Genomic DNA, 57,671 nt, shown 5'->3' with positions numbered 1-57,671 from the left:
CGACCTCTTTCCTGAAATTGTATTGAGGTATATGGATTATGATGACTATTTTGAAGTAAATCCTCATTTCTTAGTTACAGACCTGTTTAAGTCTCAATCTAGTAGTGACGTTTTTTCGCTGTTAAATAGCAAAGAATATCGGTGGAAGAAGTTATGGCTATCTACTTATTTTGCATCATTGCCAGAGGAGTCCATTGCCGATGATGACGCTCGCTTATTAATAGAGCACATTAGCAATACGCCAAGTAACGAATTGCTGCGTGGTTGGCTAGATTACTTGGATAAGTATAAGGGCATTGACGATGCTATTTATAGCAAAGTAGTCAGAATTCTAACTGATAAATCCCATGAAGATGCTAACTATGCAAGATCACTAAGATACCTATTTAGTAGTCACTCCAGCATATTTGGCAACTGGTTTGAAGTATTTGAGCCAGATGAGGAACTGATTTTTGATGCATACCTAGCCGCCTTCAGTCTAGAGCGTTACTGCGATTATTCTGGCGACGCTTTAAAACTTCTTTTAGATAGACGGTTTGAGTTTTTATATAAATTGATCGATCAAATATATGAAAATGAAAGATGGCCTGATTTACACACAGATATGCCAGAGTTAAAGTTTTTGTGGGAAAGAGAGGGCTACATCGAAGAAGTTGAAGAATACGCGAGATATCTCCAGAGTAAAGATGAACACTCTTTCAGGTATAGCGAAAATATTTTTAGTAAATTATTCACTAAAGAAAAAGGGAAAACTGAATCGGAAGATATAAATCAGAAAAAACATAATTTTTTCCGCAATGCCGTCAAGAAAAATGCTTCGGATATCAAATTTACGCGTTTTTTATTTCAATCTGCACAATATCTTAGTGAAGAATTCAGGCGGGAACTGTTAGGTCTATTTCTTAATGAAAATGCTAAATTTGAGGACTTTCAAACGCTAGATTACGAACTAACTACTCGGACGTGGTCGGGAAGTCGAGTTCCCATCTTGGAGCGAGAGAGGAATTTTCTTGAAAGTTTGCTGCCACTTTTTAACTCCATTCAGTTTCTTGAGCATAAATTCTATGTGGAGAAACAAATTGAGAGTAAATTGAAATCTATTGAATATGAAAAGAAGAGAGATTATATGGAAAGCAGATAGCTTGATATGTAGTAAGAATACTCGGGGCCAGCTCTTCCTTTTCGCCCTAGAAAAATTTATCCGAACGTCCGACATTCATCAGAAATCGTAACGTGGAATTGTCCAAAACCTTCGTACTTCGTAACTTAGTAGTGACACTGAGCAGACATTCCCCTTTAAAAATATTTTGCTATTTAAATTTGATATAGAGATGTATCTACTGAAAAAGTGATGAAATGGAAAATTATCTATAAAATGACTAAGACTTGAAAAGTTACAGAGAAACATGAAATCAATTAAAAAGTTGTTGCACATTCGTCAGTAAGTACTAAATAGAAGAAAATATGCTTTACTCTATGGGTAGTGGACAATCTAGAGTTCTGTGCGAGAAGAAGGGTTCTGCCGCATCTTTAACTATTTTTGCGACAAAAACCCTAAAAGGTACCGACTAATGTAAAGTTCTAGATAGGAATAATATGATTACCGATTACACCAAATATCTAAGCTCAGATCTCCCAAATTACTGGGGCGAGATTAAAACTTCGTGGAAATCGCCAAAAAGTGGCAAATATATTTATCTAGAACTGACAAATGGTCACCCCTTTCTAAAACACGTTGAAGACTTTGTTAACGAAAACATCTCAGCTAGGAAGGTCGTTTCACCCACGGCCGAAAACGCTCGTATGCACTATGCCTATGAGATGAAAAATAACCCTCAAAATAGTGAAATTATCGTTTCGAGAATGACTCGGAGAATGAAAGAAGGAAAAGGCGATGTTAAGCCTCCAGAGTCGGCAAATATCTCGATTCGTTCTTTGAAAATCATCTACAACAAAGAGTTGTTAGCGACATATAAATCGTTTATCAATACCAATTACTCCCTCGGCGAAAACTCAGCTAACAAAGTTGGGGCAACTAAGTTCCAGTCTAAATTTCAAAATGACACAGAATATACAGACTTCTGTGCGCCAGTGCTTAACCGAAGAAATGGGGAGTTAATGCTCTTTCACGGCACCTCTCCTTATATTGGAGATTTGATTGCAGGTGGGGGATTCAGGCCCGACCTAGGCAAGAAAAATGCGAAAACAGGCTGCTATGGGATGCTTGGCCAAGGGGCGTATTTCTCAGATAATTTTTCTAAGATTATGACCTACTCGACCTGCCCACAGTGTGGCGACTATCGTTGCTTTTGCAGAGATAGCGCAGGTCGAAAATTCAGTAAAACAGCGTTAATCTCCAGAGTCTGCCTAGGGCACTCAAAGCTCTTTCCTCATCTTATCCATGCAGTAATTCCATTCACGTCTGCAAGGAGCGACTTTAAAAAAGTGAGCTCAGAACACGCCCAAAAACTGGGTTATGATTCGGTTATTTCCAGAGGTACCAACAACAACTTCTGGAATATTTCCAGCGGCAATAACGAGTTTATGATCACAGGTGCGAGCCAAGCTTATACTGAGATTATCTTTGACTATGTGATTGGTGAAGATAACGTTTCTGACAACAATTATTTTATCAACCTCATTTCTGGTACATTAGCTAAATACGATGGCGCAACTAAGTTTCGACAAAGCAGCCAATCCAAGCATGCTGTTAGAACACTGAAAAACTTAGTAACACGCAGAGAATCCGACAAACTGGTGACAGCGGTAAATTACTATATGTCTGTCTCGACCAAAAATAGTGTATTAGCCAGTCAGTATGGTAATCCACTCAAACCAGGCTCGCGTCTGCACAAAATGCTCCAGACCGCGATGGTAGAAAGCGGGGCTTATCAGGATTATTAAACAACATACCCTTTTAAAGCATTTGTTAATCTCGAAGCGTTGGAGAAAGAAAAGCAAGTTGCCTATGCCAGTGCTCTCTGATGCTGCAACCATCGATAGTAGATAATGTCGTTTACAATCATAAATATATAGCAAGAGTTAGACATTGACGCTGCCGGCTATTGGAGACTGAGCACAGACAGTTTTGTTAAACGTTGAGATTGTCCGTACAGTTTAACTTGAGCAGAACAGTTCTCAATAGTGTCATTCTTCATTGCTATTTTTTGTTCAAGCATAAAAACCCCATTAACTTTGTTGATGGGGTTTTTCAGTTAATCGCAGCAAGCTTCTAATCTTCTTAAACGATCTGTATTAATTCGTTTTCGATTCACTTTTTCTTGGTGTGGAACTGCTCACAGGCAAGCATGGTATTTTCTATCAAGCTGGCAACTGTCATAGGGCCCACACCTCCTGGAACTGGTGTAATAAAGCTGGCTCGCTCTTTGGCGTTGTCGTAATCCACGTCGCCAATTAATTTGCCAGAGTTTAGGCGATTGATACCCACATCAATTACTACGGCACCTTCTCTAATCCATTGGCCTGGAATGAAATTCGGCTTACCTACAGCGACAACAACGACATCGGCTTGTCGAACATGGCTTTCAAGATCTTTGGTAAATCGATGACAAGTTGTTGTAGTACAACCTGCAAGCAGTAACTCTAGTGTCATTGGGCGGCCAACAATATTAGATGCTCCAACAACAACCGCGTGTAGACCACGTAAATTAATGTTATAGCGATCAAGTAGCGTGATAATCCCTTTTGGTGTACAAGAACGTAATTTAGGAATACGCTGAGCTAGGCGACCAACATTGTATGGATGAAATCCATCGACATCTTTTTCAGGATGGATACGCTCAAGAATTTGAGTGGCATCTATACCTGCTGGTAAAGGCAGTTGGACAAGAATGCCGTCAATTTCATCATCACTGTTGAGTTCATCGACTAAAGTCAGTAGTTCTTGCTCTGTTGCTGTTGCAGGAAGGTCAAATGACTTTGAGACAAATCCAACCTCTTCACAAGCACGGCGTTTACTGCCTACGTAAACTTGTGAGGCTGGATCTTCGCCAACCAATACAACAGCTAGGCCAGGCGCTCTTAAGCCTGCATTGATGCGTGCTTTTACGCGCGCAGCAACTTCTGAACGAACAGTTTGAGAAATAAGAGTTCCATCAATATTTTGAGCGGTCATGATGTTCCTTTAAAACAGAATGGCTATTTTACTGGACGCATTGTCGCAAATTATCCAACGAACATCCATAGGCAAACGTTTGCCTTGGGATGTTTTTAACCAAAATTACGCTTGGTGAGTTTTTTTTAGTCACTCAGTTCATAATGTTATGAAAAAGTCTTGTGTTCAAGTGCTGAACTCGTATAATCCTTTCCCTGTAACGCGCCCTTAGCTCAGCTGGATAGAGCACGTCCCTTCTAATTGGCTAGTTTTTACTAGCATTCAGGTTGGGCCTCTTTTTGGAAACGATAAGAGTGTAAGACGTCAAATTCGGGGAAACCTTACTTTAGCAAGTTGGCAATCCCGAGCCAAGCCCAGTAATATTGGGAAGGTGTAGAGACTAGACGGCGTCTACCTAAAGCTTTTATAGCTATGGTAAAGGGATAGTCCAGCGCACAAAGCCTTTTAGAGGTGGTAGCGAAAGCTATAGTGTGATGAAGGATGTGGTCGTAGGTTCGAATCCTACAGGGCGCGCCATATTCTATTAAAACCCTAGCATCATTTGGTGTTAGGGTTTTATCGTTCTGGGCGTTATAAAAAGTAAGCGCAGGATTCAAAAACTTCTAACTGTCAATCCGTTACAAATTGCCTTCAACTTTCTATTTTATACTTGGTCTAGCACAACTATTTAATTAGTACTGCTTGGCTTCTCATTGCTGTCGGCGATACGGAAAAAAACTCTTTAAAACATCGACTAAAATGGGTTGTTGAACAAAAGCCTGTCGATGCCGCAATGGCTGAGATTGAATCCTCAGATTGGAGCAATAATTGCCTTGCATAAGTTAACCTCAGTTCTAAATAGTACTTAGAAGGTGAAGCTTGTATATGCGTCTTAAATAGTCGTTCTAACTTTCTGCGCGATATTTTGAGGTAACGAGCTATGTCTTCGACATAGAGTGGCTCGTCAAGATTACTGACCATTAATAGATTGGCTTCTTTGACAATCGTTGGCGCAGAGTCGGGCAAATAAGTGTGAAGTTGCGGCGTTGAATTTTTTGGAATTGAACGGTCACAAGAAAGGATTTCTCGCACCGCATTAGAATTGGGTAGACTCGTGATTTTTTGTACTAGCGCTAACATCATATCGAGAGTGCTACTTGCTCCAGAAGAAGTGAAGATGTTTTCATGTCCAACATAGGAGCTTGAGGATAAAACGCTACGAGGAAACCTTTCTTTTGCATAGGCATGATTGTCTGGATGAAGGGCATATTGGTTCCCATCAAGAACGCCTGCATGGGCGAGAAAAATAGCCCCATTCCAAATCCCACCCAGAATTGTTCTGCATTTACCACTTAATGCAATCAGCTTTGACAACTGAGAATTTTCATTCAGGCTTGTTCGATAGCCTCCGCAAACGATCACAGCATCGAACTCTTGTAATGCCTTTACTTCGTCTAAGGAGTGATCAGGCGTAAGGCCAATACCAAGATCGCTGAGCACCTCGCCATTGCCTAATCCAACCGTAGCAAAGGTAAATCGCGTCGAACCTTCCACCAAGTTTGACGTCACTAAACAATCGACCGCACAAGTAAATGACATTAGGGAAAAATGCTCAAGCACAACGAATAGCACCGAGGTTTGTTTACATGTGGTTTTTTCTTTCGCGATAAAACATTGGTTGGTATCTCTCATTGGAGCTGAGAATTTTCTTATTATTTTCATCACCATGCCTTGAGGTTTGAGTGCCATGGCAGTGTCTCAGGTAAGCGACTTGTTACAAGTATTATCAATATAAATTTATTACTCACATCACATTATTTTCAATATCTAACGCAATGATTCGGTGATTTGTCGCAAAAGCAACAGTTCTTGACGCACGCAGTCGGTCATAGAACAGGGATGCAGGATATTTTGTTAACACTATTGTTACATTAATGTGCGCAAGGAGAGACGTGTGTTCTACCAAAATGACACCATTGAAGGGTTTGATGATGAATTGCTTAGTGCTATTAACAGTGAAGATACCCGCCAACAAGAACATATAGAGTTAATTGCTTCTGAAAACTATACCAGTAAAAGAGTAATGCAAGCGCAGGGTACACAGCTGACCAATAAGTATGCAGAAGGTTACCCAAGTAAACGATACTACGGTGGTTGTGAGCATGTTGATACCATCGAGTGTTTGGCTATTTCTCGTGCAAAAAGCTTGTTTGATGCCGACTACGCTAATGTTCAACCTCATTCCGGATCGCAAGCCAATGCTGCTGTATTTATGGCTTTGCTTAATCCTGGTGATACGGTTTTGGGAATGAGTCTCGCGCATGGAGGGCATCTCACCCATGGAGCTAAGGTGAGTTTTTCAGGCAAAATCTACCACTCTGTCCAGTATGGCTTGAAAAATGGAACAGGTGAAATCGATTACGACCAAGTTGCAGAGTTAGCCAAACAGCATCAACCCAAAATGATCATTGCAGGCTTTTCTGCATACTCGCGTATTGTTGATTGGCAACGATTTAGAGAGATTGCTGATTCGGTTAATGCCTACTTATTTGTCGATATGGCGCACGTAGCTGGGTTAGTCGCTTCAGGCCATTATCCTAACCCCCTTCCTTATGCTGATGTGGTCACTACCACGACCCACAAGACGCTGAGAGGGCCGCGTGGTGGCCTTATTTTAGCTAAAAGCAATCAAGAACTAGAAAAAAAATTAGACTCAGCTGTCTTCCCTGCTGGGCAAGGCGGACCTCTGATGCATGTGATTGCAGCAAAAGCAGTGGCGTTTAAAGAGGCTTTATTACCTGAGTTTTCTGAGTATCAAGCTCAGGTTGTGAAGAACGCGCAAGTAATGGCAAAAGGGTTTATTGAGCGCGGTTATGATGTGGTTTCTGGTGGGACAGATAATCATTTGTTTCTAGTCAGCCTTATTGAACAAGGGATCACAGGAAAAGATGCCGACTTTGCACTGGGTAAAGCGCATATCACAGTCAATAAAAATGCGGTACCTAATGATCCAAGATCTCCGTTTGTGACAAGTGGGCTGCGTATTGGTACGCCAGCCATTACTTCAAGAGGATTTAAAGAAACCGAGGCGGCCATACTAACTGATTGGATTTGTGACATTTTAGATGATCTGGGCAACGAGGATTTGATTAAGAAGGTGCAAGAAAAAGTGGCTTCTTTATGCGCCAAATTCCCGGTTTATCGGTAACACCAATCCGAGGGCGCTCAAGAAAGAACAACACCCTAACCGATGCGTCCTTTACAAGACGATTAGATTTTAACGTTTTATGGAAGGTAAACAATGAAGGATTACTCAGGTTTTGGACTATTTAAGCATGCCTTAACTTACCATGAGAACTGGCAACGAGTTTGGCGAAATCCAATACCAAAAAAACATTATGATGTTGTCATCATCGGTGGTGGTGGTCATGGCTTAGCCACGGCTTACTATCTTGCTAAGCAGCATGGCTTAACCAATATCGCAGTGATAGAAAAGGGCTATTTAGGTGGTGGAAATACCGCGAGAAATACCACAATTGTTCGCTCTAATTATTTGTGGGATGAGGCTGCTCATCTCTACGAGCACTCGATGAAATTGTGGGAAGGTCTGTCTCAAGAGCTCAACTATAACCTTATGTTTAGCCAAAGAGGTGTATTAAACCTTGGTCACACATTACAAGATATGAGAGACATCGAAAGACGGGTTAATGCCAACCGACTTAATGGCATAGATAGCGAGGTGCTGACTACCGAAGAAGTACAAGAATTGGCCCCAATACTCAATTGTTCACCCAATGCAAGATACCCAGTATTAGGAGCAAGTTGGCAAAAACGTGGGGGAACTGCCCGTCATGATGCAGTGGCTTGGGGATATGCGCGGGCTGCGGATAGGTTAGGTGTCGATCTGATTCAACAGAACGAAGTGACAGGTATTCGAGTAGAAAATGGCGCAGTGGTAGGAGTTGAAACTAAGAAGGGCTTTATTAGTGCTGGAAAAGTAGCTTGTGTGGCATCAGGTAATTCTGGTGAATTAGCGAAAATGGTTAAGATGACGTTACCTCTAGAATCTCATCCTCTTCAAGCTATGGTATCTGAGCCTTTAAAACCTTGTTTAGATACCGTAGTGATGTCTAACCATGTTCATGGTTATATGAGCCAATCTGATAAAGGTGACCTAGTGATCGGTGCTGGTATTGATGGTTATTTAGGATATGGGCAAAGAGGTTCTTTTTCTGTCATAGAGCACACCATAGCGGCAATTATCGAGATGTTTCCCATTGTTAGCCGAGTCAGGCTCAATCGCCACTGGGGAGGCATTGTTGATACCACGCCTGATGCTTGCCCAATCATCAGTAAAACCCATATTAAAGGTTTGTATTTTAATTGTGGCTGGGGAACAGGAGGCTTTAAAGCAACACCAGGATCTGGTCATGTATTTGCGCACACCATTGCCAAAAATCATCCACACCCTTTGGCTGAAGCTTTTAACCTTAATCGATTTGTTACGGGGCATTTAATTGATGAGCACGGCGCAGCTGGCGTTGCGCACTAGTTCAGGGAGAAAAAAATGCTGCAAATTCATTGTCCATATTGTGATGAAATTCGAGAAGAAGAGGAATTTCACTACGCTGGAGAAGCACATATTGTTAGACCTTCTGCCCCAGATTTAATGACAGATGAAGAATGGGGTAAATACTTATTTCATCGTGAAAATAACAAAGGTGCGCACACTGAAATGTGGTATCACAGCGCAGGGTGTCGCAAGTTTTTTAATGTCACTCGTCATACGGTGACGAACGACATAGAAAAGGTGTACAAGATGGGCAGTCGTTCTGCTTCATTGAGTCAAAAGGAGGAGCAAAATGGCTGAACGCAATAGACTCAATAAAGGTGGTCGAATTGAGCGATCACAAAGCATGACCTTTTCTTTCAATGGTAAGAGTTATATTGGCTACAAAGGTGACACGATTGCGTCTGCTTTGTTGGCTAATGGCGTGGATGTGGTGGGAAGAAGTTTTAAGTATTCTCGCCCGAGGGGAATACTTGCTGCCGGTGCGGAGGAACCCAACGCAATTTTACAAGTGGGCAGCACTGACTCAACAACTATTCCCAATATTCGTGCTACCCAAGCTGAGTTGTATCAAGGGTTGATTGCGAGTTCGGTATCTGGCTGGCCAAGTTTGGATTTGGACGTAATGGCTGGTTTGGGAAGGGTAGGTGGCTCCATGATGCCGCCAGGCTTTTACTACAAGACTTTTATGCAACCACAGAGTTTGTGGCCAACCTATGAAAAATACATCAGAAAAGCAGCAGGACTGGGGAAAGTGCCCGCCAATGAAGACCCAGATCAATACGATAAATTTAATCATCATTCAGATGTTCTGATCATTGGTGGAGGGCCTGCTGGTTTAGCTGCGGCACGGACTCTGGTTGGTAGTGGCCTTCGAGTCATTATACTGGATGAGCAAAATGAATTTGGGGGCTCACTTTTATCTAATTCAGAGCTACTTGATGGCAAGCCATGTATGGATTGGGTATCAGAAACCTTAAGTATGCTGTCTTGCGAACCGAATTTTACTTTATTGACAAGAACAACCGCTTTTGGCTATTACGACCATAATTTTATTGGAGCGGTGGAGCGGTGCACCGATCATTTGGGTGAAAATATGCCAGGTGTTCGCCAACGTTTGCACCGTATTCGTGCAAAGAAAGTTATTCTGGCCACTGGCGCATTAGAAAGACCATTAGTTTTTGGTAATAATGATGTACCTGGTTGTATGCTAGCATCTGCGGTTTCTACTTATATTCATCGTTACGCAGTGGTTCCGGGCAACCAATTAGTGCTGATGACCACCAATGACTACGCCTATCAAACAGCTATCGATTGGCACAGTAAAGGTCGAGAGGTTGTCGCTATCATTGACACTCGGCGGGAGTCTCGAGGAGATTTACCAGCGAAGGCGCGAGACCTGGGTATCACAGTATTGACTGGCATGGCGGTCATTGATGTCAAAGGTAATCGACGAGTTAATGGGGTTGAAGTCGCCTCTCTTAATCATGATGGTAGTGAACTCATTAGCCAAGTTAAAGTCCATCATTTGGCGTGTGATACAGTGGCAAGTTCTGGAGGGTGGAGTCCAGTGGTTCATTTATCCTGTCACACAGGCAGTAAACCTATCTGGAATTCAGATATAGCCGGTTTTGTCCCAGGTGCGACTTGTCAAAACCAATTATATGTTGGTGGAATCGTAGGCACATATTCATTAGCAGCGGTGCTTGTTGAAGGCGCAGGTGCAGGGTTAATCAGTGGCGAAGAATTAGGTGGCGAATTAATTGAAAATAACTTTGCAGTGCCAACCGTTGATGGTTGCGTAGAGTCTGATTCGATGGAGCTTTATCACATTCCGCACCTGAAACCTACCAGTCGAGCTCCCAAGCAATTTGTTGACTTTCAAAATGACGTCACAGCCGCTGGTATCGAATTAGCCACAAGAGAAGGGTTTGAGTCGATTGAACATGTAAAACGCTACACCGCAATGGGATTTGGTACCGATCAAGGTAAAACCTCCAACATTAATGGCATGGCAATTGTAGCCAAAGCATTAAACCAAAGTGTACCAGAGACGGGAACGACGATATTTCGTCCTATGTATACACCCGTCACCTTTGGCGCTTTAGCTGGTAGAGATACTGGAAAGCTCTTTGATCCAGCAAGATTTACTGCAATGCACGAGTGGCACGTAGTGAATGGAGCAAAATTTGAAGATGTAGGGCAATGGAAACGACCTTGGTACTTTCCCAAACCAGGGGAAACTATGCAGGAAGCTCTCAACCGAGAGTGTATGGCAACTCGTCATAGTGTTGGTATTTTGGATGCATCCACACTTGGAAAAATCGATATCCAAGGTAAAGATGCTAGAGAATTCCTTAACCGAATTTATACCAATCCTTGGTCAAAGCTTGCTCCGGGGCGCTGCCGATATGGTGTGATGTGTAAAGAAGATGGAATGATTTTCGATGATGGAGTGACATCTTGTATCAACGACAACCATTTTATAATGACGACGACCTCTGGTGGAGCCGCTGCTGTTTTAGAGTGGATGGAACTTTGGCATCAAACCGAATGGCCTGAGTTAGACGTTTACTTTACCAGTGTCACGGACCATTGGGCGACAATGACAATATCAGGGCCTAACAGCCGATTTTTACTTGAAAAGCTGGTGGATGGTCATGACCTGTCGAATGAATCATTTCCTTACATGAGTTGGCAGTCATTGCGTGTTGCTGGGGTGAACGCAAGAGTATTTAGAATCAGTTTTACAGGTGAATTGTCTTTTGAAATCAATGTCTCTGCTAACTACGGCTTATATGTGTGGGAGCAAGTCATGGCGGCGGGTGAAGAATTTGGTATCACGCCTTATGGCACTGAAACCATGCATGTTCTTCGCGCAGAAAAAGGTTTCATTATTGCCGGGCAAGATACAGATGGCTCGGTATCTCCACAAGACATGGATATGAACTGGATAGTGGGTAAGAACAAGGAATTTAGTTATATCGGCAAGCGTTCATGGGGGCGTGAAGATAATCAGAGACAAGACAGAAAACAGTTTGTTGGTTTACTCACCACAGATCCTAGTTGCGTGTTGCCAGAGGGAGCACAAGCCGTATTCGATCCTAATGAGCCGATTCCAATGACTATGGTTGGACATGTTACTTCGAGTTACTTCAGCCCTGTATTGGATCGTTCGATTGCGCTAGGCGTGATAAAAGGTGGTTTAGCATTGCAAGGTGAAAAAGTTTATTTCCCATTACCTGACGGAACATCAGTCGAAGCTGAAATCGCCACATCTGTCTTTTATGACCCAAAAGGAGAGCGCCAAAATGTCTGATATAACTCTCGATCCTACACTTTCAAAGCCAAATCGACCAATAGATAAACAGAGTAAATGGACACCTCGTGCAGCATCACCACTTGATCATGTTGAGCTTGTGCAACCTGCTCAATCTTACCGAGATGTCAGCGTCGAGATTAAGGAAATTAAAGGACTTACTCACTTAGTATTACGAGGAAACTCAGAGGACCCTGCGTTTATTTATGGAGTAGAGCAAGCTATAGGAGTTGCTATCCCTACAACGCCAGGTACTTCTGCCCAAACTGACGCGCTACGAGTATTTTGGCAATCTCCTGATGAATGGTTGATTATCTCAGAGCCAAATTTAGCGTGTAGTATTGAAGCGGCTTTGCATAAACACTTAGTTGGCCATTATGCGGTTACTGAGGTCAGTAGTGGTCAGACTCTGGTAACATTGAGCGGTGAAAATGCTGAAAACGTGATAAAAAAATCAACATTGTATGATGTCCATATCCGTCAATTTCCGGTTGGTCGAGTGGTCGGAACCAATTTTGCTAAGTCTCAAGTTCAGATCAGGCGTGTCAGTGAAAAGGCCTTTGAGCTTATTATCCGTAGAAGTTTTGCGGATTACATTTGGATGTGGCTAATGGACGCAAGTCGGGAGTATGGTGTAGCTTTTCACAAACACTGATCAACAATATTGATAACCAGTCACCATGCTGTGGTAGTTTGGTGACTGATAATTATAGTCTTAAGGTGATTTAATGAACCAATCAAATTCCCACTACATTTTAACCGCAAGTTGCCCAAGTCGTATAGGTACGGTTGATGTTGTGACACGTTTTTTATGCGAATCAGGGTGTTATATATCGGAATTAAACTCTTTTGATGACGAGTTAAATAGGCGCTTTTTTATTCGTGTAGAGTTCACTAAAGAAGGCGGTGGAGAGTTTGATGAGCAAGCCTTTAAACAAGGTTTTGAGGGGCGAGCTAAACCATTTAAAATGGAGTGGGAGCTGACTAATAAGAGTTACAGGCCCATGGTTGTTATTATGGTATCTAAATACGATCACTGCTTAAATGATTTGCTCTACCGTTACCGAACTAATAACTTGTCGGTAGATATTCGAGCAGTGATTTCTAATCATGAAGACCTCAGATCCCTTGCTGAATGGCACAATATCCCCTATCACTGCTTCCCTATCACTAGTGAAACCAAAATACAGCAGGAAACGCAAGTACAAAAAGTACTGGATGATGTTGGATGTGAGCTATTGATTCTTGCTCGTTACATGCAAGTACTTTCTGATTCCATGTGTGAACGTTGGTCTCGAAAGGCAATCAATATTCATCATTCTTTGCTACCTGGTTTTAAAGGAGCTAAACCTTATCACCAAGCTTATGATAAAGGCGTTAAGTTGGTTGGTGCAACGGCACACTATGTGAGTAGCGATTTAGATGAAGGCCCTATCATTACACAAGGTATGGAGAACGTTAACCACACCAATTATCCAAAAGATTTAATAAAGAAAGGGATGGATGTTGAAGCATTAACTCTGTCTAGGGCCATTCAATACCATATAGAAAAGCGTGTATTCCTATTTAACGACAAAACGGTTGTTTTCGAACGTTCCTAATTAGTTCTATCGCCTACTGAATGTAGGTAAGTATTTTCGCTCTGTAAGTTTAAGACAAGCTAAAGCAAAAATAGCTCGACGAGTCTCTTTATTGACAACAAAAGTCGAGCTCGTTTTCTTGCACCCCAAATTTAGCATCAAACGAGAAATAAGGAAGATTCGATATGACGGAAATAGATAAATCCTCGCAGCCTAGCTTAGTCATGGCGATAATGCCTATCGCGATTACTCTGTGCATTCTGGCAGTGCAGCTTTTTATTTTTAATGATTTTACGCCCCATATTCCACTTGTTATTGGTATTAGTGTGACGGCTTTTCTTGCTTGGCTAAGAGGCTATCGCTGGCATGATATTGAGGATGGAATATTACACACAGTGCGTTTAGCAATGCAGTCTTTGGCCATATTGATGCTTGTAGGGATGATTGTAGGTATCTGGATTGCTAGTGGGACTGTCCCTTTATTGATTCAATACGGTCTTACCATGCTGAACCCGCAGATATTTTTGGCTGCAAGCATGCTGCTATGCGCGGTTGTTTCTTTGTCTCTTGGAACGTCATGGGGTACGGTAAGTACAGTGGGGTTGGCACTTGTAGGTATTGGTGTAGGGTTTGATATACCAATTTACTGGACTGCTGGAGCGGTTGTCTCTGGTGCTTTTTTTGGTGATAAAATGTCCCCCCTGTCAGATACAACCAATTTAGCACCAGCAGTGATAGGCGTTGATTTGTTCCAACATATTAAAAACATGCTGCCTACTACAATTCCTGCAATGCTAATTGCATTTAGTATTTATCTGTTTGTTGGGTTAAGTAATGCACCTTTGGGGAGTGTGGCATTAAATAAAATAGAGCTTATCAATGCTTGTATAGCGGCCAATTTCAATTTATCAGCTTGGCTTTTAATCCCTCCCGTTTTGGTATTAACCTGTTCCTTTTTTAAGTTACCTACTCTGCCATCTTTATTTATTGGAGTGGTGAGTGGTGCTCTGATTGCCAATGTTATCCAAGATGTATCTCTACATGAGTTGTTTCGATACGCTCAAAGTGGATACCAAATAGAAACGGGTGTTCAAGAGATTGATAGCTTACTTGCTAGAGGAGGTATTCAATCTATGACATGGGTTATTACTTTGATCATGATATCACTCGGGTTTGGCGGAGCGTTAGAAAGAACAAGGTGCTTAGAAACAATAGTGGAAGCAATACTAAGTAAAAGCTGTTCGTTTTTTCGTCTTCAAGCATCAGCGATCGGTACTTCAGTTGCAACCAACTTAGTCGCTGGCGACCCATATTTATCTATTAGTTTACCGGGACGAATGTTCGTACCTGTGTATGAAGCAAAAGGGTACTCGAAGCTGAACTTATCGCGAGCAGTGGAGGAGGGGGGAACACTGATTTCTCCACTTGTACCTTGGAATGCTGGTGGTGCGGTTGTTATTAGTGCTTTGGGGCTTGGGATCGCTGAAGGTAATATAGAAAATTTATTATATATTCCGCTAGCTTTTGCTTGCTGGATATCACCTGTCATCAGCCTTATCTTTGCCGCAACGGATAAATTTATTCTGCGAGAGGTAAGTTATAACTGAGTTAGAAAAGTTTTATGAGTAGATGAATAGTTTATATCCAACATGAAAAATAACTCTATACTCATAGAAATATTGGGTTATTTTTCTAATCTGTTGACCTTGACCATAGGGGAAGGTTTATACTTTAGTTTCGAACTAAAGGTATGCTATGAATCATTCACTTAAACATACATGGATTACGTTATTCAGTATCTTAGCGATGCTGATGACAAGCTATGTATCGAGTTCACCTCTAATGCCAGGTGATAGCATGCTTTCGCTAGTTCAGTCGTCAGAAAATGCTCATTGTCAAACTCGCTTCAATCAGTCTGGCAATGTATCGGCGAATACCAATCAACATAAGGTTAGTGTCAGTTGTCACTTGATGAAAAATGCTTCTTCGGATGGTATTCAGGAGCCAGTATCAATGGCTCATTGTGGGGATTCCTATCTTAGTGTTGACAACTGCTGTCCCTCTGTATTTTCTAGCGTGCTTTATCCTTTAGATACTTTAGATACTTTAGATACTTTAGATACGCTGGGCTTACTATCATTCTCTTTGGCGCCCTATCAATCTTTTAAAATTGGCTTAACAGCTATACATATCACTGGCTTACTTCGCCCACCCTCCTTTTAGTTTAATTCTCATTATTGTTCGTTCTCAAACATATTATGCACTTTGCTTCTAATTGATGGATCTAGTTGTTATGCAAAATAAAATACGCATAAAATTATTTAATAAGGTAAATAGATGAAAAAGATACTAATCGCACTACTTTCTTCAATCATAGCAAGCTCGGTTTTCGCTGATGCTGGCCATACCACCAAGGGACATTCGAAGATGGGTATTGAAGGCATGTCGGAAGTAGGTATGCCAGCAAAAGGAGCGCAACCAGATAAAGTTATTCACGTGTTGCTTAGCGATGACATGACTATTCAATTTAAAAAAGAGGTCAATATTGATCCTAATGATATTGTGCAGTTTGTGGTGATGAACCTTGGAAAGATTGATCATGAATTCACAATTGGTTCAGCGAAAGAGCAGTTAGAGCATCGAGAAATGATGAAAACCATGACACAGCATATGCACGATTCAGGAAGTGCGATTACCGTCAAGCCGGGAGAGGCCAAGCAGTTGTTATGGCATTTTTACGGGGATAACAAAGTTGAATTTGCCTGTAATATTCCTGGCCACGCAGAGGTTGGTATGGTTAAAAAAGTGACGTTATAGTTTTTTAACTTTTGTTTTAAACGCCAGTGCTCCTAGTGGCACTGGCGAAATTAAACGTGTGTCATCATGATGACTATTTATTAAATCGATTCAATAAAAGTCTGAACGCTTTAAGGCAGTAAAATGTTTTACAAACTCAGGCCTTTCTACCGCGACTTCATTTAGAACTTGGTCTTTGTTATCTGTATATAAGGACCCCGTGTTGTCACAGTTTAGATAAGCATTATCCTCACCTTGAAAGCACTCCTGGCTTACGGGTTCATTCTTCTGTGCTCTGGTGAAAGAAAAAGGGTTTAGGTTGAATAGACTCATAATACTTCCTTAACATCAGTTTTTCACATAGAACGAATTGTACAAAAAATGACCAAAATAACAAGGCGAAGATATGAAATTAGAAGAAATTCTTGAATAAATAATTATAATTATAAATATAAAAGCCTATATACATATGAATTTGTTATATTATTCTTGTGATTACTGATATTTAATAATCTCATTTTTGTGATCTATGTATCATTTTTGTGTTTATGAAGAAAAACTATCGAGTTTCGATGAAATATGCGATGTATTGGAGCATGACCTTAGGAATTACCATTTTGATTATTACAAAGCCATTATTTACTGTGGTGTATAGGATCCGAATAACTCAGCTTGAACTATACTATAATCCATAATTATTTTTGAAAAATGTTACAAATTTGGTCTTTTGAGAGGTTAGAATTTGAAGATTTTACATTTAGGTAATGGCATTTATTTTAATAGTTTAAGTGGGAAACTCACTAAAGAAGGGATGGTAGTTAAGGCTCTAGGGCTAAAGGAAGCTAATCTGTTGGCATTACTCTGTGGTAAACAAAACGAAATCATAAACCATGAGGAGATCTATCAGAAAATTTGGCCCAATGTGATTGTATCGGAAACTTCCTTGACAAAAATTATCTCTCTTCTTAGAAAGTCTATTTCTCCTTTGGGGCTTCCACTTGAGGTTAAAACTTACCCTAAAGAGGGCTATGGGATTGTTTGTGATAATGGGTTCGCAATTCGAGAAGTCGAGGTTGACGACTCAGAGGAAAACGAAGAGTTCGGTCAGGAAGTGTTACATGGTAGCTTTCAAATGCTCGGTGGTAACAAAAGCTCAAGTAAAAACACTCAACTTAACGCTTTTAAAAAGTGGCTTGTTATATATAGTGCTGCATTTGCATCATTACTATTGCTTCTTGAGATTTTTGTACTGGGATTGGTTCTGTAAATCGAATGTAGTAAGTACCATTGCTTTCTTATTGAGTGGTTCGGAGAAATGGTCATGGGTGGTGGTCTAGGTATCGTTGGGAGGTCTCCTTTAACTAAAATTTACTGAATGAATCCTAAAGCGCTGCGAAGCTGTGATAAGCAACCTTTTTTCTAACTGTACATAAGCAGTGCTTTTCGGTAGCATGTATGTCCTTTTAAATGACCAAATAGACGAGACTTTAGCAGCGTAAATACGCTCAAACATCATGCGCAGTATTCATACCAATATAAAACCCGAGTTTGAGCCTTTATTGTCTGAGTTAGCGATACATGCTTTACTTCATTTACGGACTAACCATAGCGCTAAAGTATTAGCGTATAGGTCGCGGTTTGAGATCAACGATATTCTTTCTGTTTGGCTAAATAGAGCTGGAAATAGCAAGAAGTACAAACCCTTTAAGAAAAAAATTCGCTCGCTTGTAACTCATGCACGTTCACAGCGTTTAGATATGGAATCGATGCTCAGCAACTTGTTATCACCTATAAATGGTGATGAGCTTCCTCATTTGGATAGTTTCCTTCTTTTAATTAATATGCTTGAGAAAGAGCTTAATACGACAGTGTTAGTATCAAGTTCAGAGAGTGTTGATTTATCTTATAACTCAAAAAACTGTCTGCTTTGTGTCTTGTCATCTGATCTCAATGCTCATTTCGATAATAAGAATCGTTTGTGCCAAAATATTTCAATGTTATTTCGTGGTTCTCGAGGGGAGAAACACGCCATATTACGAATCATTTATGCATCAGCAATATTTGAGCATAAGGTTGAGTATGAAGATGATGATTTTATCCGTATTTGTTTGGCTTTAAAATAAAACTGATTCCAGCATAGCGTTACAACATTTGGTCGAGCCTTGAAGGGTAATTCTTGCTCGTGTAAAAATACATGGATCCATTTTTTGTTTTGCGAATAACCTGAGTTACAGAATTACCTGACTGTTAATAAATTTAATAATAGAGTCTATGCTTATTAGATAAACATGGAAATTGTAGTGAACCCGTGTTTGCGCTTGGGAATGGGAGTCAGTTATGTCTCCTTGCTGATTTCTATTTCTCATTTAATACAAATGGCAGCTTAAGGCTGTCATTTTTTTGTTAGCTAGTAGCAGGTTATAGGCTTGATAAGTATCAGTACTATTATCTCTTTATCCGTCAATTTTTTATCAAATAATTAGCCTTTGTGTAATTTAGTATGTTTTTTGTTCTTTTTTACACAGGTGATACGCTAAATAGTATCTGCTCAGACCACTTAACTTTCATTTTCGTATTTAATACTACGTCCTTAATAAATCGTTGATATCAATTAAATCGGTATTTGTAGAGATTTTTACTAATCCCAAGGTGAATGTAGCGTTATATTTCACCTCTGAGGTGACATTTCTCTGCTTAATTCGCCATTTTTGATAGTAAATCAGGGTGTGATTGAGTTTATAACTTGTCAACATCTTGTGACTTAACCTTATCCTATATAAAAAGAGGCAAGAATGAACACAAAGCAGTGCTCCTTGTTAGCAGTGTCCATCCTACTCGCCAGCCAAGCACACTCGGCAGGCTTTCAAGTGGCGGAACATTCCGCATCTGGTTTAGGCCGAGCATTTTCGGGCGAAGGCGCTATTGCCGATAACGCAAGTGTATTGGCTCGTAATCCTGCAGCCATGATGAGATTTGAGCAAGCAGCCTTTTCAGGCGCCATCTCCTTTATCGATCCAGAAATTGATGTTAAAGATGTCAGCAATAACGAGCAATCTAATGACATCGCGCCTTTTCAGGTTGCGCCAGCCAGTTATTACATCGCGCCTATTAATCAAAGATGGGCATGGGGTTTAGGCTTATTTACCAACTATGGCGTTGCAACCGATTACCCAAGTGATATTTCTGCTGGTGATATGGCTGGAAATACGTCGCTGCGCTCAGTCAATTTAAACCCTAATATTGCTTATCGCTTAAATGAGTTTTGGAGTTTTGGTGCAGGTGTAAATTTGGTTTACGCCGAAGCTGAATTAACTCGCTATAAAGGTGAAACTACAACGGCGAGTGGTGGTAAGGCCTACGACAAATTAATTGGCATGACGGGGGAAACCTTTGGTTATGGTTGGAACATTGGCACCTTGTATGAGCTTGATGAGGATAACCGCTTTTCTTTGGCCTATCGCTCTGCGGTTAACTTAGATTTTGATGATGGTAAATTTAATTCCTATAGTTCAGGAATTGCCCCAGAGCCTACAGTTACCGGGCGTCTTAAAATCGAGTTACCAGCCATTATTGAGCTGTCTGGTTTTCATCAGCTAAATTCTCAATGGGCTGTGCACTACAGCTGGCAGCGTACGGATTGGAGCACTTTCACTAAGCTTGAGGCCACAAGTCCTACGTGTACCAACCCGAGTACAGGCATTCAAGGTCAGTGCTTCTACAAAGCAGAAGACTATAACGATAATGACCGTTTATCAGTTGGCGCAACTTACCAACTCAACAAAGAATGGACCTTGAGAGCAGGCTACGCCTTTGATGAGCAAGCGGGTAAAGCGACGCTAAGCATCCCAGACAGTGACCGTCATTGGTACAGTAGTGGTTTTACTTATCAATGGAGCCCTGCATTATCCTTTGATGCGGGTTTTGCCCTTGTTATGAGCGATAACGGATCGTTTAAAGAAACCAACGCCCTAGGTCAAGAACGCACTTTTGAATCTCAAGGTCGTGCCTTTATCTCCTCGATACAAATCAATTATGCATTTAATTAAGGTCTAAGGAATGACAAATCTTAAGAATATATTTCGCCTAACGTTATTATGCTCTGCTGCAATTTTTGTAGGTTGCGGAGACGGTAAAGGTAGCTCTGGTACAGAACCAGAATCGTATATCGGTGAATCTTTATCTCGAAGTACCACCGTCAGAATGTACCTCGATGGCGGCAATAAGCATGTGCCTTTGAACAATAACCTGCTAATTGACAGTCAAACAGGTATGTTAAAGGTTTTATCTGATCGAGAGCGAGCCAATAGCGATATTAACGATCCTAAAGTAGCACTCGGTTACGCTGATGGTTTTTCTACATCTATGCCAATATACATTTCTTTGGACGGCAGAGGCTTTGGTGATAAGGATGAGATCACAGAGGGAGTTAGCTTGTTTAAGGTTACAAAGCCTTTGACTAACAATGCAGTATTTCGGGAACGTCCACTGGAATTGTCTCATGATGAATTTCAAGTAATCGGTAAAGGCGACACACTTGTGGTGGTTCCGACTAAGCCTTTTGAGCCAAGTGCAGAGTATGTATTAGTTTTAACCAACAAAATAAAAGATGTTAAAGATGAGCCTATTGGTATGTCAGTCTCTTATGCTGGATTAAAGTCTCATATTTATAATCAGGGCAAATTAGCCCAAGTGCAGAAATTGATTAAGGCCCAAGAAGCGATCGCTCAAGTGGGGGGGATTGATCCCAAAACTATCGTTTATTCTTCTTGGTTTACGACTGGCTCAGTTGGCTATGTGATGACTAAAACCGCAGAAGAACTGTTAAAGCTAAAAACTGATAGCGCTGGAGCATTTAAATTAGAAAATGCAAACCCTAGTAATCTAGATCTTTCATCAATTTACTCTTTGGCACTGGACAAAGATGAACATGGTGAGGCAAAAATTCGGTCATTTACTGCGGCTTTGGATGATGAAAAAGTATTTAGTGTCGCTGGGAGTGACGGTGAGAAGTTTAAAAATGGACTAAAGGATTTATACACAGCGTCACTTAAAAACTTGGATTTGGTTAGGGTTACTAAAGGTAAGGTGACACTGCCTTATTTTCTGGAATCTGGTAGTGCATTTGCGGTCACGCCTTTTGAGCCTGCGGTGCCAGGAGCTTCGTTTGTTAGCCGTTATTCGCCTATTCCAGTGATTAAATCACTTAAGGACGTGGAGTTTACACTATTTACTCCAAAAGATACTAAGGTCGATGGTATAGTCATTTACCAGCATGGTATTACTTCTGTAAAAGAAGATGTCTATGCCTTTGCAGTAAATCTAACCGAAAGGAATTTAGCTGTAATTGCTATTGATCATCCCCTTCACGGAGCCCGAGCGCTAACTTTAGGTGACAATCAATTGATTGTGACTGATAAAGAAAACCCACTTTACTACCTAAATTTAGCAGCCTTACCTGTCGCTAGAGACAACCTAAGGCAGAGTGTTCTGGATATCTTAGGATTGCGATTAGCTTTGGAAGGTAAATACCTTAATGTTCAAAATGATAAGGTAGAGCTTGAAGTGTATGACCCTGATTTGGGGGTTCCAGCTGATGCTACTGCGTTGGACAAAACTAACATAAAGTTTCTTGGTCATTCCCTGGGAGGAATCTTGGGTAACACGGCCGTTGCAATAGGGAGTGCCACCGAACTGCCGCAATATGGCTTTAAGTCTGCTGCATTTGCAAAATCAGGAGGCCATATTGCTGAGCTATTGTCCATATCAGGCAAATTTGGAGACGTTATCAAAAAATCATTTGCTGCAAAGTTGGGACTCCCTGTTGATTCACAAGAATTTGAAACTAAGTTTGCTCAGTTCAAAATAGTTTCTCAAACTCTAATGGATACCGTGGACCCTCACACTGTAGTTAGTGCAGGCCTTTATCCAACAAATGTACCTACGCTGCTACTACAAGTAAAAAATGATGATACGGTACCTAACCATGGTTTTGCACTTATTGATGGAAATGCTATACCACGAGTGCCGACAGCTCATTTCGTAGGTACTGAAGGTTTACGAAGCGGTTTTGAACAAGGTGATGCTGGTGTTGTAAGACAGTTTGCTTCCTTCAAAGAAGGAGATCATGCTTCGCTATTTGTTCCTAATACTGAAGATTCAGATAGTGATGCAGATAAGCAGCGTAAAGTTGGTAATACTTTCGCAATTCGAAAGTTAGTAGTAGATTTTCTGTCTAATGATAGTGACATTCCAATTGTTAATGAAGGTGTTGTAACTCTTGAGTCTTTATCAGTATTAGAATAGCCAAGTTCAAGTTATTAACCCAAGTGTAAAATAACAATCACTCATTTGAACTATAATAAAATGTAGGCGGCGGAAACGTCGCCTTATTTTTAATCAAAATATTGAGTGAGGCGAATATGGAAATGCACCAGCACTCGATGCCTGATTTGTTTATGCAACTTGGGCTCGATAGCTCAGATGACAATATACGAGAGTTTGTCCAAACACACAGTGGCTTGGTGGTGGGTACGGCACTGCATGAAGCTTTCTTTTGGTCACGCTCACAGGCTGCATTTTTAAAACAAGCCATTGACGAAGATGCAGATTGGGCAGAACTTGTTGACCAGCTTGATACTATGTTAAGAGGTTAGAATGAGTTTATACCTTTGCGAAAGACTGTGCCGAGCAAATCGATTTAAGGCTTATTGCACTGTGTGATAAGCCTTTTCTGTATTTTACTATGCGTCTTTCTGTGCTGATTCTTGATGTTAAATCCTACATTTTTTCAAATTGCTCCTAACTTTTCATGTTAACTCTTAATATGAAAAATCAGAGCCAGATCGTGTTTTTTTACTTATCTAAGAAAATAATCCAATTGGGCTTGAAAAAGTGATGAAAGGCCCCATTTCAGATACTGTTATCTGCTTAATTGACATTTTTTTTAGCGATTAGTGGAGTTTTTAGGTTAGAAGGCTAAGTGATGTTGGGTATAAGCTCGACAGTAACCGATCAGGTCGGTAGAATGCGGCGTCTGAAATTTTATCCTGAGGCTAATCGGAGATACCTTTGAAGATTATTTCGAAAAAGATATCACTGATTAGTCCGGTGACTGACTCGTTTAGTTATCGATTCTCGATTTACGAATAGTACTCTTTGAGTACCAATGAAGATGAACTTTTACTGAGTTCATACGCTCAGTTTCAGTCTGAGCCAGTTTTGAGGTTAATGAATAATGCAAGTTACTGTTGAAACGCTAGAAGGCCTACAGCGCCTTCTTAACATTACTGTTCCAGCTGCAAACATCGAAGATGCTGTCACAGCTGAACTACGCAATATCGCAAAAAACCGTCGTTTTGATGGTTTCCGTAAAGGAAAAGTGCCATTAAAAATGGTTGCGAAGATGTATGGTAAAGCAGTACGCCAGGACGTGATGGGTGAAGTGATGCAGCGTCACTTTATCGAAGCGATTGTTAAAGAGAAGATTAACCCAGCAGGTGCTCCTGCTTTTACGCCTGTTGAAAATACAGAGGGTGAAGATCTTGTTTTTAATGCGACTTTTGAAGTTTACCCAGAGGTTGAGTTGAAAGGTCTAGAAAAGATTTCAGTTGAAAAACCAACCACTGAAGTTCAAGACGCAGATGTTGAAGAAATGATCGAAACACTACGTAAGCAGCAAGCAGCTTGGGTAGAAGTTGAAGATGCGGCTGAAGAAGGCAAGCGCGCAACTATCGATTTTATCGGCTCTATTGATGGCGAGGAGTTTGAAGGTGGTAAAGCTGAAAACTTCCCATTAGAAATGGGTGCGGGACGCATGATTCCTGGTTTTGAAGACGGTATTGCAGGTAAGACTGCTGGTATGGAATTTGAGATCGATGTGACTTTCCCAGAAGACTACCATGCTGAAAACCTCAAAGGCAAAGAGGCTAAGTTTGCGATAAAAGTAAACAAAGTTGAAGCTCGTGAACTACCTGAAATTAACGATGAGTTTGTTTCTAAGTTTGGTGTTTCTGGTGGTGGTATTGATGCACTGAAAGCAGAAGTACGTAAAAACATGGAGCGTGAGCTTAAGCAAGCAGTGAAAAATCGGATTAAAGAACAAGCCTTAGAAGGTCTAGTTCAAGAAAACGAAATCGATGTCCCTTCTGCACTAATCGACCAAGAAATTGGTACTTTGCGTCAGCAAGCGGCCCAGCGTTTCGGTGGAAACCCAGAAGCAGCCGAGCAGCTGCCACGCGAATTATTTGAAGAGCAAGCGAAACGTCGCGTTAGGGTTGGCCTTCTTCTAGGTGAAGTGATCAAATCTGAAGAGCTAAAAGCTGACGATGATAAAGTTAAATCACTGATTGAAGAGATGGCAACAGCTTACGAAGACCCATCTGAAGTGATTGCTTACTACGAGCAAAACACTCAGATGATGGACAATATGCGTAATGTTGCTCTAGAAGAGCAAGCAATTGATGCAATTATCTCTAAAGCTCAGGTGTCTGAAAAAACGGTAAGCTTTAACGAGCTAATGAACCAACAGCAGCCTGCTTAATAAGCAATATCTTGCGTACAAGGTTGACGGAACGTTAACTCTTCTGCTAACAATGGTCCGTATGATATTCATCATCCGGACCATTTATTTTAGGGACATAACAATATGAGCTACCAAGAAAAAAATGCAATGTCACCCATTCTAGACGCACTGGTACCCATGGTGGTCGAACAGACTTCTCGTGGTGAGCGCTCTTACGATATTTATTCTCGCTTATTAAAAGAGCGTGTGATTTTCCTAACAGGGCAAGTCGAAGACCACATGGCAAACCTTGTGGTGGCACAGTTACTTTTCTTAGAGTCTGAAAATCCTGATAAAGATATTTTCCTATACATTAACTCGCCTGGTGGCAGTGTGACTGCGGGTATGTCCATTTATGATACCATGCAGTTTATAAAGCCAAATGTCAGCACAGTGTGTATGGGACAAGCATGTTCTATGGGCGCGTTTCTGCTAGCGGGTGGTGCACCTGGTAAACGCTATGTGCTGCCTAATTCACGAGTGATGATTCACCAGCCTCTTGGTGGCTTCCAAGGGCAGGCGTCAGATATTCAAATCCATGCTCAAGAGATTCTGACTATTAAACAAAAACTCAACAAGCTACTTGCTGAGCATACGGGTCAGCCCCTAGATATCATTGAACGCGATACCGATCGTGACAACTTTATGGCAGCAGAACAAGCTGTAGATTATGGGTTAGTTGATTCTATGCTGACCCACCGAAGTGAGCAATAATTGCCAGAGCATTTTGGCTATAATTGATATACACTCAAATTATAATGAGTAAAGGCTAAGAGGTTAGCGAATGACAGACAAAAGCAAAGAGAGCGGTAGTAATAAACTTCTTTACTGTTCTTTCTGCGGCAAAAGCCAGCACGAAGTTCGCAAGCTAATCGCCGGTCCATCCGTATACATCTGTGATGAATGTGTCGACTTGTGTAACGATATCATCCGAGAAGAAATCAAAGATGTGTTACCAAAGAAGCAATCTGAAGCACTGCCTGTGCCCAGAGAAATTCGTGACCATCTTGATGATTATGTGATTGGCCAAGATTATGCTAAGAAAGTGCTCGCGGTAGCCGTATATAACCACTATAAGCGTTTACGTAATGGAGATACGACCAGTGAAGGCGTTGAGCTTGGTAAAAGTAATATCTTGCTCATTGGCCCTACAGGTAGCGGTAAAACCTTATTGGCAGAAACATTAGCACGTTTCCTAGATGTTCCATTCACAATGGCTGATGCTACAACGCTTACTGAAGCAGGCTATGTCGGTGAAGATGTTGAGAACATCATCCAAAAACTACTACAGAAATGCGATTATGACGTAGCGAAAGCTGAACGGGGTATAGTCTACATTGACGAGATCGATAAAATTTCTCGTAAGGCTGAAAACCCATCTATCACTCGAGATGTCTCTGGTGAAGGTGTTCAGCAAGCGTTATTAAAACTAATTGAAGGCACGGTTGCTTCGGTTCCACCACAAGGTGGGCGCAAACATCCACAGCAAGAGTTTCTTCAAGTCGATACTTCGAAGATTCTCTTTATTTGTGGCGGTGCTTTTGCCGGTTTAGATAAAGTCATTGAGCAACGTGTCGCTACAGGGACTGGTATTGGCTTTGGTGCTGAAGTGCGCTCTAAAGATGAAACCAAAACTGTAGGTGAACTTTTCACTCAGGTAGAACCAGAAGACTTGGTGAAATATGGCTTAATACCTGAATTTATCGGCCGTTTACCAGTAACAACTACCCTAACAGAGTTAGATGAAGCGGCGCTTATCCAAATTTTGTGTGAGCCTAAAAATGCCCTGACTAAGCAATATGCGGCTTTGTTTGAGTTGGAAGACTCTGAACTAGAATTCCGTGAAGATGCGTTACGTGCGATAGCGAAAAAGGCTATGGAGCGTAAAACGGGTGCTCGCGGTTTGCGTTCTATTCTGGAGGGGGTTTTGCTTGAAACCATGTATGAATTACCTTCAATGAATGACGTCAGTAAAGTTGTTATTGATGAGTCGGTTATTAATGGTGAATCTGAGCCTTTACTGATTTATAGTAACGCTGACAATCAAGCAGCAGGTGCTGAATCTTAAATTAGATTCACATAAATTTAGTATTAAATTAAGGAGGTAGTGATTTACCTCCTTTTTTTTGTTCTTTCATTGAATCCAATCAATTAGCCCCCATATACTCCTCATAAGACTAAGCGGAAGAGAGAAGAAGAAGAATATGAACTTGGAACGTTCCGAACGTATCGAGATCCCCGTGCTACCTCTAAGAGATGTAGTCGTTTACCCGCACATGGTAATTCCTTTGTTTGTTGGACGCGAAAAGTCAATCGCTTGCCTTGACGCTGCGATGGATAACAACAAGCAAGTACTGCTAGTTGCGCAGAAACAAGCTGAAACTGATGAACCCACTAAGGATGACTTGTTTAGTGTTGGTACGGTCGCCACCATTCTTCAATTGCTCAAACTCCCTGATGGAACGGTTAAGGTGTTGGTTGAAGGCCAGCAGCGTGCGAAAATCCATAAGTTTGCTGAAGAAGAATTCTTCACCGCAGATGCACAATACCTGATGACATCCGAACTTGATGAACGTGAAGAAGAAGTCATTGTTCGTAGTGCGATCAATCAATTTGAAGGCTTTATCAAACTCAATAAAAAAATTCCACCAGAAGTACTCACATCACTTAATGGTATCGATGATGCTGCTCGTCTTGCTGATACTATCGCAGCGCATATGCCTCTTAAACTTTCAGATAAGCAAATTGTCCTAGAAACTCTTGAAATTAATGAACGTTTAGAATTTCTAATGGGCCAGATGGAGTCTGAGATTGATCTGCTACAAGTTGAAAAACGCATCCGAACTCGGGTGAAAAAGCAGATGGAAAAATCTCAGCGTGAGTACTATCTGAATGAGCAGATGAAGGCCATCCAAAAAGAACTTGGTGAAACAGAAGATGGTGTCGATGAGTTTGAAACTCTTAAGCAAAAAATTGTCGATTCCAAAATGCCTCAGGAAGCAAGAGATAAAACAGAGCAAGAACTTCAGAAACTGAAGATGATGTCGCCGATGTCAGCAGAAGCTACTGTAGTGCGAGGTTATATCGACTGGATGCTAGGTGTGCCTTGGTATAAACGTTCGAAAGTTAAAAAGAACCTAGCAAAAGCCGAAGAAGTCCTTAATGAAGACCACTACGGTTTAGAACGTGTCAAAGAACGCATCCTAGAGTATCTAGCGGTACAAAATCGTATTAATAAGCTCAAAGGGCCTATTCTATGTTTAGTCGGGCCACCAGGTGTCGGTAAGACGTCTTTAGGGCGCTCGATTGCAGCCGCGACTGGTCGTCAATATACTCGTATGGCTCTGGGTGGAGTACGTGATGAAGCAGAAATTCGTGGCCACCGTAGAACTTATATTGGATCTATGCCGGGTAAGCTTATCCAAAAAATGTCTAAGGTCGGGGTTAAAAATCCGTTATTCCTACTAGATGAAATTGATAAGATGTCCTCAGATATGCGTGGAGACCCATCATCTGCATTATTAGAAGTATTAGATCCTGAACAAAATAACGCCTTTAATGATCATTATCTTGAAGTTGACTATGACCTGTCTGATGTGATGTTTGTTGCTACGTCAAATTCGATGAATATTCCAGGTCCTTTGCTTGATCGTATGGAAGTAATTCGTTTATCTGGGTATACAGAGGACGAAAAACTCAATATCGCTAAGCGGCACCTTGTTGATAAACAAATTAAGAGAAATGGCCTAAAGCCAGATGAACTTGACATTGCAGACTCAGCCATAGTTGGCGTCATTCGTTATTACACGCGTGAGGCTGGCGTACGTAATCTAGAGCGGGAGATTTCCAAGATATGTCGAAAGGCTGTGAAAAATATCTTGCTCGACACCAGTTTAAAAACCGTCACTGTGACAATTGATAACCTAAAAGATTATTTAGGGGTGCAGCGTCATGACTACGGTAAAGCGGATGACAGAAACCGCATTGGTCAAGTGACAGGACTCGCTTGGACAGAGGTTGGTGGCGACCTGTTAACTATTGAAACCGAAGCTATGCCAGGTAAGGGTAAGCTAGCACAGACGGGTTCTTTAGGTGATGTAATGCAAGAATCCATACAGGCTGCAATGACAGTTGTGCGTGCCCGTGCCAATCGTTTAGGCATCAATACTGATTTTTATGAAAAACGTGATATCCATGTGCACGTACCAGAAGGTGCTACGCCTAAAGATGGCCCAAGTGCAGGTATTGCGATGTGTACAGCTTTAGTATCGAGCCTTACTGGTAACCCTGTAAAAGCAGAAGTTGCTATGACTGGCGAGATTACTTTGAGAGGAGAGGTCTTACCTATTGGTGGGCTAAAAGAGAAGTTATTAGCGGCGCATCGCGGTGGCATAAAAACAGTGCTTATCCCTAAAGATAACGAACGAGATTTGGAAGAAATCCCAGATAACGTGATAGCGGATCTTAGGGTTGTTCCTGTGCAATGGATCGATGATGTACTCAAGGTTGCTTTAGAAAAAGACCCGTCAGGTGTCGAAATTGCAGCTGTAAAATAGTGATGTGTAGCAAAAATAAATAAAAGATTAGGCTGATTAGCATAAAAAGGCTTGTCAGCTTTTTTTTTGAGAGCTAACGTTACCCACATAGCCTCAGGCCTTGTTGGGTAAGGCTTGAGGTTAGTTTTAAATTGGAATGGAATGAAAGCTGCCTTTAACAAATACCATTGGTGGCGCAAAGGGGAATTACAGTGAATAAAACACAATTAGTAGAACAAATTGCACAAAGCGCTGACCTTTCAAAAGCGTCAGCAGGTCGCGCTCTAGACGCATTTATAGAAGCTGTGGGTGATACTCTACAATCAGGCGACCAAGTCGCTCTAGTTGGTTTTGGTACTTTTAGTGTACGCACTCGTGCTGCACGTACAGGCCGCAACCCTAAGACAGGTGAAGAAATTAAAATAGCTGCAGCTAATGTGCCTGCTTTCAAAGCGGGTAAAGCGTTGAAGGATTCTTGTAACTAAGAATTGCTTATTTTTAAAAGCAGCATAATGTTAGTCAAAAAATAGCCAAAGTCGATAGTTCTATCGAACCTTTTTAAAATATGCGCATCATACTGATGCGCATTTCTTTTTCTGATATTATCGCGCTATCTGATTTTTATTGTAACCTATACCGTGATAGCTTCGATTGAGCTAGTGCGGACTACAGGTGGAGAGTATTTTAAATATGATGGATCGATTACGCGAAGGTGCTAATAGCATCGCGGTTAAAATTATCCTTGGGGTTATTATCCTATCTTTTGTCTTTGCTGGTGTTGGCAGTTATATCGTGGGTGGGAGTAATAGCTCAGCTGCTAAGGTAGGTAACGTCGAGATTGGCCGTGGTGAGTTTGAACAAGCTTACCAAAATGAACGCAATCGAATGCAAGCTCAACTTGGCGACTACTTCTCAAATTTATTAGCTGATCCCAGCTATGTGGAGTCTTTCCGTAAGTCAGTATTAGACCGTATGGTTAATGACTCACTTCTTGAACAGCATGCTCAGTCTCTAGGCCTACGCGTCAGCGATCAGCAGGTTAGAAATATGATTGTGGACATGCCGCAGTTCCAGGTGGATGCTAAATTTGATCAGGAAGTGTATCAAGCGACTCTTCGCCGTGCTGGTTTCAGCCCGGAAAGTTTTGCGGAATACTTGCGTCGGGATTTAGTAAGAAACCAGCTACTTAGTGCCATTCAGGGTAGTGATTTCTCACTAGAAGGTGAAGTTGAAGCACAAAGTAAGTTGCTAACTCAAACTCGCGAGATTAAGAAAGTCACACTTTCACTTACCGATTTTGCTACTAAAGCTAAATTGTCAGAAGAAGAAATAAATGACTACTACACTCAAAACGCAGTTGAGTATACTCGCCCAGAGCAATTAAAGGTGTCTTATATCGAATTATCTGCTCAACAGTTAAAGGCTAGGGTGACGGTAACAGACCAGCAAGGTGAGCAGTATTACCAGCAACACCTTGATAAATACTCATCTGAAGAGAAACGTCGAGTTAGTCATATTCTGATTGAAGACGGTGATAAGGCGAAAGCGCAAACTATTCTAGACAAAATAAATGCAGGAGCTGACTTTGCTACATTGGCTGAAGAAAGCTCTGATGATGTAGGCAGTGCTTCTGAAGGCGGCTCTCTTGGTTGGATAGAGCGTGATGTGATGGACCAAGCTTTTGAAAGTGCAGCGTTTGCTTTGAAGAAAGTGGGTGATGTTTCAGGCCTAGTTAAATCTGATTTCGGCTACCATATTATCAAACTTGATCAACTCAAAGGTCCAGTTGTTAAGCCTTATAAAGAGGTTGCTGAAAATATAAAACAAGAGCTTCAGGACCAGGAAGCAATTGACCAATTCTATGCATTGCAAAGTAAACTCGAAAAAGTCGCATTTGAATATCCAGACTCTCTTGATGATGCTGCAAAAACTATCGATGCTAAGATTCATACCACAGACTTTGTTTCCGAGTCTGATTCTCCGGAGTTATTGAAGGCACCTGCTGTTATGCAAGCGATTCAAAGCCCAGAAGTTAAGGAAGATGGACTCAACTCTGAAGTTATTGAAGTGGCACCTGAGCACGTTATTGTGGTTCGTGTAGAAGATACTCGCGAAGAGAAAGTTCTACCCCTAGATGAGGTTAGAAAGCAGGTAGTTGCTTCTTTATCGAAAGTAAAAGGTGAACAAAGCGCAATTGAATTAGCTGATAGCCTTGTCTCAGAGCTTAAAAAAGGCAGTAAAGACTTAATGAACGAAAATGGTCTTACTTTTGGCGATTCAGAGAGTATTGATCGTAGCTCACCGTTAGCAGATGTCGTTTTTTCAATGAAAAAGCCAGCAGATGGCGAGGCTGAGTTTGGTCAAGCAAAAGACTTCAATGGTGATATTATCGTGGTTGAGTTGACAGGAGTGAAATCTGATGTTGATGCTCAATATAACGAACAGATTGGTACTCAGTTAACTCAGATGAATGCTCAACAGGATCTATCTGGCCTAATCAGTATTCTTCGTAAAACTATTGAGATTAAATATTACGCAGTTGCTCAGTAATATGAGTTAATGAAATTGATAATACTGATAAAACGGACTGCTTTTGCAGTCCGTTTTAATTTGTATTAACTTCAATCTCTTAACTCTATATTTGGTTTATCGTATCTAGGGTTAATTTAAACTCTAGGAGTACACCTTATGAAACGACACTTAATGACAGCTATTTTAATGGTTTTGGTTTTTCACAGCCCAGTTGGCTACTCAAATGATCAACCTGTAAATGGAAAATATTCACAAATCGATATTACTGTAAATATTAACACTGCAGAGGAAGCGGAATTAGCCACTTTGCTGAGTGGTGTAGGGCTGAAAAAGGCGCAAGAAATTGTCAGGTATCGAAATGAAAATGGACCTTTTGAAAAAGCGGAAGATTTAGCTCAAGTCAAAGGAATTGGACCATCTATGGTGGATAAAAACCGAAGCCGCATAAAACTGTGACTAAATAGAGCGCTTAGCGCTCTATTTTATTAAATTAGCTTTAATACGCGCTGGTGCAGTGACCTGATTACCACTATAATTTGACGCCAAACTAAGGCAGTTGTTTTCAATTAATGTGGAGTAAAACATGTCGTCTCATACGCCAGTCGTCACCGTTGATGGACCAAGTGGTGCGGGTAAAGGTACTCTCTGTATGCTGTTGGCAAAAAAGCTTGGCTTTGGGCTATTGGACTCAGGTGCAATCTACCGAGTTTTAGCTTTGGCGGCTATGCATCATGGTGTAGATCTTGAATCAGAAAACGCACTGGTACCTTTGGCTACTCATCTGGACGTACAGTTTTCGGCAGAAGGTGAGTTGGTTAAAGTGATTCTCGAAGGTGAAGATGTATCAGGTGAACTTCGCAAAGAAGAGACGGGCATGGCCGCGTCGAAAGTAGCAGCATTTCCTCGCGTTCGTGAAGCATTACTGCGCCGACAACGAGCATTTTCAATTGGTGTAGGGCTGATTGCAGATGGACGTGATATGGGGACAGTTGTCTTTCCAGATGCTGAAGCTAAGATATTCCTTGATGCTAGTGCTGAGGAGCGAGCACTTCGCCGATTCAAACAGTTGCAAAATAAAGGTTTAAATGTTAACTTTGGTGACCTTTTGTGCGAAATACAAGAGCGTGATGAACGGGATCGTAATCGTCCAGTAGCACCATTGCGTCCTGCGGAAGGTGCGCTCTTGCTAGATTCTACTACGATGAGTATCGACGAAGTAGTAGAACAGGCGCTACAATATATCGAATCTAAACTGGTAGCTTAGGCTATCAAGTAAGAACGTTGATCGCACGGATGATGATCGGCGAATTTAATAACCCCATGTGGTAGGATACCCGTGGACGTTTAATTTATTGAAGATTAAATAAATGACTGAATCTTTTGCTCAACTCTTTGAAGAGTTTCTAAACGAAACTGAATTTCAACAAGGTACTATTGTTAAAGGTACTGTAGTTTCTATCGAGAACGGTTTTGTTCTTGTTGATGCAGGCCTTAAGTCTGAGTCTGCTATTCCTGCAGAACAGTTCAAGAATGCGGCTGGTGAACTTGAAGTTGAAGTCGGTTCTGAAGTAGACGTTGCGCTAGACGCTGTTGAAGATGGTTTCGGTGAAACTCAACTTTCTCGTGAGAAAGCGAAGCGTCACGAAGCTTGGATTGTGCTTGAGAAAGCATATGAAGAAGCTGAAACTGTTATTGGTATTATCAATGGTAAAGTTAAAGGCGGCTTCACTGTTGAATTAAACGGTATTCGTGCTTTCTTACCAGGTTCTCTAGTAGATGTACGTCCAATCCGTGATACTGCTCACCTAGAAAACAAAGAGCTAGAGTTCAAAGTTATTAAACTTGACCAAAAGCGTAACAATGTAGTTGTTTCTCGTCGTGCAGTTATCGAATCTGAGAACAGTGTTGAACGTGATGAGCTACTTGAGTCTCTACAAGAAGGTGCAGAAGTTAAAGGTATCGTTAAGAACCTAACTGACTACGGTGCATTCGTTGACTTAGGTGGTGTTGACGGCCTTCTACATATCACAGATATGGCTTGGAAACGCGTTAAGCATCCTTCTGAGATTGTGAACGTTGGTGATGAAATCCAAGTTAAAGTTCTTAAGTTCGATCGTGACCGCACTCGCGTATCTCTAGGTCTTAAGCAGCTAGGCGAAGATCCATGGGTAGCAATTGCTAAGCGTTACCCAGAAGGTCATAAGCTATCTGGTCGTGTAACTAACCTAACTGACTACGGTTGTTTCGTTGAAATCGAAGAAGGCGTTGAAGGTCTAGTACATGTTTCTGAAATGGACTGGACTAACAAGAATATTCACCCATCTAAAGTTGTCAATGTTGGCGATGAAGTTGAGGTAATGGTTCTTGAGATCGATGAAGAACGTCGTCGTATTTCTCTAGGTCTGAAACAGTGTAAAGCTAACCCTTGGCAATCTTTCGCTGAAGCGCAAGCTAAAGGCGACAAGGTGACTGGTAAGATTAAGTCTATTACTGACTTTGGTATCTTTATCGGTCTAGATGGCGGTATTGACGGTCTAGTTCATCTATCTGACATTTCTTGGAATGTTACAGGTGAAGAAGCAGTACGTGAATACAAGAAAGGTGACGAAATCTCTGCAGTTGTACTAGCAGTAGATGCAGAGCGTGAGCGTATCTCTCTAGGCGTTAAGCAGATGGAAAATGACCCATTCAATGCCTACGTAGCAGACAATAAGAAAGGTACACTAGTAAACGGTACTGTAACTGCAGTAGATGCTAAAGGTGCAACTATCGAGCTTGAAGAAGGTGTAGAAGGTTACATCCGTGCTTCTGAAGTTTCTCGTGACCGCATAGAAGATGCTTCTCTAATCGTAAATGTTGGTGATAGCATCGAAGCGAAGTTTACTGGTGTAGACCGTAAGAATCGCGTTATCAACCTATCTGTTAAAGCTAAAGACGAAGCAGAAGAGCAAGAAGCAATGGCTACTTTAAACAAAGCTGATGAAGCTTCGTTTGGTAACGCTATGGCTGATGCTTTCAAAGCTGCTAAAGGCGAATAATAACTCTCCTTTATAAAAAAGGGAGCCGAAAGGCTCCTTTTTTATCAATTGAGCTAAAATAGTTTTAATACCAATCTCATCAAGTGACTCAAAAAATACGATTCATCGCCGAGCAATCTGTCGATTTTGTGTCTAGAATAGTTACCAAGTGTTTGTTGGAATTGGTATTACTTACTATAATAAGTGATAAAATACGCTATGAGGGAAACTATGACTAAGTCTGAACTGATTGAGAGACTCTGCGCTGAGCAAACCCATCTTTCAGCAAAAGAAATTGAAGATGCTGTGAAAGATATTTTAGAACATATGGCTTCGACACTAGATACTGGCGATAGAATTGAAATCCGTGGATTTGGTAGCTTTTCTCTTCACTATCGTGAGCCTCGTGTAGGTCGCAATCCTAAAACTGGTGAAAAAGTGAAGCTAGACGGAAAATATGTTCCTCACTTTAAACCAGGCAAAGAACTGCGTGAACGTGTCAATATGGACTGAAACATCATTTATTTTGTAAAAGCGGCATACTCAGGTATGTCGCTTTTTTAATGGTAACGTTAAACAGATTAAGTGATTCAGAATATTGTTCAAAGCGGAATCTCCCTTTGTAGCTGTGTGGTACAATCAGACTTTGATGAATGAAATTCCAATATAGGCATGGTTTGTTTGCGGGATTTACTGCATAATCATATCGGTAGATATTCACTCAGGTGACAGGATATGAAAATTGTAAAAATTGTTATAGTGCTGGCCTTGTTTCTCATTGCACTAGCTTTGGGTTCTCAAAACCAAGAAGTTGTCAATTTTAATTATTTACTTGCACAAGGTGAATTCCATCTTTCAACGTTGTTGGGAGGGGTATTTGTTAGTGGTTTTATATTAGCTTGGGTCATGTTCGGTGGTGTTCATTTGCGTTCTCAACTGCAAATACGTAAGTTAAAAAAGCAGCTGAAGAAACTATCACCTTCCGAGAGCCAATCTCAACAAGTTAAAATCCAATAAGGTCTTATAGGTAAGCTTTTTACTCGATGTTAGAAATACTCTTCTTACTTCTACCAATTGCTGCTGCATACGGCTGGTATATGGGTAACCGCAGTGCCCAGCAAGACAAGCAGAAGCACTCTAATCAGATTTCCCGCCAATATGTTACGGGACTAAATCTGCTTTTGTCTGATCAATCTGACAAAGCGGTCGATCACTTTATTGAGTTGCTCCAAGTTGATAACGAAACTATTGATACTCATTTAGCTTTGGGTAATTTATTTCGTTCTCGCGGTGAGGTTGACCGTGCTATCCGTATTCACCAAAATCTCATTTCACGCTCTGGTTTGACAATTGATCAAAAAAATATTGCTCTTCAGCAACTTGCTAAAGATTACATGGTTTCTGGCTTTCTAGATCGCGCAGAGAAAATTTTCGAGCAACTTGTTGATGAACCAGAGCATAGAGAAGCAGCACTACAGCAGTTAGTTTCTATTTATCAACAAACACGTGAATGGGCTAAAGCTATTCAATATGCGTCTCAACTTGTTAAGTTAGGCCGTAAGCGGATGCGAACTAATATTGCTCATTTCTGGTGTGAGCTTGCCATGCAAGAGCAAGCAGAAGGTGACAGTAATCGCGCTATTTTACACTTTAAAAGGGCTCTCTCTGAAGATCCTAAGTGTGTTAGGGCGAGTATTGCACTAGGCAAGTTGTACTTGGAAAATGAAGACTACAGCAAAACAATAAAGTACATGGAGATGGTCCTTGAACAAGACACCGATTTTGTAAGTGAAGTTTTGCCCACATTGGCAGAATGTTACCATAACCTTGGTCAAGAAGAAGAATTGTTGGATTTTTTGCGTCAGTGTATAGCAGCAAAAGCGGGTGTATCCGCTGAGCTGATGCTTGCCCAAATGGTAGCTCAACATGAAGGTTCAGGTTCAGCACAGGAGCTTCTTACGCGCCAATTAGTTAAGAACCCTACCATGAAGGGCTTTTATCGTTTGATGGATTATCATCTAACCGAAGCGGAAGAAGGTCGAGCTAAAGCCAGTTTGCAAACACTGCAGAGGCTGGTAGGTGAACAATTGAAAATCAAACCCCATTTTCGATGTCGTAAATGTGGTTTTTCGACCCATTCAATGTATTGGCATTGCCCTTCTTGTAAAGGATGGGGGACGATTAAACCAATCCGAGGATTGGATGGAGAATGATTTTAATGCAGCTCGCAGATATTCTGTTCGCTGCATTTTTTTAGCAACAAGCAACATTAGATAGGAAATGAAATGATTGACCAAAAAGTAATTGTCGCATTGGATTACGACAACCGAGCGGATGCGCTTGCATTTACAGATAGAATTGATCCTGCGTCATGCCGGCTCAAAGTCGGTAAGGAAATGTTTACGCTCTTTGGTCCTGATTTTGTTAAACAACTACATCAACGTGGTTTTTCGGTGTTCTTGGATCTTAAATTTCATGACATTCCTACTACTTGTTCTAAAGCTGTGCGTGCTGCAGCAGAACTCGGAGTGTGGATGGTTAATGTGCATGCAAGTGGTGGTGAACGTATGATGAGCGCTTCCCGAGAGATACTTGAATCCTATGGACAAACTCGGCCGCTTCTTATTGGTGTCACAGTGTTGACTAGTATGGAACAAAGCGACCTGAAAGGGATAGGTATTGGTACGGCACCACAAGAACATGTTGTTCGCTTGGCTAAACTAACGCAAAACTCGGGTTTAGATGGCGTGGTATGCTCTGCTCAAGAGTCATCCATGCTCAAAGATGAGCTTGGCAAAGCATTTAAGCTTGTGACGCCCGGAATTCGTCCTATCGGCTCAGATACCGGTGATCAAAAGCGTATTATGACTCCTGTGGATGCAATAGAAGCAGGTTCTGACTATTTGGTTATCGGCCGACCTATTACTCAGGCAAAGGAGCCTGATCAGGTCCTGAGAGAAATTAATCGAACGCTTAATTTTGGATAGTTGGTAATTCAGTTCAGCTATCTTTATAGAGCTATTGGTGAGCCACTGTGAAATTTAAAGTCATTATCAGGACTAGATATCAATTCAGCTTCTAACTGACCAAAAAAAGCGACCCGCTGCGAAATGTCTTTGCCAGCGATATCTTCTGCAAGGCTGAGGTAGTCTTGATAATGACGCGCTTCTGAACGTAGCAATGAGATGTAAAACTTTGCAATATCTTCATCCATATGAGGAGCGAGTTTGGCAAAGCGTTCACAAGAACGTGCTTCTATATAAGCACCAATAATGAGCTTATCGGTTAGCGCTTGAGGTTCATGAGTTGCCATATGAGTAAGTAGCCCCTTAGCGTAGCGGCTTGCAGTAACTGGCTCGTAAGGGATACTACGCTTTTCCATAATTTCAAGTACTTGATAAAAATGATGGAGCTCTTCTTTGATTAGCATGACCATTTTATCGATCAGTTCTTGACTATAGAGGGAATCTGATTTGGCAATGATGGCCTTGGAAATATTACTTTTACCTTTAAGAGTTTGTAAGTTGCCTATTTTTCGGTAGGTAAAGTCTTCATACGGTTTGAGCCAATCGAGTAGATTTTGTGTACTCTGTTTATCAACAGCGTATTTACGTATGAGAAACATAGCAGATTGCCCCGCTTTAAGTTCACACAGTAGATGATCGACTAATACAGTATTAATATTTTTAGGTTTTTTGGCTTCATCTATCCAAGTCTGGGGTGTAGCACATTGAAGAAAATCATTTATAGGCAGTAGCAGGTTATCGTAATTTTTTAAATCGATCATAGTTCTTTTTAAACATAAAAAAGGCCGCATTAGCGGCCTTAAGCAATTGGAGTATGGCGATTATATTACCATTTTTTCTTTTCGCCAAAGATCTCGTCCATATCGTTTTTGCGTTCGTCTTCCATCTGGTGAAGATCTTCAGCACTTTTAGACTGACGTTTCTGTTCCAAATCATCATTCATTTGTTGAAGTTTCTCACGGGCTTGATTTGAATAATTATCATTTTTTGTATTGAGTACGTCCAAACCTTTGCGTACTAATTGAAGCGCAGTACCTGGCTGTCCACGAACAATAGCATCATTAGCTCTCTTGAGAACGTTCTCTATATTAATGCGTACTTGAATAGTCTCTAATCGAGCATTTTCAGCAACATATGCCTGAGTGTCAAAGCGGCCTTTATTATGCTCGCTTCTGATCGTGTCCCTCAAACGTTTTACTAGCTTAAGCATTACGATTGCTTGTTTATCACCGCTTGGTGTCTTAAAAGCAGTACTTTCCGCACCACTCTTGTCATTTTTTAATTGATTTATCTGTTGTTTAACGTGGGCAACTCTTTGCTCAAGTTGCTTATTCTTCGGCTCCAGTTCATGCATACTTTGAACCGAATCTAGGATTCGATTATTGAGACAAATCAACAAGTCTCTGCTGTATGGTAAGTGGTTGGCGTGCCCGATGAGCTCTTCCGTCGCATCTATAACTGCTAAATACCTCACGCCTTCCTGTTTTTTTGCCGATTCAACTTTGACTTTGTACTGGAGCATGATGTTATAGCCAAGTACTAAGACCAGTAAGATGGCAACTAAAGCTATGATTAACCCAATATTCATAAATTCCGTATCTTTTGTTGGCTAGCGTATAAGGATACACGATTCTTATGAACCACTGCATCTATTTTATATTATTACGTTTCTAAGCTAATTATTAACGAAAACTCTGATCTATGGGTAATTTTTGAGTTATTGATTGCAAAAAAATTTATCCAATTCAGAAATTGCTCATTAGAAACCATCCAAATGCCTCCTTGGGCTATCAATTTATATCAAGAGACGTTATAACTAAATATTATAATCTATGTTTGCCTATAGTGGGGCATTGGGTAAGGGATTACAGGTCAAAAATGAAGTTACAGCAACTGAAGTATATTGTTGAAGTCGTGAACCACAATCTAAATGTATCTGCCACAGCGGAAAGCCTATTTACCTCACAGCCTGGTATTAGTAAGCAGGTACGCTTGTTAGAGGATGAGTTAGGAATTCAGGTTTTTGAACGTAGTGGTAAACATCTGACCCAAGTCACTTCTGCCGGTGAAGATATTATACGTATTTCACAAGAGATTCTTGCGCGAGTAGAAAGTATTAAGGCGGTAGCTGGTGAGCATACACATCCTGAAATGGGTACTTTGAATATTTCGACCACACATACACAAGCCCGTTATGCACTCCCTGATGTAATTAAAGGATTTACGGCTCGGTACCCTAAAGTATCTTTACATATGCACCAAGGAACACCAACGCAAATGTCAGAAGCTATTGCTAAGGGTACGGCAAATTTTGCGATTGCTACTGAAGCTCTCCACCTATACCAAGATGCTGTAATGCTTCCTTGCTATCACTGGAATCGTTCAATCGTAGTTCCCAAAGATCATTTATTGGCGCAAAAAAATACAATAACAATTGAAGATCTTGCCTCATACCCTCTAGTGACTTATGTGTTCGGGTTTACTGGTCGCTCTGAGCTAGATGAGGCTTTTAATAAGGTAGGGCTTAATCCCAAGGTCGTTTTTACTGCTACTGATGCGGATGTCATAAAAACATATGTGCGTATGGGTATAGGAGTTGGTGTCATTGCTAGTATGGCGATGGATAATGATCAAGATGAAGACTTAGTTGCCATTGATGCGAGCCATTTATTTGGTGCAAGTACTACAAGTATAGGTTTTCGCAAGGGGACTTTTCTTCGTACTTATATGTATGACTTTATGGAGCGATTTGCCCCCCATCTTACACGTCCTGTCGTAGAGCAAGCTTTATCTCTAAAATCTAATTCTGAGATTGAAGAGATGTTTCAAGGTATACAGTTACCGATTCGATAATTTGGAAGTTTCTTTCTTCCCGCTAGTCCTCTCTATAGTTTAAGGTGAGTTGGTAAAGTATGCACGCAAGGTTTTTACAACTGGATTCATTTCTTACCACTCACCAAGAGTTTTGGCGATTTGAACCATTTTTAGTCAGTTGCTATGGGGTATCTCTATGGCATGAAAAGCATTCTAAACTTTCATGCTTTCTTGAAGATTTAACCGATGCGCAAGTAGAAGAGATTAAATCTGATCCACAGCAATTAAATCAATGCTTGAGTGAATTTATCCCCAAGTTGGACTGTGCATTTAAACTGAATCAATTAAAGAGGACCCAGCTTGAAGGTCTTAAATTGGATCGTTCGGTTACAAATGGAGTCCCTGGCAGAAAGTTGGATCAAATAGCATCTATGGGAGAGGCTGCACTTAAGTGCCACAGTGGTAGTGAATGGCTAGAATGGTGTTCGGGAAAGGGATTTTTAGGCAGAGTACTGGCTGGCTATAGTGGTCAGCCAGTGACAAGTTTTGAATATCAGAGAACACTCTGTGATGTAGGACAAAGAGAGGCGGATAACCTCAAGTTGCCAATGACCTTTGTTCAAGGTGATGCTTTATCCAGTGAGGCTAAATTTATATTAACTAAAAACCAACATGCTGTTGCGTTACATGCATGTGGTGATTTGCACGTTTCTTTGATTGAAAAAGCCGTTGCTGCTGGTTTGCCAGCGCTGACATTGTCACCTTGTTGTTATCACCTTACTCAAGATGACAAGTATCAAGCCTTGTCTTCATACGGTCAGTCATCTGAGCTTAAACTCTCTCGATCTGAGCTGCGAATTTCGTTACAGGAGACGGTAACAGGTGGAGAAAGAGTGAAAAGACATCGCTTTCTTGAGATGAGTTACCGACTTGGATTGGACTTAATATTAAGAGAAGTCTTAGGCCATAAAGATTATATACCGATTCCTAGTATCAAAAAATCTATGCTCTTGGAGGGGTTTGAGGTTTTTTGCCAATGGGCGGCAGATAAAAAACAGCTGCGACTCCCGCAAGCGCTTGCCTATGATGATTTTTATTCTCGAGGGGTTAAGCGCTACTGGCAGATGGAGCGCTTGAACTTGGTTCAGCAGCCTTTTCGTCGAAGTTTAGAAATGTGGCTGGTGCATGATAAAGCTCTCCATCTTGAAGAACATGGTTACCAAGTATCACTTGCGACTTTTTGTTCTGAGGAAGTCACCCCAAGAAATATTTTAATTCAAGCGGTTAAACCATAATTTCCCTGTACACGAGACCTCTTGCTCACAATGTGAACAGGCCTATATTCTAGGGTGTTACAGCTCGTGGACTCATCATGTTGCAGCATTTTCTTATAGTGAGCGGATGACTGCAGGAGCCAAGCCCTATTTGCTGAAGTAAATCCAGCCCATGCCTAAAAAGGCTTTTGGCTAAGCGACCGTGCTTTTTCACTTTGATTCCGTCGCCTTGTTCGCTGCGCCATTCATCCGTTTTGTAAGCCCAACAATAGTTCAACGCCAATATTGCGACCACCTTGCTCACCCTCGCGGGTTCCGTCAGACTCGCCCTTTCAGGCATTCAAATAAGGTTGCTATCTCCCAAGGCTTCGCGTAAATCATGATACTGTCAGGTCAAGGGGCACTCGTGGCGATTATGAGTAATTCGCCATCATCCAAACGTGCTCCTGCCAAATAAATCGACTCGTCCCATAATTTGTGTGCCCCTGATAGAGTCTGCTCTTCTCCCGGTTTCAGGTGATAGAAGAGTCCATCGACATCAACATCGAGTCCTCGACTATTTGTGGTAATAGCGTTTTTCTTGATGCGGATGTTAAAGGGAATGTTGTGCTCTCTAAGCCAGCGAAACCAATCACCACCAACAAACTCACGATCCGCAAGTAATATATCAGTACGTCCTGTGCCAAATATCCTGATAAACCGAGAAACTAAGCCAATACGCTCTTTTTCGTTAGAGTTCCCTTTCTTATCAAGGAGTGTCCAACATACAGGGATAGCCCGCTTCTTGTAACAAATACCAAGCATCAGAATGTTTATATTGGCTCGTCCGTACTGCCAGTTGGTTCTGTCCATCGTCAGGGTTCAATGAGCTGATTCACTGAAAAAGAGCCGGACAATGAACTGTGCGAGACCGTCAAATCGGTATGTATGATCAGTCTTATGTTTGAGACTAAGTAGCAATTTTTTAATAAGAAACGAAAAGTTTAACCAGTGGCGCGTGCACTAAAACTATACTTTTCTAGTTAACAGTGTTTAAGGGTGGACCTAATGATATACCGTATTTCCATAAGTCTCGTTCTCCTTTTCTGTGTTGGCTTACAGGCGAAGCCTCTTATATTTGCAACGGGTGATTGGCGACCATACATATTTGAAAAGAACGACACGTTGGATGTTAACCACCCCGGTTTTAGTATCGAGATTGTTGATAGAGTGTTTGCAAAATTGGGATACCAAATAACCTATAAAACACCGCCATTTAGCAGACAATTAGTTGATACTGAACGTGGTGTATATGCTGCTTTAGTCGGGTTGATCGTTAGTGATGCACCTGATTTTATTTACCCAACAGAAAGCGTCGGTCAAATAAATAATTGTTTCTATACACGGAATGGCAACGAGTGGAAGTTCAATGGGATACCTTCTTTGGATTCGGTAAATTTAGGAGTAATCAATAGTTATTCATACGGTGTAATTGATGATTATGTTGGGCAGAATCGTACTGGTAATGTAATCGCTATTTCAGGTAGTGAAGAAAATATGCTTGAGCGCCTTTTTAGTATGCTGGAAGCTGGACGAATTGATGTCGTTATAGATGATAGTTCTGTTGTAACCCACTATTTGAAAAGTGCTAGTCTAACTGATCAATTTCAAGTCGTAGGGTGTTTAGGAGCAGTGTCTGCAATGATAGGTTTTTCTCCAGCACTACCTGAGTCAAAGGAGCTAGCCCAGAAATTCAGCCTAGGGGTACAGGAACTGCGTCATTCAGGAGAGCTTCAAGAGATTCTCAATAAATACGGTATAGTTGATTGGAAGAGCAGCAATGAGTGAAATTTGAGTTTCTATATGCTTTATACGAAAGCAATATTTGTGAGAAACTCAACACTCCAAACCTTAATTACGATTTCCATATCGGCTTTTGGCTAAGCGACCGTGCTTTTTCACTTTGATTCCGTCACCTTGGTCGCTGAGCCATTCATCCGTTTTGTAAGCCCAACAATAGTTCAACGCCAATATTGCGACCACCTTGCTCACCCTCGCGGGTTCCGTCAGACTCGCCCTTTCAGGCATTCAAATAAGGTTTCTATCTCCCAAGGCTTCGCGTAAATCATGATACTGTCAGGTCAAGGGGCACTCGTGGCGATTATGAGTAATTCGCCATCATCCAAACGTGCTCCTGCCAAATAAACCGACTCGTCCCATAATTTACTGTTACTGAAATTAATTGCTGCAATTGTTATATCAATCTTTTAATTTTTATAACTTATTGCCAATAATGAATGGTGTGTATAACTCGCTACGAGTTGTAACACATGCCAAGTTGGCAATGCTTAGATCAAGGAGCAGAGATGAAAGCAGTAAAGGTTATATCTAGTGTATTAGTGCTAGGCGCAACACTAACCCTTCCCATAAACAGTATGGCAAAGACAGCAAAAGTCGCTGTATCACAAATTGTTGAACATCCTGCTTTAGATTCAGCGCGTAAGGGGTTGTTAGACGGACTTAAAGCAAAGGGCTACATAGAAGGAAAAAACCTGGAATTTGACTATAAAACAGCTCAGGGGAATCCAGCTATTGCGGTTCAAATTGCTCGTCAGTATGTGGGAGAAAAACCAGATGTGCTAGTAGGGATAGCAACTCCAACGGCTCAAGCATTAGTCGCTGCTACTCGCTCTATTCCAGTAGTTTTTACGGCTGTTACTGATCCTGTAGGAGCAAAACTGGTTAAAAGTATGACTCAACCAGGAAAAAATGTCACTGGTCTGTCTGACCTTTCCCCTGTCAATCAACACGTAACACTTATCAAAGAAATTATGCCTAATGTGAAGTCTATTGGGGTGGTATTTAATCCCGGAGAAGCTAACGCAGTCACCTTGGTAGCATTGTTAAAAGAAAATGCAAAGGCTCATGGAATTAGTGTATTTGAAGCAACAGCCTTAAAAAGTGCCGATGTCCAATCGGCTACTCAGGCTATTGCGGAGAAATCGGACATTCTCTATGCTCCGACTGATAATACAGTCGCAAGTGCAATTGAAGGTATGCTTGTAGCTGCGAATCAAACCAAAACCCCTGTTTTTGGTGGTGCAACTTCTTATGTTGAGAAAGGGGCTATTGCGAGTATCGGGTTTGATTATTATCAAGTTGGTATTCAAACGGCTGATTATGTAGTTGCCATATTGGAAGGCGCAGATCCTGGCACATTAGATGTGAAAGTCGCTAATGGTTCTGATTTGGTTGTGAACACGACAGCCTCAAAACAACTTGGAATCACCATCCCTGATTCTGTTCTCGAGCGTGCTACTGAAGTGAAGTAACGGGGCAAACCTGCCCATTTTAGCGACTAACACAGAGGGGAGTGATGATGTCGGCTTTTGCGTTTTTTGGCGCGCTTGAAATTGGGTTACTCTATGGTTTAGTTGCGCTAGGCGTTTTCCTCACTTTCCGAGTACTTGACTTTCCAGACTTGAGCGTAGATGGGAGTTTCCCTATGGGAGCGGCGGTTGCTGCCACAGCCATAGTTGCGGGTATTAACCCTTGGTTGGCAACAGGATTTGCAATTTTGGCTGGAGCCGCAACAGGTTGGGTAACGGCATTTTTAGCGATAAGGTGCGGGATACTGCATTTATTAGCCTCAATTCTAACCATGATCGCTGCATTTTCAATTAATATTCGCATCATGGGACGCCCTAACACAGCCCTTCTAGGAGAAGAGACTATTCTGACCCCTTTTGAGTCTGTTGCTGATCCTATGCTGATAAGGCCAATAGTGGTAGGTGTACTGGTGATGTTATCTGCTGTTTTCGTTATTCGACTTTTAACTAGTGACTTTGGCTTAGGTCTGCGTGCAACGGGTGTTAATGCACGTATGCTTGCCGCTCAAGGTGGGAGTACCTCATTCTATACCTATTTTGGTCTTGCACTATCCAACGGCTTCGTCGGCTTTGCCGGGGCCTTATTTGCCCAAACGAATAGTTTTGCAGATGTTACTTCTGGTGTAGGGACAATTGTCGTTGGACTAGCAGCGGTGATACTTGGTCAAACATTAATGCCTGGGCGAAAGATATGGGTATCCGTAGTTGCTGTGGTCCTTGGTTCAGTACTTTATCGCCTCGCAGTAGCCTTTGCTTTAAGCTCGGGAATGTTTGGCCTGCAAGCCTCCGATCTTAATCTTGTCACTGCTGTTTTGGTGGCTATGGCACTTATCGCACCTAAACTTAAGGCGAATCTCGATGCTAAGAGGCTACTTTCTGTAAGCCGTGGTGAAAATAAAAACTAAGATAGCTGAATAAAGCGGGGGTGGTGCATGATTGATATTAATGATATTGATGTCATATTTAACCGTGGAAGTATATTGGAAAATCAAGCACTTAATAGTGTTTCATTGCAGGTCACAAAGCACCAGTTTCTAACAGTGATTGGTTCCAATGGTGCAGGGAAGTCGACTCTGCTCGGTACTGTGACAGGAGAAACACCGATCACTACAGGTTGCGTTATTCTCAATGGTTTAGATGTAACCAAACAGGCTGTCCATCAAAGGGCATCCCAGTGTGCACGAGTGTTTCAAGACCCTCTAGCGGGTACTTGCGCTGATTTGTCGATTGAAGAAAATATGGCACTGGCGCACATGAGAGGTAAGAAGCGTGGCTGGAGCTCTGCGCTCTCAAATCAGCGGCGTAAAGTATTTCAAGAACGTATAAGTATTCTTGGACTTGGATTGGAAGATAGGTTGGGTGATAATATTGGGCTCTTATCTGGTGGGCAGAGGCAAGCCGTTAGCTTGGTGATGGCGACGTTGTCTGATAGTAAAATTTTACTACTTGATGAACACACAGCAGCGTTAGATCCTAGAATGGCAAAATTTATCATAGAATTAACCAATATGATTGTGGCTGAATTTCGTTTAACTGTGATGATGGTGACCCATTCAATGAAGGATGCCTTAGCATGTGGTGACCGTACTGTGATGTTACACCAAGGTGAAGTCGTCTTAGACGTTACGGGTGAGAAAAGAGCTAATATGCAGGTTTCAGATTTGCTCGATATGTTCTCACAAGTTAGAGGAGAAGAGCTCGCAGATGATAGCCTTCTCCTAAGCTAACAACATTAAATCTGTGGCAAAAATGAGATTATGTAGAGCATGTTTCATCTTGATACTTTTTTATTCGTTCTACAATAGGAACTGCCTTATTGAAGGCGCGGATCTCTCGAAATAGTTCATTAGCCTGGGGGTATTCTTGTCGTAAGTAAGAAAACCACTGCTTAACCCGGTTAGGATAGTACAGGCCCTTATCCCCTTTCATTTCATATTGAGAATAAAGTAATAACAAGTCGACGACCTCTTGCCAAGGCATGGGTGTTTGATTATGTTTAACGACATTACCAAGATTCGGCACATTAAATGCGCCGCGACAGACCATTAGAGATTCTACACCTGTGGTTTTAATACAGGCTTGCCCGTCCTGAAAGTTCCAAATTTCACCATTAGCAATTAATGGTATCGTAAAACGTCGCCTGATCTCGTTAATATATGACCACTTGATTTCACTTGCTTTGTAGCCGCCTGTTTTAGTTCGAGCATGGACAGTGAGTTCATTGGCCCCCGCACTTTGGATAGCATCAACAATCTCAAAACAATCGTTAGGGTTATCCCAACCCAAGCGAATTTTAGCCGTAAGGGGAACATGTTGTGGAAGCGCATCTCGGCATGCCTTCACAACGCGATGAATTAGTTCGGGGTGTTGTAGCAAGGCTGCTCCACCTTTGCTCTTATTAACTAATTTCGCTGGACAGCCAAAGTTAATATCAACGCCTTTTGCCCCAAGTTCAGATGCCCGAACTGCATTCTCAGCCATCCAATCAGGGTTTTGGCCTAACAATTGAATATGAACAGGGACGCCTGATTTGGTTTCTGACCCTTGTTTTAGCTCTGGACACAAACGATAAAAAACATGCTCAGGTAGCAATTGATCTACCACACGTACAAACTCAGTTATACAGAGGTCGTAGTCGTTAATATCGGTTAAGATCTCGCGCATCAAATGGTCTAAAACGCCCTCCATCGGGCCTAATACAAGTCGCATAAACAATGTTTCTCAATTCAGGAGGCGTGATTTTAGGTATTTCCCATCAAGATGTCTAATTACATGAGTGATTTGTTGACAGGATTAATATGGTCTAGAGCTGAAGTTGTTAGATAGAGTTAGGAATACTCCAAAGCAGATAAGGTATGAGTGACCATAGCCTATTGGTAAGGTTATAATGGCTTACAAAGAATATGATCACAAAATTAGCTAATGACTTATCAATTACTGAAAATAGAAGCATCTCAATTCCAAGAGTCTGACATCTTCATTGAAGGGGTGGTTTTGGCGGCCAATTTGGCGACAAAACCTCTAGAGCCTGAACTTTGGCTACCGGACATATTTGCTGATCAGGCGTTACTTGTAAAAACAAAAGTTATACAGCATGTTCATCAGCAATATACATACCTAAAGCGAAATGAATACTCGCTATTATCACTTCTTAGTATTACAGATAGAGATGAGCAGCTAGCTGATTTTGCTGAAGGCTTTATGAGATTGTGGCCAAGGGTCGAGAATCAATGGCAGGACGTGCCACTTAGCGATGGTTCGTCAAGAATGCTGCAAGCCTTACTCACTACGCTTATGTTGGCAATTGATGAGCACAAGACACAAACGGAGATGAAAGCTGCTGGAATTGAATCACCACCAGCTTTAGATGATCTAGTTTCTCAGCTTGACTTAATGATTAATGAGGTAGCGCTCGCCGCTGATGAAATCATGGTAGGGGCTAAAGCACAGTCAGTGAATCCGTTTAAAGGTATTGGTCGAAACGATCGGTGTCCATGTGGCAGCGGGGAAAAATTTAAACAGTGTTGTGGTCAATAGAACAAAGTTAACAGTAATCGGTCAAACACCAAGAAGCTAAGGTTTAAAGTTGAATTAAGGTTTAAAGTCGATTTTCATCGACCAAATAGGATTAAAAGAATGAAAAAATTTGCTGTGCTACTCTTGTTGAGTTTTTCTGTGATGGCAGCCCCTAAGGATGAATTAAGTAAACGGTTACAACTTTCGGAGGGATTCAGTGCTGATTTTACTCAGCAACTAATTAGCCCAGAAGGAGAACTATTAATTAAAGGGTCTGGAAAGGTGGATATTTCAAGACCGAGTTTGTTCCGTTGGGAAACCGTCTCGCCAGATGAGAATGTAATGGTTTCTGATGGTAAATCACTGTGGTATTACAGCCCGTTTATACAACAAGTAAGTATTTACTCGCAAGAAAAAGCGACCGCACAAACACCGTTTGTATTGTTAACTCGCAACCGTACTAGTGATTGGGACAACTATAAAGTTTCACAGCAAGACGATATGTTTACATTAATTCCAACAGCGGTTGACAGTAACCAAGGTACATTTAAGCTTGAAATTGATAAAAAAGGGGCAGTTAAGGGCTTTAGTGTTATTGAACAAGATGGGCAGAAAAGTGACTTTACATTTAAGAATGTCAATTTAGCTAAACCAAGTGCTGACCACTTTACTTTTACTATTCCGAAAGGAGTAGAGGTAGATGATCAAAGGAACTGAGAGTGAGTAACTATTGTTTGGATTTTACAGGGCAAGAAGATTTTCGCCCTCTTGCTGCTCGAATGCGACCAAAAACGCTCGAACAATATATTGGGCAGGAGCATATATTAGCTGAAGGAAAGCCTTTACGTCGTGCTCTTGAATCTGGCCACTTGCACTCGATGATTCTTTGGGGACCGCCAGGTACAGGCAAAACTACTTTAGCAGAAATTGCGGCCAATTATGCTAATGCTGAAGTAGAACGGGTATCTGCTGTGACCTCTGGTGTAAAAGATATACGCCTTGCTATTGAGAAAGCACGTGAAAATCAACTGGCAGGTATTCGTACAATCATGTTTGTTGATGAGGTCCATCGATTCAATAAATCTCAGCAAGATGCTTTCTTACCTCATATTGAAGACGGAACAATTACCTTTATAGGTGCGACCACAGAAAATCCGTCATTTGAACTAAATAACGCTTTGTTATCACGCGCTCGTGTATACAAGCTTACATCTTTGTCAGGGCAAGATATTTATCGAGCGCTTGAGCAAGCGACCAATAACTCAGAGCTTGGGTTAGGGAGGCTAAAGGCTCAGTTTGCTGACAATGTGCTTGAACGATTATCTGAGTTAGTGAATGGTGATGCGCGTATGTCACTGAACTATCTTGAGTTGCTCTATGATATGGCAAAAGAGGATGATCAGGGTGTAAAGCAAATTACTTTACCTCTATTGGCTGAAGTCGTTGGAGAAAAAGTCTCTCGTTTTGATAATAAAGGCGATATTTGGTACGACTTAATATCTGCTGTTCATAAGTCAATTCGTGGCTCGGATCCTGACGCTGCCCTTTACTGGTCAGCACGAATGATCGCCGCAGGTTGCGACCCCTTATATCTTGCACGTCGCTTGCTGGCAATTGCGTCAGAGGATATTGGCAATGCAGACCCAAGGGCGATGCAAGTGGCATTATCAGCTTGGGACTGTTTTACTCGAGTTGGTCCTGCAGAAGGGGAAAGAGCTATTGCCCAAGCTATTGTCTATTTAGCCTGCGCACCGAAAAGTAATGCTGTTTATACGGCTTGGAAGCAAGCACTGAATGATGCTCACAATCAACCAGAATTTGAAGTACCAGCACACCTTCGTAATGCACCTACAAGCTTAATGAAAGATCTCGGTTACGGGGAGGAATATCGTTATGCCCACGATGAATTGGGCGGATATGCTGCCGGTGAAAATTATTTCCCTCCAGAAATGCCTGACAGCCGTTACTACTTTCCTACAAATCGAGGCTTAGAGGTAAAAATTGCTGAAAAGTTAGAATACCTAGCGAGTTTAGATGCAAAAAGCCCACAAAAGCGCTATGAATAAGTGTCTTTTTTGGATACATTTGTCGGTCTAATTACCAAAGCGCTTGAATATGATGTTTAAGCGTAACTTTTACTATACCAAAGCATAGGATTAACAATGCTGGATTCTAAATTACTTCGTACAGAGCTGGATGAAACAGCTGAAAAACTGGCGCGCCGTGGCTTTAAGCTAGACGTAGAGACAATCAGTACACTTGAAAATCAACGTAAGTCGATCCAAGTCGAAGTTGAAAATTTACAATCCACGCGTAACTCCATCTCCAAACAAATTGGTCAGAAAATGGCAGCTGGAGACAAAGAAGGTGCTGAAGCGATTAAAAAACAGATCGGTACTTTAGGCAGCGATCTTGAAGCGAAAAAAGTACAATTAGCAGAAATCCAAAATAAGTTGGAATATATCACTTTGTCAGTTCCAAACTTGCCAGATGGTGAAGTTCCTGATGGTAAAGACGAAAATGACAATCTAGAGATTTCTCGTTGGGGTGAGCCTAAAGCTTATGACTTTGAAGTCAAAGATCACGTTGACCTAGGTGAATTTGCTGGTGGTCTTGATTTCTCTAGCGCTACCAAAATTACGGGTGCTCGCTTTATTATCATGAAAGGACAGTTTGCTCGCCTTCACCGTGCTATTGCACAGTTCATGCTTGATTTACATACTGAAGAACATGGTTATACGGAAGTATACGTGCCTTACTTAGTCAACTCTGATAGCTTGTATGGTACGGGACAGTTGCCTAAGTTTGGCGAAGATCTTTTTCACACAGAACCATTAACTGAAAAAGTGAATGATGAAGAACCGCGTAAACTTTCTCTCATTCCAACCGCTGAAGTCCCTGTGACCAACATGGTTCGAGATACTATTGTAGATGAAGCAGATTTGCCGATTAAAATGACAGCGCATACACCATGTTTCCGCTCTGAGGCGGGATCTTACGGTCGTGATACGCGTGGTCTTATTCGTATGCATCAATTTGACAAAGTTGAGTTAGTCCAGATTACTAAGCCGGAAGATTCAATGGCTGCGCTAGAAGAGCTTACTGGCCATGCTGAAAAAGTGCTTCAAATGCTAGAGCTTCCTTATCGCAAAGTTATTTTGTGTACTGGAGATATGGGATTTGGTGCCCGTAAAACTTATGATCTTGAAGTCTGGGTACCAGCACAAGAAACCTATCGTGAAATTTCTTCTTGTTCAAATACTTGGGATTTCCAAGCGCGTCGTATGCAGGCTCGTTTTCGTCGCAAAGGTGAGAAAAAACCTGAACTTTTACATACGTTGAATGGCTCAGGTTTGGCCGTTGGTCGAACTATGGTTGCTATTTTGGAAAATAACCAAGAAGCGAATGGTCGTATTGCAATTCCTACAGTTCTGCAAAAGTATATGGGCGGTGTTACCCATATAGGTTAAGTCTTTTCCGTAAGGTAAGGCCAGCTCGATGAGCTGGCCTTTTTTTCGCCTATTACCCTTTTAAAATTGGGTAAGTATAGAAAAGCAAATGACTGAAGTTAAATAAAAAGTGAACCAAAACTGAAGCCCATAGCCTTCCGGTTAGGTGGAAAACCAGTCCGTAGCCAAGTCCTGCCAACGTGGCAAATACTATCAATAGTGGACCACCTGAAAAATGAGCAACTCCGAATAACAAACTCGTAATGAATAGAGCAATGTATAAACCAAACTTCTTTGTTAGCTTCTGCTGAATAAAGCCTCGAAATAGGGCTTCTTCGGCTACGCAGGTAAACATCAGGTTGTTAAATGCAAATAACCACCACCAAGACGGAATAGTAAATTCAGGCTTGATCGCACCAAGTACTGATGCGATAGGTAATAGAGAAAAAAGCAAGGTACAAACAACCAATATCATACGATAATTGGGTTGCTGTGGCTTACCTAGTAGGTGTGGGAAGATGTATAGTAGCGCAAAGAAAGCGAGTGGCTTATCCAAATTTAAGTACATATTGAAGTCTGCACTGAGAGGGCCAGCTTGAACTTTTTCTAATACCTGAGGATTATTAAAGCTAGGGATTAAATGAAGAAAAAGAGCTAAGCAAAAGATAACTACAAAAGCGGATAGAGCCGTTGGCGATATCCATGATTTATCTTTTAGGTAATGAACGCTAGCAAAAAAAGCGCAAATAAGTACAAATCCTATCGGTGTTAGAACACCAAAAAATATGCTACTGAGTAGTGTGAGAATTAGTAAAATAGACGAGGTATTCGTAGCTTTTAAAAAAGCTGCGAGTATTGAGGCGGATAGCACTAGCCAAACAAAGATATAAGCATCAATATACATAAAAAAAATTAGTTATGTTTGAAAAATATATCATGAACTGAATTGATGCCTTGAACAAGTTGATTTTATTTCAGTAGAGCAAAGAGTTAAAAATAAAAAGCCGATAAGTTACCGGCTTAAGAAGTGGAGTAAATCAGATAAATGCAGCTAAATTGACATTTCGCCTCGCAGTACTTGCTGCATCTGTTTTTTTACTTGTTCATAGCTAAGTTTTTGGCTAAGTAGATAATGGAGTTTGGCCAGAGCCGCTTCTGGTGTCATGTCATACCCGCTGATAACACCTGCTTCGGCAAGAGCACAGCCTGTAGCATACCCCCCCATGTTGACTTTACCTGCTAAACATTGAGTGAGGTTGACGACAATAACACCGCGTTCAGAGGCATCTTTAAGGTGGGACAGAAGTTTTGGGTTTTGTGGAGCATTTCCTACACCAAAGGTCAGCAAAATCATAGCATTGACTGGCTGGAGTAGAGTATTACGAATTACTTCATGAGATATCCCTGGGTACATGGTGATCACACCAATCGGCTGGGGTGTGATGTCGTGTATTTTAAACTTTCCTTTGGGTTGTTTTCCGATCTTAATATCGTTACTAACTTGGATATTGATTCCAGCTTCTAGAAGTGGAGGAAGGTTTGGAGAAGTAAACGCGTTGAAGCCATCCGCATGAGATTTAGTACTGCGATTACCGCGCATTAATTTGTTATTAAAAAATAGAGTTACTTCATTTATTGGATAATTAGCCGCGATGTGCAAAGCATTAAGTAAATTGGCTTGACCATCAGATCTAAGCTCAGCTAGTGGTATTTGTGAGCCTGTCACAATAACTGGCTTTGCAAGGTTCTCTAGCATAAATGATAAGGCAGATGCGGTATATGCCATGGTGTCTGTGCCGTGAAGTATAACGAATCCATCGTATTTATCGTAATTTTTTCGGATATCATCGGCAATCTGCTGCCAATCTCTTGGAGTCATATCTGATGAGTCGATCAAAGGTTCGTATTCATGGGTGGTGAATTTTGGCATTTCAGGGCGTTGGAACTCTGGCATACTTGCCAATTGTTTTTCCATAAAACCAGCCACAGGAACGTAACCGTGGTCATCAGACTTTTTCATGCCTATGGTTCCGCCAGTGTAAGCGATATAAATATGTTTTCTTGCCATTGCTTAAAAACCAGTCAATTGTAGGGAAAAGAGCGTGGAATTATATATTAATATAAGCCAAGAAAAAGGGGGACGTTACTCACGGGCTGCTTTTATCTCCTCAAATATCAATAGTTGTTGAGAATTTATCAATTGGAAATTTGTCGGGGTGTAAGGGAATGTGTATTAAATAAATGAGGTACCCAAAGCGGTGTTAATCTCAACCAAATAAACAGGTATGACCAATAAAGGTATAGTTCTAAGTTGTTTGTAAAATGACTCTACTTAGATTTTGCTACTATCTGCCTTTAGTGTGATTTTTAACTAAAATGGGCAATGATATTTATTTAAAGTGGTGGTGGATGCACATCTTTATAAAGTCATTCATATGATTGTTATTCTGATTATCTTCACTATATGAGTTGTAATTTATGTAGCCAGTATGAGGCTTTTTATGTTTAGACATTTTTTGTTATGTTCTCCATTCATTTTTTTGTTATGTAATACTTCAGCTTATGCAAATCAGAAAGAAGGAGACCAAATTTGCGCAGCGGCACAGGAAGCATACCTAAAGTTTAAAGATATAAATTCCGGATCAAATGCTAATTATATCAAGGCACTAGAATCTGTTGATGCAAAAACATTTGGTATGTCTGTAGTGACCGTTGATGGCCGTATTTGCGAATTTGGTGATTATGATTCGCCGGTTTCAATTCAATCGGTGTCAAAGGTCTTTACTTTGGCGTTGCTAATGAGTGGCAGAGGGCCTAATTTTGTAGAAAAGACAATAGGTGTTCAGCCTACAGGAATGCCTTTTAACTCTATTCTAGCGCTTGAAAATCAAAATGGTTCCCCGTCGAATCCTTATGTTAATGCTGGTGCTATTTCTATCGTAAGTTGGCTAACACCTCAAAATGAATTTGACCGCTGGAAGGTTATAAAAAGCAATATGGATAACTACGCGGGTAGAAAACTGAATATGAATAAAGATGTATTGCAGTCTGAGATGAATGATAATAAACGTAATCTTGGAATTGCAACATTACTTGATTCCTATGGAAAGTTAGGAACTACACCTATTGATGCTGTTACAGCGTATACAAAACAATGTTCAATCAATGTGACTTCACATGATTTAGCTGTCATGGGATCTGTACTTGCCAATTATGGCACGCACCCTATTACGCACAAAGAAATCCTAAATAGTGATTATGTTCCCAAAATATTGTCATCAATGGTGATGTCGGGGGTTTACTATAACTCTGGAAGTTGGTTTTATGAAACTGCAGTGCCAGCTAAAAGCGATGTGGGTGGTGGGTTTATTGCAATCATCCCAGGTAAAATGTCTATAGGAGTGGTTTCTCCACCACTTGATCAATTTGGTAATAGTGTACGAGCACAGAGAGCAGTGAGTTACATTGTCAGTGAGATGAACTTAAACCCATACTAGAATCAAGAACAGGAGGCTTGCATCGAGCATAGCAACTCTAATTAATAAAATTTACCAGTCTCAGGTACTCAATATTTGGGACTGGCTTTGAAAAATCAGTATATCAGGCAAATTAACACGAGAATAAGTGCCTAGAGGTTTAAATGACAGGCTGTTTTTAACGACCGTTAGCTCGAATACTTCACACTTGCCTCACATCATACTATTCTTATTCGAGATAAATTCAAATAAGAGCCAAGTTTCATATGAAGAATAAGCGTCGATACTTGAGTATTAATAAAAAGTTACTCTTTGCTGTCACCCTTATCAGTATATTCCTCGCCCTGACCACGACTAGTTACAATCTTTATTATAGATTACAACTAGATATTGACCATATTACCAAAACACTTTCCAACATTAAGAACAGCCAATTATCAAGTATTACGGGTAGTTTGTGGGTAGAAGATAGGGTGTTACTTGAATCCCAAATTGAAGGGCTGCTCACCTTACCAGGTGTTGATTACGCTAACATCTGGAATGATAGGGAATCTGTTATTGAAAAGGGAGAAAGGTTAAGCGAAGGCGCAATTACGCAAATATGGCCGCTAGAATACCAACTTGGCGGTAAGAATTATGTTTTGGGTAATCTAATTATACAATCTGATCTTACCCGCACTTACGCTAGTCTTTGGTCTCAGTTTGTACATATTCTTTCAGCAGAAAGCGTTCGAATTATGTTGTTGCTTACTAGTGTGCTTTTTTTTACTTGGTTCTTTGTTATCAAGCGCATCAACCTTATGGAGAAAATAGTCAGTAGCAGTAAAAACAATCAGTCGCTAAATAAGATTTTTCTTCCATCTTCTTGGTTCAATGACGAAATAACTCACTTGGCTGATAAATTCAATCAGTCGGGTGATATTATTGAAGCCCATTATAGTCAGCTAAACCAAGCTAGAGAAGATGCGGAGCGAGCAAAAGATGAGGCGATTAGAGCAAGCAAAGCAAAAAGCTCCTTTCTAGCAAATATGTCGCATGAAATTCGTACACCCCTTAACGGCGTTATTGGGATCTCGGAAGTACTTTCTGATACCTCGTTAACTGCGACTCAACGTGACTATGTCGATACTATTGAGACCTCTTCTCATCTACTACTTAATTTAATCAATGATATTTTAGACTTTTCCAAAATAGAGTCAGGGATGTTAGTCATTAGCCCTAACTCGACTAATGTAAGGGAATCTATTTATGACATTGTTTCTATTGTTTCTCCAAGAGCTCAAGAAAAAGAGATTGATTTGAGAGTCACGGTTAGTTCAGGTTTACCCTATTGCTTGATGATAGACGACCATCGTTTGCGTCAGGTGATTATGAATTTTATGTCCAACGCGGTTAAGTTTACTGAGAAGGGGAGTGTGCATCTATCCATTATTACCCGTGATGTGACAGCAGAAAATGCCATAGTAGAGTTTTCGGTACATGATTCTGGAATTGGTATTGATGAACAACAACAAAATAAAATATTCGAGCCATTTAAGCAGGAGGATGATTCTACGACTCGGCAATTTGGTGGTACTGGCCTTGGTTTAGCAATAAGTACCCAATTGGTTGAGCTTATGGGTGGAAAGATCCAGCTAGAGTCAGAAAAAAATCAAGGTAGCCGCTTCTTTTTCCAACTTTCTCTTCCAATCGCTCAAATGGATTATAACTCTAAGCATACTTCTC

The 57,671-nt window shown here is 41.2% G+C and carries 49 protein-coding genes and 1 pseudogene (2 of these 50 only partly in view); 41 read left to right on the top strand and 9 right to left on the bottom strand.

What is annotated here, in order from left to right:
* Nucleotides 1-1,141, top strand: the 3' portion of a protein-coding gene (locus OCV27_RS10575) for an nSTAND3 domain-containing NTPase (protein ID WP_337969067.1). 2,633 nt of this gene lie to the left of the window's left edge; the window shows 1,141 of its 3,774 coding nt (coding positions 2,634-3,774); its start codon lies off the left edge, out of view; it ends in the stop codon at nt 1,139-1,141.
* Nucleotides 1,142-1,596: 455 nt separating this feature from the next.
* Entirely contained in the window at nt 1,597-2,904 is a 1,308-nt protein-coding gene (locus OCV27_RS10570; protein WP_337969066.1) for a poly(ADP-ribose) polymerase family protein, read from the top strand.
* A gap of 367 nt (nt 2,905-3,271) precedes the next feature.
* Here the strand turns inward: OCV27_RS10570 and folD are convergent, their stop codons facing one another.
* Both folD and OCV27_RS10560 read right to left on the bottom strand, forming a co-directional pair.
* Nucleotides 3,272-4,135 (bottom strand): bifunctional methylenetetrahydrofolate dehydrogenase/methenyltetrahydrofolate cyclohydrolase FolD, encoded by an 864-nt coding sequence (gene folD / locus OCV27_RS10565; protein WP_337969065.1) that lies wholly within the window; start codon nt 4,133-4,135, stop codon nt 3,272-3,274.
* A gap of 663 nt (nt 4,136-4,798) precedes the next feature.
* Nucleotides 4,799-5,863 carry a GlxA family transcriptional regulator gene (locus tag OCV27_RS10560; RefSeq protein WP_337969064.1) on the bottom strand — a complete coding sequence of 355 codons (1,065 nt, stop codon included), beginning with the start codon at nt 5,861-5,863 and terminating at the stop codon, nt 4,799-4,801.
* A gap of 205 nt (nt 5,864-6,068) precedes the next feature.
* Here OCV27_RS10560 and glyA point away from each other — a divergent pair, with 205 nt between their 5' ends.
* The 9 genes from glyA (at nt 6,069) to copI (ending at nt 16,400) form a co-directional block, all read left to right on the top strand.
* Nucleotides 6,069-7,322, top strand: a complete 1,254-nt coding sequence (glyA, locus tag OCV27_RS10555) for a serine hydroxymethyltransferase (protein ID WP_420919465.1) — start codon at nt 6,069-6,071, stop codon at nt 7,320-7,322.
* 93 nt (nt 7,323-7,415) lie between these two features.
* Nucleotides 7,416-8,666: a sarcosine oxidase subunit beta family protein gene (locus OCV27_RS10550; protein ID WP_337969063.1), complete on the top strand. Its 1,251-nt coding sequence runs from the start codon at nt 7,416-7,418 to the stop codon at nt 8,664-8,666.
* A gap of 15 nt (nt 8,667-8,681) precedes the next feature.
* A complete protein-coding gene (locus OCV27_RS10545) occupies nt 8,682-8,984 on the top strand; it encodes a sarcosine oxidase subunit delta (protein WP_337969062.1) in 303 nt (100 codons plus the stop codon).
* Nucleotides 8,977-12,003 carry a sarcosine oxidase subunit alpha gene (locus OCV27_RS10540; protein ID WP_337969061.1) on the top strand — a complete coding sequence of 1,009 codons (3,027 nt, stop codon included), beginning with the start codon at nt 8,977-8,979 and terminating at the stop codon, nt 12,001-12,003. The genes OCV27_RS10545 and OCV27_RS10540 overlap by 8 nt, the downstream gene beginning before the upstream one ends.
* Nucleotides 11,996-12,658, top strand: coding sequence for a sarcosine oxidase subunit gamma (locus OCV27_RS10535; protein WP_337969060.1), 663 nt, complete (start codon nt 11,996-11,998; stop codon nt 12,656-12,658). Before OCV27_RS10540 ends, OCV27_RS10535 begins: the two co-directional genes overlap by 8 nt.
* Before the next feature lie 73 nt (nt 12,659-12,731).
* Entirely contained in the window at nt 12,732-13,604 is an 873-nt protein-coding gene (gene purU, locus OCV27_RS10530; RefSeq protein ID WP_337969059.1) for a formyltetrahydrofolate deformylase, read from the top strand.
* Nucleotides 13,605-13,768: 164 nt separating this feature from the next.
* The gene (gene nhaC, locus OCV27_RS10525; protein ID WP_337969058.1) at nt 13,769-15,190 is read left to right on the top strand and encodes a Na+/H+ antiporter NhaC; all 1,422 of its coding nucleotides are present in this window, start codon (nt 13,769-13,771) and stop codon (nt 15,188-15,190) included.
* Nucleotides 15,191-15,338: 148 nt separating this feature from the next.
* On the top strand, nt 15,339-15,806 hold the full coding sequence (locus tag OCV27_RS10520) for a hypothetical protein (protein ID WP_125319849.1): 468 nt from the start codon (nt 15,339-15,341) through the stop codon (nt 15,804-15,806).
* 114 nt (nt 15,807-15,920) lie between these two features.
* Nucleotides 15,921-16,400: a copper-resistant cuproprotein CopI gene (gene copI / locus OCV27_RS10515; protein ID WP_125319848.1), complete on the top strand. Its 480-nt coding sequence runs from the start codon at nt 15,921-15,923 to the stop codon at nt 16,398-16,400.
* 90 nt (nt 16,401-16,490) lie between these two features.
* Here the strand turns inward: copI and OCV27_RS10510 are convergent, their stop codons facing one another.
* A complete protein-coding gene (locus tag OCV27_RS10510; RefSeq protein WP_125319847.1) occupies nt 16,491-16,712 on the bottom strand; it encodes a hypothetical protein in 222 nt (73 codons plus the stop codon).
* A gap of 409 nt (nt 16,713-17,121) precedes the next feature.
* Here OCV27_RS10510 and OCV27_RS10505 point away from each other — a divergent pair, with 409 nt between their 5' ends.
* From OCV27_RS10505 to pyrF, 18 genes are all read left to right on the top strand, one after another.
* Complete coding sequence (locus tag OCV27_RS10505) at nt 17,122-17,646, top strand: winged helix-turn-helix domain-containing protein (RefSeq protein ID WP_125319846.1); 525 nt, start codon at nt 17,122-17,124, stop codon at nt 17,644-17,646.
* A gap of 247 nt (nt 17,647-17,893) precedes the next feature.
* The gene (locus tag OCV27_RS10500; protein ID WP_125319845.1) at nt 17,894-18,502 is read left to right on the top strand and encodes a DUF2913 family protein; all 609 of its coding nucleotides are present in this window, start codon (nt 17,894-17,896) and stop codon (nt 18,500-18,502) included.
* Nucleotides 18,503-19,171: 669 nt separating this feature from the next.
* The gene (locus OCV27_RS10495) at nt 19,172-20,425 is read left to right on the top strand and encodes an outer membrane protein transport protein (RefSeq protein ID WP_125319844.1); all 1,254 of its coding nucleotides are present in this window, start codon (nt 19,172-19,174) and stop codon (nt 20,423-20,425) included.
* Nucleotides 20,426-20,435: 10 nt separating this feature from the next.
* The gene (locus tag OCV27_RS10490) at nt 20,436-22,682 is read left to right on the top strand and encodes a lipase (protein WP_125319843.1); all 2,247 of its coding nucleotides are present in this window, start codon (nt 20,436-20,438) and stop codon (nt 22,680-22,682) included.
* A gap of 116 nt (nt 22,683-22,798) precedes the next feature.
* Entirely contained in the window at nt 22,799-23,032 is a 234-nt protein-coding gene (locus OCV27_RS10485; RefSeq protein ID WP_125319842.1) for a DUF2789 domain-containing protein, read from the top strand.
* Nucleotides 23,033-23,613: 581 nt separating this feature from the next.
* Nucleotides 23,614-24,918 (top strand): trigger factor, encoded by a 1,305-nt coding sequence (gene tig / locus OCV27_RS10480; RefSeq protein ID WP_125319841.1) that lies wholly within the window; start codon nt 23,614-23,616, stop codon nt 24,916-24,918.
* A 105-nt stretch (nt 24,919-25,023) separates the two neighbouring features.
* Nucleotides 25,024-25,653 carry an ATP-dependent Clp endopeptidase proteolytic subunit ClpP gene (gene clpP / locus OCV27_RS10475; protein ID WP_125319840.1) on the top strand — a complete coding sequence of 210 codons (630 nt, stop codon included), beginning with the start codon at nt 25,024-25,026 and terminating at the stop codon, nt 25,651-25,653.
* A gap of 70 nt (nt 25,654-25,723) precedes the next feature.
* The gene (gene clpX, locus OCV27_RS10470; protein WP_125319839.1) at nt 25,724-27,007 is read left to right on the top strand and encodes an ATP-dependent protease ATP-binding subunit ClpX; all 1,284 of its coding nucleotides are present in this window, start codon (nt 25,724-25,726) and stop codon (nt 27,005-27,007) included.
* 136 nt (nt 27,008-27,143) lie between these two features.
* Nucleotides 27,144-29,495, top strand: coding sequence for an endopeptidase La (gene lon / locus OCV27_RS10465; RefSeq protein ID WP_125319838.1), 2,352 nt, complete (start codon nt 27,144-27,146; stop codon nt 29,493-29,495).
* 191 nt (nt 29,496-29,686) lie between these two features.
* Entirely contained in the window at nt 29,687-29,959 is a 273-nt protein-coding gene (locus OCV27_RS10460) for an HU family DNA-binding protein (protein WP_125319837.1), read from the top strand.
* A 205-nt stretch (nt 29,960-30,164) separates the two neighbouring features.
* Entirely contained in the window at nt 30,165-32,024 is a 1,860-nt protein-coding gene (ppiD, locus tag OCV27_RS10455) for a peptidylprolyl isomerase (protein ID WP_125319836.1), read from the top strand.
* 138 nt (nt 32,025-32,162) lie between these two features.
* Nucleotides 32,163-32,462 (top strand): ComEA family DNA-binding protein, encoded by a 300-nt coding sequence (locus OCV27_RS10450; protein ID WP_125319835.1) that lies wholly within the window; start codon nt 32,163-32,165, stop codon nt 32,460-32,462.
* A gap of 127 nt (nt 32,463-32,589) precedes the next feature.
* Nucleotides 32,590-33,270, top strand: coding sequence for a (d)CMP kinase (gene cmk, locus OCV27_RS10445; RefSeq protein WP_125319834.1), 681 nt, complete (start codon nt 32,590-32,592; stop codon nt 33,268-33,270).
* Nucleotides 33,271-33,373: 103 nt separating this feature from the next.
* Nucleotides 33,374-35,044 (top strand): 30S ribosomal protein S1, encoded by a 1,671-nt coding sequence (gene rpsA / locus OCV27_RS10440; protein WP_125319833.1) that lies wholly within the window; start codon nt 33,374-33,376, stop codon nt 35,042-35,044.
* Between the two features lie 210 nt (nt 35,045-35,254).
* Nucleotides 35,255-35,536 carry an integration host factor subunit beta gene (gene ihfB / locus OCV27_RS10435; RefSeq protein ID WP_125319832.1) on the top strand — a complete coding sequence of 94 codons (282 nt, stop codon included), beginning with the start codon at nt 35,255-35,257 and terminating at the stop codon, nt 35,534-35,536.
* 222 nt (nt 35,537-35,758) lie between these two features.
* Nucleotides 35,759-36,040 carry a LapA family protein gene (locus OCV27_RS10430; protein ID WP_125319831.1) on the top strand — a complete coding sequence of 94 codons (282 nt, stop codon included), beginning with the start codon at nt 35,759-35,761 and terminating at the stop codon, nt 36,038-36,040.
* A 26-nt stretch (nt 36,041-36,066) separates the two neighbouring features.
* Nucleotides 36,067-37,236: a lipopolysaccharide assembly protein LapB gene (gene lapB / locus OCV27_RS10425; RefSeq protein WP_125319830.1), complete on the top strand. Its 1,170-nt coding sequence runs from the start codon at nt 36,067-36,069 to the stop codon at nt 37,234-37,236.
* Nucleotides 37,237-37,308: 72 nt separating this feature from the next.
* Nucleotides 37,309-38,010, top strand: coding sequence for an orotidine-5'-phosphate decarboxylase (gene pyrF, locus OCV27_RS10420; protein WP_125319829.1), 702 nt, complete (start codon nt 37,309-37,311; stop codon nt 38,008-38,010).
* 23 nt (nt 38,011-38,033) lie between these two features.
* On the opposite strand, the gene miaE is transcribed toward pyrF, so the two are convergent.
* Nucleotides 38,034-38,810, bottom strand: coding sequence for a tRNA isopentenyl-2-thiomethyl-A-37 hydroxylase MiaE (miaE, locus tag OCV27_RS10415; RefSeq protein ID WP_125319828.1), 777 nt, complete (start codon nt 38,808-38,810; stop codon nt 38,034-38,036).
* Between the two features lie 65 nt (nt 38,811-38,875).
* A complete protein-coding gene (locus OCV27_RS10410; RefSeq protein ID WP_125319827.1) occupies nt 38,876-39,637 on the bottom strand; it encodes a DNA repair protein in 762 nt (253 codons plus the stop codon).
* A 290-nt stretch (nt 39,638-39,927) separates the two neighbouring features.
* Here OCV27_RS10410 and cysB point away from each other — a divergent pair, with 290 nt between their 5' ends.
* Together cysB and OCV27_RS10400 are read left to right on the top strand one after the other, a co-directional pair.
* Complete coding sequence (gene cysB, locus OCV27_RS10405) at nt 39,928-40,902, top strand: HTH-type transcriptional regulator CysB (RefSeq protein ID WP_125319826.1); 975 nt, start codon at nt 39,928-39,930, stop codon at nt 40,900-40,902.
* Between the two features lie 59 nt (nt 40,903-40,961).
* Nucleotides 40,962-42,158 (top strand): methyltransferase, encoded by a 1,197-nt coding sequence (locus OCV27_RS10400; RefSeq protein WP_125319825.1) that lies wholly within the window; start codon nt 40,962-40,964, stop codon nt 42,156-42,158.
* Between the two features lie 372 nt (nt 42,159-42,530).
* On the opposite strand, the gene OCV27_RS10395 is transcribed toward OCV27_RS10400, so the two are convergent.
* On the bottom strand, nt 42,531-42,989 hold the full coding sequence (locus OCV27_RS10395) for a transposase (RefSeq protein WP_125319824.1): 459 nt from the start codon (nt 42,987-42,989) through the stop codon (nt 42,531-42,533).
* A 195-nt stretch (nt 42,990-43,184) separates the two neighbouring features.
* Here OCV27_RS10395 and OCV27_RS10390 point away from each other — a divergent pair, with 195 nt between their 5' ends.
* The 4 genes from OCV27_RS10390 to OCV27_RS10375 all read left to right on the top strand — a co-directional run bounded on the left by OCV27_RS10390 (nt 43,185) and on the right by OCV27_RS10375 (nt 47,232).
* Nucleotides 43,185-43,964 carry a substrate-binding periplasmic protein gene (locus OCV27_RS10390; RefSeq protein ID WP_125319823.1) on the top strand — a complete coding sequence of 260 codons (780 nt, stop codon included), beginning with the start codon at nt 43,185-43,187 and terminating at the stop codon, nt 43,962-43,964.
* Nucleotides 43,965-44,482: 518 nt separating this feature from the next.
* The gene (locus OCV27_RS10385) at nt 44,483-45,448 is read left to right on the top strand and encodes an ABC transporter substrate-binding protein (protein WP_125319822.1); all 966 of its coding nucleotides are present in this window, start codon (nt 44,483-44,485) and stop codon (nt 45,446-45,448) included.
* 47 nt (nt 45,449-45,495) lie between these two features.
* Entirely contained in the window at nt 45,496-46,410 is a 915-nt protein-coding gene (locus tag OCV27_RS10380; RefSeq protein ID WP_125319851.1) for an ABC transporter permease, read from the top strand.
* A gap of 27 nt (nt 46,411-46,437) precedes the next feature.
* Nucleotides 46,438-47,232 (top strand): ABC transporter ATP-binding protein, encoded by a 795-nt coding sequence (locus OCV27_RS10375; RefSeq protein WP_125319821.1) that lies wholly within the window; start codon nt 46,438-46,440, stop codon nt 47,230-47,232.
* A gap of 28 nt (nt 47,233-47,260) precedes the next feature.
* On the opposite strand, the gene dusC is transcribed toward OCV27_RS10375, so the two are convergent.
* Nucleotides 47,261-48,214 carry a tRNA dihydrouridine(16) synthase DusC gene (gene dusC, locus OCV27_RS10370; protein WP_125319820.1) on the bottom strand — a complete coding sequence of 318 codons (954 nt, stop codon included), beginning with the start codon at nt 48,212-48,214 and terminating at the stop codon, nt 47,261-47,263.
* Nucleotides 48,215-48,427: 213 nt separating this feature from the next.
* Here dusC and OCV27_RS10365 point away from each other — a divergent pair, with 213 nt between their 5' ends.
* The 4 genes from OCV27_RS10365 to serS all read left to right on the top strand — a co-directional run bounded on the left by OCV27_RS10365 (nt 48,428) and on the right by serS (nt 52,491).
* Nucleotides 48,428-49,042, top strand: a complete 615-nt coding sequence (locus OCV27_RS10365) for a YecA/YgfB family protein (protein ID WP_125319819.1) — start codon at nt 48,428-48,430, stop codon at nt 49,040-49,042.
* Between the two features lie 99 nt (nt 49,043-49,141).
* A complete protein-coding gene (gene lolA, locus OCV27_RS10360) occupies nt 49,142-49,738 on the top strand; it encodes an outer membrane lipoprotein periplasmic chaperone LolA (RefSeq protein WP_125319818.1) in 597 nt (198 codons plus the stop codon).
* Between the two features lie 2 nt (nt 49,739-49,740).
* Nucleotides 49,741-51,087 carry a replication-associated recombination protein A gene (locus OCV27_RS10355; RefSeq protein ID WP_125319817.1) on the top strand — a complete coding sequence of 449 codons (1,347 nt, stop codon included), beginning with the start codon at nt 49,741-49,743 and terminating at the stop codon, nt 51,085-51,087.
* Nucleotides 51,088-51,183: 96 nt separating this feature from the next.
* On the top strand, nt 51,184-52,491 hold the full coding sequence (gene serS, locus OCV27_RS10350) for a serine--tRNA ligase (RefSeq protein WP_125319816.1): 1,308 nt from the start codon (nt 51,184-51,186) through the stop codon (nt 52,489-52,491).
* Between the two features lie 52 nt (nt 52,492-52,543).
* On the opposite strand, the gene OCV27_RS10345 is transcribed toward serS, so the two are convergent.
* Together OCV27_RS10345 and ansA are read right to left on the bottom strand one after the other, a co-directional pair.
* Nucleotides 52,544-53,374, bottom strand: coding sequence for a CPBP family intramembrane glutamic endopeptidase (locus OCV27_RS10345; protein WP_125319815.1), 831 nt, complete (start codon nt 53,372-53,374; stop codon nt 52,544-52,546).
* 147 nt (nt 53,375-53,521) lie between these two features.
* On the bottom strand, nt 53,522-54,538 hold the full coding sequence (gene ansA / locus OCV27_RS10340) for an asparaginase (protein WP_125319814.1): 1,017 nt from the start codon (nt 54,536-54,538) through the stop codon (nt 53,522-53,524).
* A 433-nt stretch (nt 54,539-54,971) separates the two neighbouring features.
* On the opposite strand from ansA, the gene glsA reads away from it, so the two are divergent.
* Both glsA and OCV27_RS20925 read left to right on the top strand, forming a co-directional pair.
* Nucleotides 54,972-55,967, top strand: a complete 996-nt coding sequence (gene glsA / locus OCV27_RS10335; RefSeq protein WP_185759728.1) for a glutaminase A — start codon at nt 54,972-54,974, stop codon at nt 55,965-55,967.
* A gap of 425 nt (nt 55,968-56,392) precedes the next feature.
* A pseudogene (locus tag OCV27_RS20925) lies at nt 56,393-57,671 on the top strand (response regulator); its annotated part runs 1,244 nt beyond the window's last position; the annotation flags it as partial.

Source organism: Vibrio pectenicida (assembly GCA_024347015.1).
Lineage (GTDB): Bacteria > Pseudomonadota > Gammaproteobacteria > Enterobacterales > Vibrionaceae > Vibrio > Vibrio pectenicida.
This window is presented reverse-complemented; position numbering and strand designations above follow the sequence as displayed.

What these genes read in the sequence shown, in the direction of transcription:
- OCV27_RS10570 (WP_337969066.1), top strand. Translation starts at nt 1,597, where the DNA reads ATGATTACCGATTACACCAAATATCTAAGCTCAGATCTCCCAAATTAC.
- folD (WP_337969065.1), bottom strand. Translation starts at nt 4,135, where the DNA reads ATGACCGCTCAAAATATTGATGGAACTCTTATTTCTCAAACTGTTCGT.
- OCV27_RS10560 (WP_337969064.1), bottom strand. Translation starts at nt 5,863, where the DNA reads ATGGCACTCAAACCTCAAGGCATGGTGATGAAAATAATAAGAAAATTC.
- OCV27_RS10550 (WP_337969063.1), top strand. Translation starts at nt 7,416, where the DNA reads ATGAAGGATTACTCAGGTTTTGGACTATTTAAGCATGCCTTAACTTAC.
- OCV27_RS10545 (WP_337969062.1), top strand. Translation starts at nt 8,682, where the DNA reads ATGCTGCAAATTCATTGTCCATATTGTGATGAAATTCGAGAAGAAGAG.
- OCV27_RS10540 (WP_337969061.1), top strand. Translation starts at nt 8,977, where the DNA reads ATGGCTGAACGCAATAGACTCAATAAAGGTGGTCGAATTGAGCGATCA.
- OCV27_RS10535 (WP_337969060.1), top strand. Translation starts at nt 11,996, where the DNA reads ATGTCTGATATAACTCTCGATCCTACACTTTCAAAGCCAAATCGACCA.
- purU (WP_337969059.1), top strand. Translation starts at nt 12,732, where the DNA reads ATGAACCAATCAAATTCCCACTACATTTTAACCGCAAGTTGCCCAAGT.
- nhaC (WP_337969058.1), top strand. Translation starts at nt 13,769, where the DNA reads ATGACGGAAATAGATAAATCCTCGCAGCCTAGCTTAGTCATGGCGATA.
- OCV27_RS10520 (WP_125319849.1), top strand. Translation starts at nt 15,339, where the DNA reads ATGAATCATTCACTTAAACATACATGGATTACGTTATTCAGTATCTTA.
- copI (WP_125319848.1), top strand. Translation starts at nt 15,921, where the DNA reads ATGAAAAAGATACTAATCGCACTACTTTCTTCAATCATAGCAAGCTCG.
- OCV27_RS10510 (WP_125319847.1), bottom strand. Translation starts at nt 16,712, where the DNA reads ATGAGTCTATTCAACCTAAACCCTTTTTCTTTCACCAGAGCACAGAAG.
- OCV27_RS10500 (WP_125319845.1), top strand. Translation starts at nt 17,894, where the DNA reads ATGCGCAGTATTCATACCAATATAAAACCCGAGTTTGAGCCTTTATTG.
- OCV27_RS10495 (WP_125319844.1), top strand. Translation starts at nt 19,172, where the DNA reads ATGAACACAAAGCAGTGCTCCTTGTTAGCAGTGTCCATCCTACTCGCC.
- OCV27_RS10490 (WP_125319843.1), top strand. Translation starts at nt 20,436, where the DNA reads ATGACAAATCTTAAGAATATATTTCGCCTAACGTTATTATGCTCTGCT.
- OCV27_RS10485 (WP_125319842.1), top strand. Translation starts at nt 22,799, where the DNA reads ATGGAAATGCACCAGCACTCGATGCCTGATTTGTTTATGCAACTTGGG.
- tig (WP_125319841.1), top strand. Translation starts at nt 23,614, where the DNA reads ATGCAAGTTACTGTTGAAACGCTAGAAGGCCTACAGCGCCTTCTTAAC.
- clpP (WP_125319840.1), top strand. Translation starts at nt 25,024, where the DNA reads ATGAGCTACCAAGAAAAAAATGCAATGTCACCCATTCTAGACGCACTG.
- clpX (WP_125319839.1), top strand. Translation starts at nt 25,724, where the DNA reads ATGACAGACAAAAGCAAAGAGAGCGGTAGTAATAAACTTCTTTACTGT.
- lon (WP_125319838.1), top strand. Translation starts at nt 27,144, where the DNA reads ATGAACTTGGAACGTTCCGAACGTATCGAGATCCCCGTGCTACCTCTA.
- ppiD (WP_125319836.1), top strand. Translation starts at nt 30,165, where the DNA reads ATGATGGATCGATTACGCGAAGGTGCTAATAGCATCGCGGTTAAAATT.
- OCV27_RS10450 (WP_125319835.1), top strand. Translation starts at nt 32,163, where the DNA reads ATGAAACGACACTTAATGACAGCTATTTTAATGGTTTTGGTTTTTCAC.
- cmk (WP_125319834.1), top strand. Translation starts at nt 32,590, where the DNA reads ATGTCGTCTCATACGCCAGTCGTCACCGTTGATGGACCAAGTGGTGCG.
- rpsA (WP_125319833.1), top strand. Translation starts at nt 33,374, where the DNA reads ATGACTGAATCTTTTGCTCAACTCTTTGAAGAGTTTCTAAACGAAACT.
- ihfB (WP_125319832.1), top strand. Translation starts at nt 35,255, where the DNA reads ATGACTAAGTCTGAACTGATTGAGAGACTCTGCGCTGAGCAAACCCAT.
- OCV27_RS10430 (WP_125319831.1), top strand. Translation starts at nt 35,759, where the DNA reads ATGAAAATTGTAAAAATTGTTATAGTGCTGGCCTTGTTTCTCATTGCA.
- lapB (WP_125319830.1), top strand. Translation starts at nt 36,067, where the DNA reads ATGTTAGAAATACTCTTCTTACTTCTACCAATTGCTGCTGCATACGGC.
- pyrF (WP_125319829.1), top strand. Translation starts at nt 37,309, where the DNA reads ATGATTGACCAAAAAGTAATTGTCGCATTGGATTACGACAACCGAGCG.
- miaE (WP_125319828.1), bottom strand. Translation starts at nt 38,810, where the DNA reads ATGATCGATTTAAAAAATTACGATAACCTGCTACTGCCTATAAATGAT.
- OCV27_RS10410 (WP_125319827.1), bottom strand. Translation starts at nt 39,637, where the DNA reads ATGAATATTGGGTTAATCATAGCTTTAGTTGCCATCTTACTGGTCTTA.
- cysB (WP_125319826.1), top strand. Translation starts at nt 39,928, where the DNA reads ATGAAGTTACAGCAACTGAAGTATATTGTTGAAGTCGTGAACCACAAT.
- OCV27_RS10400 (WP_125319825.1), top strand. Translation starts at nt 40,962, where the DNA reads ATGCACGCAAGGTTTTTACAACTGGATTCATTTCTTACCACTCACCAA.
- OCV27_RS10395 (WP_125319824.1), bottom strand. Translation starts at nt 42,989, where the DNA reads ATGGACAGAACCAACTGGCAGTACGGACGAGCCAATATAAACATTCTG.
- OCV27_RS10390 (WP_125319823.1), top strand. Translation starts at nt 43,185, where the DNA reads ATGATATACCGTATTTCCATAAGTCTCGTTCTCCTTTTCTGTGTTGGC.
- OCV27_RS10385 (WP_125319822.1), top strand. Translation starts at nt 44,483, where the DNA reads ATGAAAGCAGTAAAGGTTATATCTAGTGTATTAGTGCTAGGCGCAACA.
- OCV27_RS10380 (WP_125319851.1), top strand. Translation starts at nt 45,496, where the DNA reads ATGTCGGCTTTTGCGTTTTTTGGCGCGCTTGAAATTGGGTTACTCTAT.
- OCV27_RS10375 (WP_125319821.1), top strand. Translation starts at nt 46,438, where the DNA reads ATGATTGATATTAATGATATTGATGTCATATTTAACCGTGGAAGTATA.
- dusC (WP_125319820.1), bottom strand. Translation starts at nt 48,214, where the DNA reads ATGCGACTTGTATTAGGCCCGATGGAGGGCGTTTTAGACCATTTGATG.
- OCV27_RS10365 (WP_125319819.1), top strand. Translation starts at nt 48,428, where the DNA reads ATGACTTATCAATTACTGAAAATAGAAGCATCTCAATTCCAAGAGTCT.
- lolA (WP_125319818.1), top strand. Translation starts at nt 49,142, where the DNA reads ATGAAAAAATTTGCTGTGCTACTCTTGTTGAGTTTTTCTGTGATGGCA.
- serS (WP_125319816.1), top strand. Translation starts at nt 51,184, where the DNA reads ATGCTGGATTCTAAATTACTTCGTACAGAGCTGGATGAAACAGCTGAA.
- OCV27_RS10345 (WP_125319815.1), bottom strand. Translation starts at nt 53,374, where the DNA reads ATGTATATTGATGCTTATATCTTTGTTTGGCTAGTGCTATCCGCCTCA.
- ansA (WP_125319814.1), bottom strand. Translation starts at nt 54,538, where the DNA reads ATGGCAAGAAAACATATTTATATCGCTTACACTGGCGGAACCATAGGC.
- glsA (WP_185759728.1), top strand. Translation starts at nt 54,972, where the DNA reads ATGTTTAGACATTTTTTGTTATGTTCTCCATTCATTTTTTTGTTATGT.